At 61.3% G+C, this 57,671-nt stretch carries 42 protein-coding genes, 2 tRNA genes and 1 pseudogene (1 of these 45 running past the window's edge); 21 read left to right on the top strand and 24 right to left on the bottom strand.

What is annotated here, in order from left to right:
- The 3 genes in view from recC to recD are tightly spaced (each overlapping or abutting the next) and all read left to right on the top strand, a layout consistent with a single transcriptional unit that may run on beyond the window.
- A protein-coding gene (gene recC / locus VJR68_RS06825; protein WP_324146915.1) for an exodeoxyribonuclease V subunit gamma crosses the window boundary here: on the top strand, positions 1-848 show its final stretch. Its footprint begins 2,632 nt before the window's first position; the window shows 848 of its 3,480 coding nt (coding positions 2,633-3,480); its start codon lies beyond the left edge, outside the window; the stop codon is at positions 846-848.
- The gene (gene recB, locus VJR68_RS06820) at positions 845-4,498 is read left to right on the top strand and encodes an exodeoxyribonuclease V subunit beta (protein ID WP_324146914.1); all 3,654 of its coding nucleotides are present in this window, start codon (positions 845-847) and stop codon (positions 4,496-4,498) included. The genes recC and recB overlap by 4 nt, the downstream gene beginning before the upstream one ends.
- On the top strand, positions 4,488-6,503 hold the full coding sequence (recD, locus tag VJR68_RS06815) for an exodeoxyribonuclease V subunit alpha (RefSeq protein WP_324146913.1): 2,016 nt from the start codon (positions 4,488-4,490) through the stop codon (positions 6,501-6,503). Before recB ends, recD begins: the two co-directional genes overlap by 11 nt.
- Before the next feature lie 266 nt (positions 6,504-6,769).
- On the opposite strand, the gene VJR68_RS06810 is transcribed toward recD, so the two are convergent.
- Genes VJR68_RS06810 through pilV form a run of 5 tightly spaced genes read right to left on the bottom strand, consistent with a single transcriptional unit; the run spans position 6,770 to position 11,980 of the window.
- Entirely contained in the window at positions 6,770-7,177 is a 408-nt protein-coding gene (locus tag VJR68_RS06810; RefSeq protein ID WP_324146912.1) for a type IV pilin protein, read from the bottom strand.
- Between the two features lie 18 nt (positions 7,178-7,195).
- On the bottom strand, positions 7,196-9,391 hold the full coding sequence (locus VJR68_RS06805; RefSeq protein WP_324146911.1) for a pilus assembly protein: 2,196 nt from the start codon (positions 9,389-9,391) through the stop codon (positions 7,196-7,198).
- A complete protein-coding gene (locus VJR68_RS06800; protein WP_324146910.1) occupies positions 9,372-10,106 on the bottom strand; it encodes a pilus assembly PilX family protein in 735 nt (244 codons plus the stop codon). The genes VJR68_RS06805 and VJR68_RS06800 overlap by 20 nt, the downstream gene beginning before the upstream one ends.
- Positions 10,107-10,124: 18 nt before the next feature.
- Positions 10,125-11,471, bottom strand: a complete 1,347-nt coding sequence (locus VJR68_RS06795) for a PilW family protein (protein WP_324146909.1) — start codon at positions 11,469-11,471, stop codon at positions 10,125-10,127.
- Entirely contained in the window at positions 11,468-11,980 is a 513-nt protein-coding gene (gene pilV, locus VJR68_RS06790) for a type IV pilus modification protein PilV (RefSeq protein WP_324146908.1), read from the bottom strand. Before pilV ends, VJR68_RS06795 begins: the two co-directional genes overlap by 4 nt.
- A 146-nt stretch (positions 11,981-12,126) precedes the next feature.
- On the opposite strand from pilV, the gene VJR68_RS06785 reads away from it, so the two are divergent.
- Positions 12,127-12,202 (top strand) — tRNA-Thr (locus VJR68_RS06785).
- A gap of 165 nt (positions 12,203-12,367) precedes the next feature.
- Here VJR68_RS06785 and VJR68_RS06780 read toward each other — a convergent pair.
- The 3 genes from VJR68_RS06780 to VJR68_RS06770 form a co-directional block, all read right to left on the bottom strand.
- On the bottom strand, positions 12,368-13,339 hold the full coding sequence (locus VJR68_RS06780) for a DMT family transporter (protein ID WP_324146907.1): 972 nt from the start codon (positions 13,337-13,339) through the stop codon (positions 12,368-12,370).
- A gap of 48 nt (positions 13,340-13,387) precedes the next feature.
- Positions 13,388-14,212 (bottom strand): AraC family transcriptional regulator, encoded by an 825-nt coding sequence (locus VJR68_RS06775; protein WP_324146906.1) that lies wholly within the window; start codon positions 14,210-14,212, stop codon positions 13,388-13,390.
- Between the two features lie 85 nt (positions 14,213-14,297).
- Positions 14,298-14,696 (bottom strand): hypothetical protein, encoded by a 399-nt coding sequence (locus VJR68_RS06770; RefSeq protein ID WP_324146905.1) that lies wholly within the window; start codon positions 14,694-14,696, stop codon positions 14,298-14,300.
- Positions 14,697-15,004: 308 nt separating this feature from the next.
- Between VJR68_RS06770 and VJR68_RS06765 the strand changes: the two genes are divergently transcribed.
- Together VJR68_RS06765 and VJR68_RS06760 are read left to right on the top strand one after the other, a co-directional pair.
- Positions 15,005-15,592 carry a glycine zipper 2TM domain-containing protein gene (locus VJR68_RS06765; RefSeq protein ID WP_324146904.1) on the top strand — a complete coding sequence of 196 codons (588 nt, stop codon included), beginning with the start codon at positions 15,005-15,007 and terminating at the stop codon, positions 15,590-15,592.
- Positions 15,593-15,786: 194 nt separating this feature from the next.
- Positions 15,787-18,327: an exo 1,3/1,4-beta-D-glucan glucohydrolase gene (locus VJR68_RS06760; RefSeq protein ID WP_324146903.1), complete on the top strand. Its 2,541-nt coding sequence runs from the start codon at positions 15,787-15,789 to the stop codon at positions 18,325-18,327.
- Positions 18,328-18,433: 106 nt separating this feature from the next.
- On the opposite strand, the gene VJR68_RS06755 is transcribed toward VJR68_RS06760, so the two are convergent.
- Positions 18,434-20,023, bottom strand: coding sequence for a tryptophan halogenase family protein (locus VJR68_RS06755; protein WP_324146902.1), 1,590 nt, complete (start codon positions 20,021-20,023; stop codon positions 18,434-18,436).
- 193 nt (positions 20,024-20,216) lie between these two features.
- Here VJR68_RS06755 and VJR68_RS06750 point away from each other — a divergent pair, with 193 nt between their 5' ends.
- Together VJR68_RS06750 and VJR68_RS06745 are read left to right on the top strand one after the other, a co-directional pair.
- Positions 20,217-22,643: a TonB-dependent receptor gene (locus tag VJR68_RS06750; RefSeq protein ID WP_324146901.1), complete on the top strand. Its 2,427-nt coding sequence runs from the start codon at positions 20,217-20,219 to the stop codon at positions 22,641-22,643.
- 164 nt (positions 22,644-22,807) lie between these two features.
- Positions 22,808-23,827: a LacI family DNA-binding transcriptional regulator gene (locus tag VJR68_RS06745; RefSeq protein ID WP_324146900.1), complete on the top strand. Its 1,020-nt coding sequence runs from the start codon at positions 22,808-22,810 to the stop codon at positions 23,825-23,827.
- Between the two features lie 150 nt (positions 23,828-23,977).
- On the opposite strand, the gene VJR68_RS06740 is transcribed toward VJR68_RS06745, so the two are convergent.
- Positions 23,978-24,316, bottom strand: a complete 339-nt coding sequence (locus VJR68_RS06740; protein WP_324146899.1) for a hypothetical protein — start codon at positions 24,314-24,316, stop codon at positions 23,978-23,980.
- 339 nt (positions 24,317-24,655) lie between these two features.
- Positions 24,656-24,732, bottom strand: a tRNA-Arg gene (locus VJR68_RS06735).
- 175 nt (positions 24,733-24,907) lie between these two features.
- Between VJR68_RS06735 and VJR68_RS06730 the strand changes: the two genes are divergently transcribed.
- The 6 genes and pseudogenes from VJR68_RS06730 to poxB all read left to right on the top strand — a co-directional run bounded on the left by VJR68_RS06730 (position 24,908) and on the right by poxB (position 32,014).
- A complete protein-coding gene (locus tag VJR68_RS06730; RefSeq protein ID WP_324146898.1) occupies positions 24,908-26,443 on the top strand; it encodes an aldehyde dehydrogenase family protein in 1,536 nt (511 codons plus the stop codon).
- A 120-nt stretch (positions 26,444-26,563) separates the two neighbouring features.
- Entirely contained in the window at positions 26,564-27,328 is a 765-nt protein-coding gene (locus tag VJR68_RS06725) for an SDR family oxidoreductase (protein WP_324146897.1), read from the top strand.
- 19 nt (positions 27,329-27,347) lie between these two features.
- On the top strand, positions 27,348-28,115 hold the full coding sequence (locus VJR68_RS06720; RefSeq protein WP_324146896.1) for a class I SAM-dependent methyltransferase: 768 nt from the start codon (positions 27,348-27,350) through the stop codon (positions 28,113-28,115).
- Positions 28,115-29,152 carry a quinone-dependent dihydroorotate dehydrogenase gene (locus VJR68_RS06715; protein ID WP_324146895.1) on the top strand — a complete coding sequence of 346 codons (1,038 nt, stop codon included), beginning with the start codon at positions 28,115-28,117 and terminating at the stop codon, positions 29,150-29,152. The genes VJR68_RS06720 and VJR68_RS06715 overlap by 1 nt, the downstream gene beginning before the upstream one ends.
- 10 nt (positions 29,153-29,162) lie before the next feature.
- Positions 29,163-30,185 carry a UDP-N-acetylmuramate dehydrogenase gene (murB, locus tag VJR68_RS06710; protein WP_324146931.1) on the top strand — a complete coding sequence of 341 codons (1,023 nt, stop codon included), beginning with the start codon at positions 29,163-29,165 and terminating at the stop codon, positions 30,183-30,185.
- Positions 30,186-30,297: 112 nt separating this feature from the next.
- Positions 30,298-32,014, top strand: a pseudogene (gene poxB, locus VJR68_RS06705) (ubiquinone-dependent pyruvate dehydrogenase).
- Positions 32,015-32,078: 64 nt separating this feature from the next.
- On the opposite strand, the gene murJ reads toward poxB, so the two are convergent.
- From murJ to VJR68_RS06685, 4 genes are all read right to left on the bottom strand, one after another.
- The gene (murJ, locus tag VJR68_RS06700; protein ID WP_324146894.1) at positions 32,079-33,671 is read right to left on the bottom strand and encodes a murein biosynthesis integral membrane protein MurJ; all 1,593 of its coding nucleotides are present in this window, start codon (positions 33,669-33,671) and stop codon (positions 32,079-32,081) included.
- Between the two features lie 115 nt (positions 33,672-33,786).
- Positions 33,787-34,542: a Bax inhibitor-1/YccA family protein gene (locus tag VJR68_RS06695; protein ID WP_324146893.1), complete on the bottom strand. Its 756-nt coding sequence runs from the start codon at positions 34,540-34,542 to the stop codon at positions 33,787-33,789.
- Positions 34,543-34,647: 105 nt separating this feature from the next.
- Positions 34,648-34,941: a hypothetical protein gene (locus tag VJR68_RS06690; protein ID WP_324146892.1), complete on the bottom strand. Its 294-nt coding sequence runs from the start codon at positions 34,939-34,941 to the stop codon at positions 34,648-34,650.
- A 3-nt stretch (positions 34,942-34,944) separates the two neighbouring features.
- A complete protein-coding gene (locus VJR68_RS06685) occupies positions 34,945-35,268 on the bottom strand; it encodes a YbjQ family protein (RefSeq protein ID WP_324146891.1) in 324 nt (107 codons plus the stop codon).
- Positions 35,269-35,480: 212 nt separating this feature from the next.
- Between VJR68_RS06685 and VJR68_RS06680 the strand changes: the two genes are divergently transcribed.
- Entirely contained in the window at positions 35,481-38,192 is a 2,712-nt protein-coding gene (locus VJR68_RS06680; protein WP_324146890.1) for a pitrilysin family protein, read from the top strand.
- A 227-nt stretch (positions 38,193-38,419) separates the two neighbouring features.
- Here VJR68_RS06680 and VJR68_RS06675 read toward each other — a convergent pair whose 3' ends face one another.
- Entirely contained in the window at positions 38,420-39,631 is a 1,212-nt protein-coding gene (locus VJR68_RS06675; RefSeq protein WP_324146889.1) for an MFS transporter, read from the bottom strand.
- Positions 39,632-39,758: 127 nt separating this feature from the next.
- Here VJR68_RS06675 and VJR68_RS06670 point away from each other — a divergent pair, with 127 nt between their 5' ends.
- Complete coding sequence (locus VJR68_RS06670; protein ID WP_324146888.1) at positions 39,759-40,544, top strand: helix-turn-helix transcriptional regulator; 786 nt, start codon at positions 39,759-39,761, stop codon at positions 40,542-40,544.
- Positions 40,545-40,696: 152 nt separating this feature from the next.
- Positions 40,697-42,829: a polyphosphate kinase 1 gene (gene ppk1 / locus VJR68_RS06665; RefSeq protein ID WP_324146887.1), complete on the top strand. Its 2,133-nt coding sequence runs from the start codon at positions 40,697-40,699 to the stop codon at positions 42,827-42,829.
- Positions 42,830-42,984: 155 nt separating this feature from the next.
- Here the strand turns inward: ppk1 and VJR68_RS06660 are convergent, their stop codons facing one another.
- Positions 42,985-43,542 (bottom strand): NAD(P)H-dependent oxidoreductase, encoded by a 558-nt coding sequence (locus tag VJR68_RS06660; RefSeq protein WP_324146886.1) that lies wholly within the window; start codon positions 43,540-43,542, stop codon positions 42,985-42,987.
- A gap of 316 nt (positions 43,543-43,858) precedes the next feature.
- Between VJR68_RS06660 and VJR68_RS06655 the strand changes: the two genes are divergently transcribed.
- Entirely contained in the window at positions 43,859-45,577 is a 1,719-nt protein-coding gene (locus tag VJR68_RS06655; protein ID WP_324146885.1) for a diguanylate cyclase, read from the top strand.
- A 162-nt stretch (positions 45,578-45,739) separates the two neighbouring features.
- Here the strand turns inward: VJR68_RS06655 and VJR68_RS06650 are convergent, their stop codons facing one another.
- The 7 genes from VJR68_RS06650 to VJR68_RS06620 form a co-directional block, all read right to left on the bottom strand.
- Positions 45,740-48,007 carry a thiamine pyrophosphate-dependent enzyme gene (locus tag VJR68_RS06650; RefSeq protein WP_324146884.1) on the bottom strand — a complete coding sequence of 756 codons (2,268 nt, stop codon included), beginning with the start codon at positions 48,005-48,007 and terminating at the stop codon, positions 45,740-45,742.
- A gap of 12 nt (positions 48,008-48,019) precedes the next feature.
- Positions 48,020-48,520 (bottom strand): hypothetical protein, encoded by a 501-nt coding sequence (locus VJR68_RS06645; RefSeq protein ID WP_324146883.1) that lies wholly within the window; start codon positions 48,518-48,520, stop codon positions 48,020-48,022.
- A gap of 5 nt (positions 48,521-48,525) precedes the next feature.
- Complete coding sequence (locus tag VJR68_RS06640; protein WP_324146882.1) at positions 48,526-48,759, bottom strand: GDCCVxC domain-containing (seleno)protein; 234 nt, start codon at positions 48,757-48,759, stop codon at positions 48,526-48,528.
- Entirely contained in the window at positions 48,756-49,298 is a 543-nt protein-coding gene (locus tag VJR68_RS06635; RefSeq protein WP_324146881.1) for a GNAT family N-acetyltransferase, read from the bottom strand. The genes VJR68_RS06640 and VJR68_RS06635 overlap by 4 nt, the downstream gene beginning before the upstream one ends.
- Before the next feature lie 186 nt (positions 49,299-49,484).
- Positions 49,485-50,654 (bottom strand): acyl-CoA dehydrogenase family protein, encoded by a 1,170-nt coding sequence (locus VJR68_RS06630; protein ID WP_324146880.1) that lies wholly within the window; start codon positions 50,652-50,654, stop codon positions 49,485-49,487.
- A 240-nt stretch (positions 50,655-50,894) separates the two neighbouring features.
- Complete coding sequence (locus VJR68_RS06625; protein ID WP_324146879.1) at positions 50,895-51,113, bottom strand: hypothetical protein; 219 nt, start codon at positions 51,111-51,113, stop codon at positions 50,895-50,897.
- 15 nt (positions 51,114-51,128) lie between these two features.
- Positions 51,129-52,295 carry a hypothetical protein gene (locus VJR68_RS06620; protein WP_324146878.1) on the bottom strand — a complete coding sequence of 389 codons (1,167 nt, stop codon included), beginning with the start codon at positions 52,293-52,295 and terminating at the stop codon, positions 51,129-51,131.
- 336 nt (positions 52,296-52,631) lie between these two features.
- Here VJR68_RS06620 and VJR68_RS06615 point away from each other — a divergent pair, with 336 nt between their 5' ends.
- From VJR68_RS06615 to VJR68_RS06605, 3 genes are all read left to right on the top strand, one after another.
- Positions 52,632-53,507: a DMT family transporter gene (locus tag VJR68_RS06615; RefSeq protein WP_324146877.1), complete on the top strand. Its 876-nt coding sequence runs from the start codon at positions 52,632-52,634 to the stop codon at positions 53,505-53,507.
- A gap of 382 nt (positions 53,508-53,889) precedes the next feature.
- Positions 53,890-55,152: an efflux RND transporter periplasmic adaptor subunit gene (locus tag VJR68_RS06610; protein ID WP_324146876.1), complete on the top strand. Its 1,263-nt coding sequence runs from the start codon at positions 53,890-53,892 to the stop codon at positions 55,150-55,152.
- A gap of 18 nt (positions 55,153-55,170) precedes the next feature.
- Positions 55,171-57,671: efflux RND transporter permease subunit (locus VJR68_RS06605; protein WP_324146875.1), on the top strand; the 2,501-nt coding region annotated here is incomplete at its 3' end.

Below are 57,671 nucleotides of genomic sequence, written 5' to 3'. Positions count from 1 at the left end.
GTTTCGAGGATATCGACACCGGCATGGACGATAACGAACCGTTCGCGTTGGATGGCCTGGAAAATCACGCCGCCACGCAAACACTGCTGCAGTGCGCATTGAACGCGGACGACGCGAATGCCGAGCCTGCGTTGCTCCATGCCGCGTCACGCCTGCGGCAACAAGGTGTGGTACCCACGGGTGGCTTCGGCGCACTGGCGGTAGAGGATATCGGCGACGACGTGCATCGGATTCTGCGCCGCTGGCAAGCCTCGCTGGCGCATTGGCACTCGCGTGCGCCCGCGCAGGAATTACGTCATCAACACGGTGAACTCGTTGTCGAAGGCTGGCTTGATGATCTGCGCACCGGCGATGACGACAACCTCGTACGCTTGTTGCCGATGGCCGGCCAGCTTTGCCAAGGCAAGACCATTCGCTATGACAAGTTGTTGCAACCATGGGTATTGCAGTTGCTGGCCAATGCGAATGGTGTCGCCATGGCCAGCCGCTTCCTGGCACCGGACGCGACCGTGGTAGTGAAGGCGCTCGACCGCCACGAAGCCTCCGTGCTACTGAATGCTTTATTGGATAGCTGGCAAGAAGGCATGCAAAAACCGCTGCCCATTGCACGGCTCACCGCTTATGCATGGCTGCTGGCAGAGCGCAACGAAAAGATCCCCGCCGACGCCGCGCGGCTTTGCTACGAAGGCAGCGATGCGCCGGGTGCGCCGTCCGGCGAAGTGAACCGCGAACCTAGTCTGGCACGCACGTGGCGCAGTTTTTCAACGCTGCATGCCGATGGCTTCGAACATTGGCTGGCGTTGTATCGTCCGCTGCTGGATGCCGCCAGCGCGGAGGGCGACGCATGAACGAGATGGCGCCGCTCGATCCGCTGCACCTGCCCCTGCAAGGCATTCGCCTGATCGAAGCCAGCGCAGGCACCGGCAAAACCTGGACGCTGGCCGCGCTGTATCTGCGATTGGTGCTGGGCCATGGCAGCCAGCCGGCGCAGCTGCCGGCGCAGATTTTGGTGGTGACCTTCACTCGCGCCGCTACCGCGGAATTGCGCGAACGCATCCGCGAACGTCTCGCCACCGCGGCAGCAGCCTTTCGGGGACAACAGCAGCCGGACGAATTTCTGCAACGGTTGATCGACGAATATTCAAATACCGATGATCGCGCTGCCGCAGCGCGCCAGCTGGATCTGGCCGCTCAATGGATGGACGAAGCTGCCATCTACACCATCCACGGCTGGAGTCAGCGCATGCTCGCGCAGCATGCGTTCGAAGGCAGCGAGGCAGCCGAGGATATAGCGGATGAAAACGCGCGCCTCGCCGAAGCCGTGCGCGATTATTGGCGCCGCTTCTATGCGCCGCTCGATGAAGCCGAAGCCGCCTGCATCGCCAAGCAATGGCGCAGCCCGCAAGCCTTGCAACGCGCCCTGCGTCCGTTGCTGAAACTGCCGCTGCAGCGCATACGCATGCAAGGCCGTCCATTGCCAGAGGTTGGCGATCTGCCAGAAGCGCTGCGCCAGCATCAGGCCCCGCGCCGGCAGGCGGAACAGGCTGCTCGCGACCTGTGGCAAAGCGATGCGGAAGCGATCGAAAGCTTGCTTCGCACGGCGGTGCAGACCAAAGCACTGAAGAACAATATCTTCCAGCCCAAGACCGTGGAACGTGAACTGCCTGCCTTGCACGAATGGGCGCATGGTGCCGAGATCGATCCGGCGACGCTGGAGCGCCATACCCAGGCCAAGCTCGATGGTTCGGTCAGCAAAGGCAATCCACCACCTGTGCATCCGGTGTTTACCGCCATCCAGAACCTGGTCGACACCCTCAATGCCGAACCGCCGCTGGAGCCTTTGCTGCTTTCACACGCGCTGCCATGGATCACCACGCGCATCGATCAGATTCGCGAACGCCAGGCCAAACCCGGTTTCGACGACATGCTGCGCCAGCTTGATGCCGCGTTGCACGGCCCGCATGGCAGCCAATTCGCCGATACCATCGCCACGCAATATCCGGTGGCCTTGATCGATGAATTCCAGGATACCGATCCGCTGCAATGGCAGATCTTCCAGCGCATCTATGCGGATCGGCCCGATACCGGCCTGCTGCTGATTGGCGACCCCAAGCAGGCCATCTACGCGTTTCGCGGCGCGGACATCCAAACCTATCTCGCCGCGCGCAAGCTGGCACAATCGCCCACCTGGACGTTAGCCACCAATTACCGTTCCACCTCGCCATTGGTGGCAGCGGTCAATCGTGTCTTTCAGTACGCCGATCAATGGCAACAAGGTGCGTTTGCATTTGGTCGTGGCGCACATGGACTGCCGTTCCACCCCATAGGTGCTGCCGGCAGCAAGCGCAGCCTTCGTTACGATAGCCAGCCAATTGCCGCGATCCGCATGGACGTTTTTCCCGGCGATAAGCCGCTTGGTGTTGGCGTGTACGTGGAAACGGCTGCTGCCTACGCGGCGGCGCATATCGTGGACTTGCTGGAGGCTGCACAAACCGGGCGTTGCGGCTTCGTAGACGAACACGGTGCGCATACCGCGTTGCGTCCACGCGATATCGCCGTGTTGGTGCGCAGCAGACGCGAAGCTGTGTGCATTCGCACCGCCCTACGCCAACGCGGTGTGCATAGTGTTTATCTATCGGAAAACGATTCGGTGTATGCCACTGAGCAGGCACCGGACGTGTTGTTGTGGCTGCGAGCCTGCGCCATGCCGGCTTCGGATCGTGCCATGCGCGCTGCGCTCGCCAGCACCACGATGCAGCGCAGCCTGGAAGAACTCGATCGCCTCAATCATGATGAAGCCCACTGGGAATGGTGCGGCGAGCGCTTCCGCGAACTGCAAAGCCTTTGGCAACGACACGGTGTGTTGGCCATGCTGCATAACCTGCTGCACACCTTCGACCTGCCTGCACGCCTGCTCGCTCAAGGCAACGGCGAACGCGCATTGACCAACCTGCAGCACTTGGCCGAACTGCTGCAACACGCGGCGGCCAATCTCGATGGCGAATACGCGCTGATCCGCCATCTCGCCTCGCAGATCACGCGCGCCTGCGAAGGCGACGCGGAAACCGGCGAAGAACACGTGGTGCGCCTGGAGAGCGAAGCCGATCTGGTGAAAGTCATCACCATTCACAAGTCCAAAGGCTTGCAGTATCCGATCGTGATGCTGCCCTTCGTCAGCCGCTTCCAGGATGCGCCACGCGGCAGCGTACAACCCTGGCACGACGATGCCGGCAAGACCTGGATCGATTTGCAGCCCGATGCGCTTGCCCAGCAGCGCATGGAGCGCGAGCGTCTGCAGGAAGACCTGCGCCTGTTCTATGTGGCATTGACGCGTGCCGAACATGCGTGCTGGCTGGGCGTGGCCTGCGTGGCCGATCGCAACAAGCCTTTGTTGCATCGATCCGCCTTCGGCTATGTGCTTTCCGGTGGCGAGCAAGCGATCGAGCCGCTCGATCTGCTCGCACGCCTGGAAGCGCTGCGCGATGGTTTGCACGATATCGAGGTGCACGTTGCAGAGGATGCCCCAGGCCTGCGCGTCTATCGGCCGCTGCTTCGCCCGCGCAGCGAACGACAAGCGCGTGTCTATACCTTGCCACCGCCCGAACCATGGTGGATATCCAGCTACAGCGCGCTGACGCATGGCGACGGCGAAGCCATGCGGCAGGCCGCACCGGACACCGCCACGCAGGACGTGCTGGCGGAAGCCGTGCGCGAAACGGTGGAATGGACCGCGCCAGCCGTCGACTACGGCATGCACGCCTTTCCGCGCGGCGCGGACGCCGGCACGTTCCTGCATGATCTATTGGAATGGATTGCCGAGACCGGCTTCGCCACCGTCGCCAGCCACACCGCCGAGTTGGAACAGCAGATCGCACGCCGCTGCCAGCGACGTGGCTGGCAGGCGTGGATCGCGCCGTTGAGCCAATGGTTGCCTGCGTTGCTGCATACATCGCTGGCATTCCCGGATGGCCATACGCTGACGCTGGCGCAGCTCGCGGACCGCAAACGCTATCAAGCCGAGCTGGAATTCTGGTTCGAAGCCCATCGCGTGGATACGCAGCAGTTGGATCAACTGGTCACCCGCCACACGCTCGGCGGCATGCCGCGCCCCACGTTGCCGCCTAATCGCGTCAACGGCATGCTCAAAGGCTTTATCGACTTGATCGTCGAACAGCAGGGCCGCTATTACGTGATCGATTACAAATCCAATTGGCTGGGCGATAGCACCGCGGCCTACGACACCGCTGCCATGCGCGACGCGACCCTGCAATCACGCTACGACCTGCAGTACGCCATCTACACGCTGGCCCTGCATCGCCTGCTGCGTGCGCGGTTGCCTGGTTATCGGTACGAGCAGCACGTCGGCGGGGTGCTGTATCTGTATCTTCGCGGCGTGGATCAGGCCGGCCATGGCATGCATACCGAGCGGTTGCCGTTTGCATTGATCGATGCGATGGATCGCCTGTTTGCGCAGGAGACGACCGCGCATGTCGCGTGATGCCCTGCTCGCGATGCTGGCCGAAGCCGTGGCGCGGCGCGTTTTGCGTCCGTTGGATCTGGCCTTTGCACGCTTTATCGGCGAATGCGACCCGCACGCCGACAACACGCTGCTGCTGATGGCAGCACTGGCAAGCCGGCAATTGGGCGATGGCCATCCATGCCTGGATTTGCAGGCGCTGGATGCTTTGGCGTTGGAACAGGAATGGCCGGCATCGTGGCTTGAGCTGCTCTCCAGCACGTCCGCGCCGGCATCGCCATTGCTGGCAGGTGCCGATGGTTTGCCTGTCGAAGCGCCGCTAGTGCTGGATGGTCACCGACTGTATTTGCGGCGCTACTGGAACTACGAATGCCGTGTCGCTGCCGGTATTGCTGCGCGGCTTGGTGACAACATGTTGCCCGCGGAAACGCTGCGCGAGGAGTTGCAGCGCTTGTTTCCCACCGCCGCAGACGGCGCCATGGCATGGCCGCGCGCCGCGTGCGCCTTGGCAGCACGCGGTGCCTTCAGCGTGATCACTGGTGGCCCCGGCACCGGCAAAACCACTACCGTGGTGCGATTGCTCGGCCTGCTGCAAACGCTGCAGTTGCGCGGCCACAACGTGCCGTTGCGCATCCGGCTGGCCGCACCGACCGGCAAAGCCGCCGCGCGCTTGAATGCATCGATTGCACGCCAGATCGCCTTGCTCGACGTGGCGGATCACGTGCGCGCCGCGATTCCGCGCGAAGTGGAAACCCTGCATCGCCTGCTGGGCGCACGCCCGGATAGCCGCCGCTATGCGCACGACAGCCATCATCCGCTGCACGTGGATGTGCTGGTGATCGATGAAGCCTCCATGATCGACCTGGAGATGATGGCAGCCGTGCTGGATGCATTGCCTACGCAGGCACGCCTGATCCTGATCGGCGACAAGGACCAGCTTGCTTCGGTGGAAGCCGGCGCGGTGCTGGGCGAATTGGGGCGGCGCGCCGAACAAGGCTGTTATACCGCCGCCACCGCACAATGGTTGCTGGCAGCGAGCGGCGACGACGTCACGGCATTTGTTCGCGACGATGCGCAGGCGCTCGATCAGCACATCGCCATGTTGCGCAGCAGCCATCGCTTTGATGTCGCCAGCGGTATTGGGCAACTCGCTGCTGCGGTGAACGTAGGCGATGCGGCAACGGTTGAAACCTTACTCAACTCGCCATCGACCGATATCGCGTGGATGGCGTCCAGCAGCAACACAGCATGGGCGACCGACGGGAAGGCCGCTCCGTCAACAGAGAGCGGGCCGCGAGGCTTCCGGTTCTATCTCGAACGATTGCAACAGCGGCGCCCAGCTCTGGACGCCGACGATACAGCGTATAGGCAGTGGGCGCACGACGTGCTGGAAGCTTTCAACCGCTTTCAGGTGTTGTGCGCCGTGCGCCGCGGCCCAGCGGGCGTCGAATCATTGAACCGGGATATTGCCAGCATGTTGTTGGCCGCTGGCCTGATTGCATCCAACCGCGGCTGGTACGAAGGCCGGCCGGTGATGATGACGCGCAACGATTACAGCTTGGGGCTGATGAATGGCGACGTCGGCATCACGTTGCGCATGCGAGGCGCCGATGGCGAGCTGCGCTTGTATGTGGCGTTTCCGATGGCGCGCGAGACCTCATCGTCCGTCACACCAGATGACGGCGCGCAGGTGCGCTGCGTCTTGCCGTCACGTTTGGGAGATGTAGAAACGGTTTATGCGATGACGGTGCATAAGTCGCAGGGGTCGGAGTTTGAGCATACCGCGCTGGTATTGCCGGACGATGCGCCCGCAGTGCTGACGCGGGAATTGTTGTACACCGGAATAACGCGTGCACGGCGATGGTTGACCCTGGTGGGCACGCAAGCGGCGATCGAGCATGCGCTGGCGCAGCGAACGCGGCGGTACTCAGGATTGGCCGAAAGGCTGATCCATGCGCACATCCATGGCTCACGGGTGGCTGTAAGTTGGGTTAGCGCCAATGGCACTAACTCAAGCCTCACGTAGCCCGAATACTGAGAAATACCTTGAACCGTCGTCCCGGCGAAAGCCGGACGGAGCGCGCAGCGCCGAGAACGTCCGAAGGGACGACCCCGAAGGAGTGAGCGCAGCGAATCATCCGGCGACTTTTGGGGATCATCAAAGTCCCTAGGCCCCGGCTTTCGCCGGGGCGACGATGCTTAAGTTAGTGCCATTGGGGTTAGCGCAGCGTAACCCAACGAATCGCTCCGAAAATGTTGGGTTACGTTGCGCCAACCCACTACGGGGACTCGCTACCAGCAGTTGCCATTTGTGTTGGCGCCGCTATCCCTGCCCGGCAACTTGCGTCCCGCATGGTCGATGGACAGGCTCCCGCACACATCATTGCGCTGCGGCCCGACCGGTGTAGCCGTGGCGATGAAGCCCTGCCCGTCATCATCCATCACGCTCATCGCCATTTCGTAATAACCATTCGGCGACAGCGCCGCATCAGCATAACCAAGCTTGCTCAAATCATCGGTGTACCGGTTGTAGGTGGCATACCAGCGCTCCTGCGCCTGGGCAATCGCCATCAACGTGTGGTGCGCATCCGTACGATGCGAGCGCAACACGTAGCGGGAATAGGATTGCGACGCCAACGCCGCCAGAATCGCGGCTATTCCCATCACGATTAGCAGTTCAATCAAACTGAAACCACGCATGCGCTCCATCGCAGCTCCTTACGAATCCGGCGTCAACAAAGTCCATGAACGGCGACGCCACAACGGACCGTCCAAGCTAAGCGGCATATCAAGCGCACTGCTGCCTCCTTTCAGCTTGATACCGGGCAGGATCAGCTTGCCGCCGCCCGCCGGCATCACCACCGGCAGGCTGCCTGCCGTCGGTGGGTTTTCCACTAATGCGCCGGCATACGAAGCGCCGCCAAAACCGATGATCGACCGCGCACCACCCGTAGCAGCGTCAATGGCCATGATGGCGCCGGAAGGCGTATCGCCGTCGGGAATCAAGGTGCTTATCAGCACGGTGTTGGTGTTGAACAAGGCCGTGGGCGTGACCACGACGCGCTCGCCCGCCGCGAGATGCAAATCGATACGCCAACCACCAGCCTGCGCTGAAACCGGGTTCGACGTGAGTGTGCGCAAACTTGCATTGCTACCAGATGCAGCATCGGTGACTGTTTGCTCGCTCAGTACTTGTTGCTGAAGACTGTCGTGCTGCACGGTCGTCGCGTTGCCTTGGCTATCAACCCGATCGCGTATCCCATAGACCGCCTGCAAGGTGGTATCGCCTTTGTCGCCATCGCCAAGGTATTTGCCGGTACCGAAGACGACCATGAATCGGTGGGTGACGGGATCGGGGAAGAGGCGCGGCATGACCGTGATCGGCTGTGTCACTTGTTGTGCCGGCCGGTATGCCAGGCTCACTTTCCACGCTGATGGATTCGGCGCAGTGAGATCGAAACGCCACAGATTGCCGGCTAGATCGCCCGCAAAGGCGACATCATCGATTTGGTCGTTGTCGTAATCGCCGGGCACCGGCGTGCTCAACCCGTAACTGCTTACGCCATTGATGGATGGCGTCTTGAGCTCAGCGATCACGGCACCGGTTTGCGCATCCAGTACAAACAACGCGCCGTAGCTGGGCGGCGTACCAGTGACTTCTTCACAACGGGCGGGCTTGTCCGGCTTGCTGCAATCGGCGAAGTAGCCACTTGGCACCAGCACGGCCCAGCGGCCATTTGCCAAGCGCGCGATGGCTGGTTGCCCGTAGGTATAGCCGAGGTCTGCCGGGTTATAGGTGGCGCCGGTTTCCGCGTCGCCGCCAGGCATGCCCGCATCGAATTCCCATAGCACGGTGCGCTCGGGAAATCTTTCGCTGACTGCCGTCGGATCGGTAATGTCCAAGGCATACACGCCGCGACCGCCGAGTCCCAATCCGCCAACCAGCAGGGTGTGCCATTCGTGCCGGCCGTGCTCGCTGAAGAACACATCGCGCGTCACGGGCGTGGCATCCACGGTCGGGTGGAACTGAAAATGCCGTGCCTGCGTGAGGTTGCCGAGATTGGCGTATGCCGCGCGCGGTACGTAGGCCCAACGTTCTCTGCCTGCATCGGGCGTGTTTTCGTAAGCTTTGCAAAGGCCTTGTTGATCCTGTTCCTTGCATGTTGGAACGGGTGCGTGGAACGCATGCAACATACCGTCGTTGGCAGCAACGTAGAGCATCGGTGGACGATCGGCGTGTCGCTCTACAAACTGCGCATAGCTTTGTGCGCCCGCTGACATTTCCGGCGCGGTGCTAGCCTTTGGCCACGTGTCGAGATAGTTGCCGGTGGGATAAGCCACGTACAGCGCTTGCGAATGCACGATCGCACCCAACACGCTGCCACGTCGACGCAGGCTACCATCCAGTTCCAGCGAACGAACGCCGCGCAGATAATCGACGCGCGCTTCCAGCGTATCGACGGAGTTTTCCGCAGCCGGTGTCATCAAGCCACTCTTTTCGTCTTCGTCAAAAGGCGCCGCGGATTCGAACACCATGCCAACAAGCGTGCCGCTTTCCTGTCGTTTTGCGGTGAGTATGGTGCGGCCGCCAGATGATGTAACCCAAGGCTGGCTGAGCAGCGATCCGACATCCCATACCGTGTTAGCCGACGCGCCATCCGCATTCAAAGTGACCGCTCTCAGTACGCCGGACCAGTCGATGGGATCGTAACCACCAAGAAAGGTGAGCGTGCCAGCCGTCAACACGCTGTTGCTCACGGCAAGCGTTGCCAATGACGGCACTGCTCGCGAGCGGTCCAGCGGCAGAGGGCTCAATTCCACGGTACCGACTTCTGCCGCCCGCAACATGGGAATCAGCAGGATGCTCACCCACACCAACCGTTTGCCGATAAGCTCAAGGATGCAACGGCGCATTGAACGTACTCTGCACCACGGCCATCACGTTGACATTGCCGCCGGTGGCGCGCGCGGTGATGCGATAGACATGCACATCGATCTGGCCGCCGTTGTTCGGGCCGGTATTGCCGGATTCGTGCAGTCCACCCACACCCGGCGGCCGTTCGCTGCCGAGGTCTTCGATGATGTAGACAGGGTTCTTCGCCAACGCAGGCGTGTAGCCAGTATCTCGCGGTCCCATGTAGGGGATACCGATACCATCAATCCAACTTGCTACGGATTGGAATCGAGTGACGACCCCGTTTGCTGAATAAGGTGCACTATCAGGGCGATAGATCACGCAGCCATCATCCTGCGTGACCGCATCTTGCTGGCAATGCAGACGTACACCCGTTTGGCCTGCCAATGACCACAGTTTGTACTCCGCGCCGCGCAGCGCCGTTTCCGCACTCATGCGCGCTTGTTGAGCATTGCGAAAACTGCCAGCCATGCGTTCTTGCAACAGTGAATGCTGCGAGGCGGCGATGGCCAGCATGCTTAGCAGCACGAGGAAGATCAGGGCCATGAGCAGCGCGAAACCGTGCTGCGTGTTGCGAATATGCCTCTTCCCATCAAGGTGAAAAGAACTCCCCCGCTCGTCGTCCCGGTGAACGCCGGGACCCAGCGCCTTTGTCTCCCGACCAAGACACTGGGCCCCGGCATTCATCAAGGCGACGGAAGTTTTCAACTGCATTCGCATCCCTGCACCTCACTACGGATTGGCATTGCGCACGGCAACCACGGCCGTGAATTCACGCCGCAACACCGGCAATGGAAAACCCTGCTGCAGTGGCGTGACCTTTCGATCATCGGCTGTCGGTGCTGCGGGCGTGAATATCCCGTCCGCCGCATAGCTGTAGGCCAACTCATCCGGCATCAGTGAGTACAACGGATTCTGCCCGGACATCAGCAAATCGACCTCAATCACACCGACCGATCCCCACAGGCAGCCACGGTCGCTGCTGCCCGGAATCGGCACTGGCACCGCAGGACAATCGGCACGCGTGCTGCTGTCCACCTGCTCGGCTGTGTAATAGCGCAGCGTGCCATCCGCTTGCTGCACGCCGTATTTGAAATCCAGACGCTCTACGCCGCGGGCAATTTCCTCGCCTACACCGCCTTGCGACGATAAGCCTCCGTTGACCCGTCGCATCAAGGCGCCGGTGGTATGCCCCATGCCGTCGCCGTTGTTCACCACGCGCAGATAGTAAGTAACCGTTCGCATGTCACGGCTGACGCTGAATAGCTTCGGCGCTGCCATGTTCTGGAACACATGCGGTTGTGCAAAGTTTGCACCGGTAGATGTTAGTGTGCTGTTCCCCATGCCTGTGACAGCAAAGATCTGCGCACCGGAGCAATCCGCGAGCATCATCAGCGGTGTGTCATCCTTCACATCACTGGCTTTCGGCTCACCGGGCAGCGGATTCAATCGAACAGTTACCGAATCATCTGCATGGCTGAAAAGCGTGCTGCCTCTCGCACTCCCCTCCGGCATGATCGCCCAGCCACCTGAAGCATTGAGATAGCGCACCGTAAGCACCGATGCGCCGATCACGCGGCTATCGACGCCTTTGCCCATCACCGGAATGCTGAAACCGTTCGTATTGCGCTTATTGCTCGGTTCCACCGGCGTGCAAGTGCTCACCGTGCAGTCGTAGCCACGCATCATCAAAAACGAAGGGAGGGAATAGGGTTCACTCGGCGGCGATGGGTACGCCCCGTTCCATCGGGTACTCACGTCGCTCAGCGCTCCCATCAGCACGTTAGGATCACTGGCATAGACGGTAGGCCTACGCAGCCCATCCAGATAAGGACCCGCGGCGCTCGCATGGGCCGCGCCACCGCTGCTGTTGCAGTACTGCGCACCCGCCATGCTAAGGTCGTCCCTGATCTGCGCGATCGCGAAGCGGCCTTCTTCCTGCAAGCGCGCCAGCTGTTCCTGCGCCTGGCGGCTGTTGGAGGTGGAGGTGAATACCGCCACGATGCCCAGGCTCACCGCGAGGCCCAGCGCCATCGCGATCATCAGTTCGATCAGCGAGAGTCCGCGGCAGCGATTCACGGCTGGAACGCCCAGGTAAAGGTTTGCGGTGAAGCCTTGGCATCGACGGAGCTTCGCTCGGCCCACATGATAGTCATTCGGCAATGACCCCCGTAAGGCGGCCTCAAAGCAATTTGTTCGCGAGACGGTGCGTGTGGCAAGCCATCTTGGTCGCATCGAATGGTGGCTTCCGGGCCGGGTGGCAGAAAGGTCTGTAGCTGTCCGCTCCAGCTTTGCCGGTCGTGCTGCGCCAGTTGGCTTGGCGTGCAACCGGCGACGCAATCCTGCGCGCCGGCATCCGGATAGTTGCCGTCGTAATCGCCGCGCCACACGCCAATCAGGTTCGCGTGCATGCGCTCGGCCATGTTCTGCGCGAGAAAACTCACCTGCGTGCGCAGGTAAGCCGCCTGATTGGCGCGTGCAGCCATCGCCATCAAGCCAGCCGCACCGATCAGCCCCAGGCTGAAAACCAGCATGGCCACCAGTACTTCGATCAACGTGACGCCTCGAGGACACGACGACAGCGGCATTGGCACCCTTCCCTAGGAAACTCCTCGCACTGTCGCCGCACAGCCGCACCCGCACCAGTCGGCCACCGCCCCACGCTGCGGTCCGAAACCCGCCAACCCGACAGAGCTTGCAGGCCGCAAGACACCCCCTTAAACTAGGCGGCTCCGCCGGAATAGCTCAGTTGGTAGAGCGGCGCATTCGTAATGCGTAGGTCGTAGGTTCGATTCCTATTTCCGGCACCAGCTAAATATTGAAAAGCTCTGGAACTCGCTTCCAGAGCTTTTTTATTGTCGTTTTTCCGTCTACCACGACCATGCACGCAGGTTGGAGTGAGCGAACGCGAACTCCAACGTTCCGGTGCTTACATGCCATGTTGGGGTTCGGCTATGCCTCACCCCAACCTGCAATCACAACCGCTCCGCCTCCACATACTCCACCGGCACCGGCTTCACGCGCGCGGCCCATACCACGCCTGCCACCAGCAGCACGATGCCGGACAGGGTTTGCGCACCCGGCAGCTTTCCGCGCAGCGCAAATGCATAACTCAACGCCGCCAGCGTTTCGAACACGATCAGCTGTCCGGCGATGGCGGTGGGCAATCGCTGGCTCGCTTCGTTCCAGCATGTCGTGCCTAGCCAGGAAGCGAACAGGCCGATCGCGGCCATCAAGGTAATGAATACAACGGGGCGCGGCCCAAACGGCATCGAAAAGTGACTGCCGCTGGCGCGCATGCCCAACCACAGCAACGCATAACCGACGAGCGCCAACGGCAACGTGGCGATACCTTGTGCTGTCGCCCAGGTGCGTGGGTTGCGTCCTGGGTGGTGGCGAAGCCAATCCGCGTTGCGCAGCGGATACCACGTCCAGCACGCCACGGAAACGCAGGCGAGCAAGGCTCCGGCGGTGTAGCGCAAAAGATCGGCGTGGCTTTGGGCTTTCACCCCGGACAACTCTGCTCGATTGACACAAGCGATGCCCGCGGCGATCAGCAGCAATGACGGCGCCAGGCGCGCCCATGGCAGCTGACCATCGCGACGTGCATTGCGCAGGTTGGCAGCAATGGCGATCACTACCGGCAGCGTGCCGATGATCATGGTGGGAAGCGGCGCGCCGGCGCGCTGGATCGCCGCTGCCAGGCACACGTAATAAAGCAGGTTTCCGACCATGGCGAGCTTCAACGCTTCCAGCCAATCGGCACGCGTCAGTTGGCGCAACGCGGCGCGGTCCAGCCACGCCAGCGGCAGCGCGATCATGCCAAAGGCAAGGTAGCGGCCTACCGATTGCAGTGCGGCCGGATATTCCGGCACCAGCAGCGGCCCGACGAAAACCAGCCCCCACATCAAGCCGGCGATGAGTGCGTAAAGCGTTCCTGTCCACATGGCGCGCAGCATCGGTGCAATGGCTTGCGGCCGTCTTGTACGAGATTGCTATCGCTGCAGGGCGCGCTGGTAGCGCGCCGGCGTGGTTCCGTAACGACGCGCGAAGGCGCGAGTGAGGTGCGCTTGGTCAGTCAAGCCGGTGGCGGCGGCGACCTGGGCCGGCGCGTCGCCTGCGGCAAGCAAACGCTTGGCCGCAGAGAGGCGGAAAGCCATCAGCATCTGCTGCGGCGTGGCGTGATGGCGTGCCTGAAACTGGCGTAGAAAATGAAACGGACTCAAGCCGGCCACGGCGGCCAGCTGATTCAACGTGATGCGTTCGGCCAGATGCGCGCGCAGGTAGTCGATCACCGGCACAAAGCGCGAAAGCGCTTCGGCGTGCGCCGCACGCGGTACGCGTGCATGGCGGCGGAATTCGCTTAAAAGTTGCAGCAGGAGGCTGTCGAAAGCGAGCGGTTCGCGCGCCAGCCATAGCGCATCGAGCAGCGCCGTGATGTGCCGCGCACCCGCAGCATCGGCATGCACCGCATCGCCGAACCACCAACCGGATTCACCGGCAATCTCCGCTACCACGGCTTGGTCGATGTAGACCATTCGATAGCGCCAACCACCATCGGTCTCGGCGCAACCGGTATGCAATTCATCCGGGTTCATCAATACCAGCGAGTCGGGCGGCGCCAAGTGTTCGGCGCCTCGATACCGAAAGCGTTCCACGCCGGATTCGATCGCACCCAGCCCGAAACTTTCATGCACGTGCGGCTCGAAGGCATGCCGCACGATATGCGCGCGGTACAACTCCACGCCCGAACGATGCGCCGGGCAGCGGAATTCGGCGGTGTCCGCGGGGTTATCGAAGGAATGGGGAACGCCTTGCATCGGCGGATGATGGCAGCATGCGCCCATAACGAAAAGCCCGGCTTTGCCGGGCTTTTCGAACAACTTGTGTTGACGCCTGCTGGTGTTATTGGCCGTAATAACGCGTAGTGTAAACCACGGTACGGGTAACCACCGGCGGGGGCGGCGCTTCATACACCACGGTGGCAGGCTGATAAACCACGGTGGGAGGCGGTGCGTAATAAGCCGGCGCAGGCGCAACGGCGTTTTCCACCAGGCCAGCCACGGCGCCTGCCACGACGGCACCCGCAATCCAACGGCCACCGCTCCAATAACCGCCGCCGCGATGCCAATCGTGATCATGCCAGCCGCGGTCATAGCCGCGATCATGCCAGCCGCCGCGATCCCAATCGCCTCGACGACCCCAGCCATCGTGATCGTGCGCTGATGCAGCCAGCGGCGTCACCAACGCAGCTGCAACGGCCAAACCCATCAACATACGACTGACTGCTACGTGCTTGCTCATGACGACCTCCGTTGGTGTCGGCTGCGATCCTCTGCTGGATGCGCTTAATAAGCACTGAAGGTTTTCTTGCCGCTTATGCGACGTCGTTCCAAACTCTGCTTTGCATCACCCGGCATCATGTGCATCGGTGTTGCCTCTTATGACTGCTGCGCGCATTTCGAGCAGAAAAATGGGTTGGATCGCAGGCCGTTTAGCATTGGCTAACGACTTATGCGGGTATCATTCAGCCTTGTCGCCATTCAATGAGCGTCATGGAAAGCAGGGGTGAACGTAGTGTTCGATTTAGTGACCGATTGGGGGATTCAAGTATGAGCAAGTTCGCAATCAAGACTCTTTGCGCGGCTGTTGCTGTAGCAGCTGTCGCCGGCCTGACAGGTTGCAGTCATCAGGCCAATGCGGATCCGGCGCTGGATGCCTCGCAGCAACAGCAACAGGCTGCGCAAGCAGCAGGCCCGCAGTACGCACAGGTGGTCAGCGTGACGCCGGTGCACCAGCAAGTGAACACCCCCCATCAGGTTTGCCAGGATGTGGTGGTCAATCACACCGAGCCGCCGAAGGATCAGCACAACATCGCCGGTACCGCGATCGGTGCCGTGGCCGGCGGCCTGCTGGGCCACATGGTCGGCCATGGCAAGGGCAACACCCTAGCGACGGTGGCCGGTGCGGCGGCAGGCGGCTACGCCGGTAACCGCATCGAAAACGCGCACCATCAGAGCCAGGTGACCTCCACCACCGAGCACGAGTGCAAGACGGTGGCCGATTCCAGCGACCGCGTGATCGGTTATGACGTGCAGTACGTCTACAACGGCGTCACCCGCACCACGCGCATGGATCATGACCCGGGCAACCGCGTGCAGGTGCAGGAAGGCGTGACCTCGGTCTCCGACGCTCGCTAAGCAGCAGATACACAGAGCAACACCCGGAAGGTGGCGATCCCATGGATCGCCACCTTTTTTATTGGCCTCAGCCCTCCCTGTCATCACCCGCCATCACCCCGGCCCGTCCGGATAATTGACAGCGCTGTCATATCCCAAGAACATGGCCGCCACTTCCATGGGTCCGCCGCCGGCCCACCGACCGAGGATTGCGCATGCACCACACGCGAGGCGTCTTTTCGTTCCGTCTGGGTTTCCTGTGTTTGTCGGCGCTCGCCACCGCCCTGCCCGCTTTCGTTCTGGCGCAGGAACAGACAGGCAGCGCCGTCGTCCACCCGCAAACCTGGCCTGCCGCGCACTCGCCGCTGCCGTCCGATCCGCAAGGGGAGCACCGCATCCAGGCCTTGCTGGCATCGATGAGCACCGAGGAAAAAGTGGGGCAGCTCATCCAAGCGGACATCGGCAGCGCAACACCGGAAGACGTGCGCAACTACCACCTCGGCTCCATGCTGGCCGGTGGCAATTCCAAACCCGGCGGCTCGCGCGTTGCCGATGGCCCGCAGTGGCTTGCGTTGGCAAAAGCCTATGAACAAGCCGCCATGGACGTGCCGAAAGGAAGCCCCGCCATTCCCCTGTTGTTTGGCATCGACGCGGTGCACGGCAACAACGGTGTCGTGGGGGCGACGATTTTCCCGCACAACGTGGCGCTCGGCGCCGCGCATGATCCCGAGCTGATTCGCAAGATCGGCGCGGCGACGGCAGAGGAAGTCCGCGCGATCGGCCTGAACTGGGCATTCGCGCCAACGCTGGCTGTACCGCAAGACGTGCGCTGGGGCCGCAGCTACGAAGGCTTTTCGTCCAATCCCAAGCTGGTGGCGCAGTATGCACCGGCCGCCGTGGAAGGCCTGCAAGGCAAACCCGGCGCGCCGGACTTTCTCAACGCGTATCACGTGATTGCCAGCGCGAAGCATTTTTTGGGAGACGGCGGCACGCACAACGGCGTCGACCAGGGTGATGCGCAGATCAGCGAAGCGGCTTTGCGCGATATCCACGGTGCGGGCTACCCACCGGCGATCGATGCCGGCGTGCAGACGGTGATGGCCTCGTTCTCCAGTTGGAACGGCGTGAAGATGAGCGCCGACAAAGGGTTGCTTACAGGCGTGCTGAAAGATCGCATGCATTTCGACGGTTTCGTGGTCGGCGATTGGAATTCGCATGGCCAAGTGCCCGGTTGCAGCAACGATGACTGCCCCGCCGCCATCAATGCCGGGCTGGACATGTACATGGCACCGGACAGTTGGCGCGGTCTCTACCAGCACATGCTGCAGGAAGTGCACAGCGGCGTGATTCCGATGACGCGCCTGGACGATGCCGTGACGCGCGTGCTGCGCGTCAAACTGCGGCTTGGCCTGCTCGATGGCAAACCGGCCGCGCAACCGCTCGAGGGCAAGTTCGACGTGCTGGGCGGCGCGGACCATCGTGCACTGGCACGCCAGGCGGTGCGCGAGTCGCTGGTCTTGTTGAAGAACGAGCATCACTTGCTGCCGCTCGATCCGCGCAAACACATCCTGGTGACTGGCGACGGCGCGGACAACATCCCCAAGCAAAGCGGCGGCTGGACCCTCACCTGGCAGGGCACCGGCGTCACCAATGCGAATTTCCCGCATGCGCAATCGATCTGGAGCGGCATTCGCGAACAGGTCAAAGCAGCCGGTGGCACCGCGACGCTTTCGGTGGATGGATCATTTACACAGAAGCCGGACGTCGCCATCGTCGTGTTCGGCGAAGATCCGTATGCGGAATTCCAGGGCGACATACCCAACCTCGCCTACAAACCGGGTGATGATGGCGATCTGCAATTGCTCAAGCACTTGCACGCGCAAGGCATACCAGTGGTGGCGGTGTTCCTGTCCGGGCGCGTGTTGTGGGTGAATCCGGAAATCAATGCATCCGACGCTTTCGTCGCGGCATGGCTGCCGGGTTCGGAAGGCGGCGGCATTGCCGACGTGCTGTTGCGCAAGCCCGACGGCAGCGTGCAATACGACTTCCACGGCAAGCTTTCCTATGCATGGCCGCGCAATGCGGCGCAGACGAATCAGGCCGATCCGAATCCGCTGTTCCCGTATGGCTATGGCTTGCGCTACGCCGATAACGGCGATTTGCCGAAGCTTTCCGAAGATCCGGGCATCCGTCTGGATAACGCACAGAGCGGCGTGTACTTCATGCGCGGCAAGCCAGCAAAAGGCTTCTCGCTGGTGCTTGCGGATGCAGGCGGCGATACCAAGCCAGTTACCGCCATGCCCGCCGGCAGCCCGCAAGCTGACCTGCGTGCAACGTCAGTGGATTATCACGTGCAGGAAGATGCACGGCGCTTTGCGTGGACAGGCAAACATGACGCGCAGCTCGCGATTGTCGCCGATCACGCCGAAGACATCGCACGCCAGGCCAACGGCGATATGCAGCTGGTGGCAACCTTGCGTGTCGACGAGCTTGGCAAGGGCAATGCCGCGATCGGTGTCGCCTGCGGCGTGAACTGCCATGCCGAGGTGCCGGTGCAGGCTGCGCTGGCCGCATTGCAGAAAGGCCAGTGGATTCGCTTCGGCGTGCCGTTGAAGTGTCTGCAGAAGAACGGCGCCGACATGAGCCATATCGATCGGCCGTTCGTGTTGCACAGTGCTCCGGGTACCGCGATTTCGATTGCCTCGGTGACGCTGTCGTCGAACGCAGACCGCAGCGTGGAGTGTGCAAGTCCGTAATCGGGTGCAGGTTGGGGGGAGGCACCGCCGAACCCCAACATGGGCAGGCGGGATCGCACGGATGTTGGGGTTCGCGTTCGCTCACCCCAACCTACGCTGCCGCATTTCAGCCCGCTACGGACATTTCGCTGCGCACGGCCCCACTACGCTGCACATACGCCTTGCACATTTGCTCCACCAATGCCCGGTGCTTCGGCAGATCCTTCATCGCATGTGCCGAAACCTGCTGGATCGCCGCAAATTCGCGTCGCGCCTCGTCCATGCGCGGATAGCTGCTGCGCATCGCTTCCATGTCCGTACTGAATTCCAAACCGTAAAGCACGTATTGCCAACTTGACGGCATGAACATTTCCAGGTCGGTCACGAAATCAAGGCGATGCGGCGGTCGATAGCGCCAGGCCTTCAGGCGATCGCGCAAGGTTTCCGGGATGCTCGCCGGGTCGGTGTTGTCGATCCAGAATGGATTGTCCGTACGCTGCGTGAGGCAGTAGTGCATCTTGATGAAATCCAGCACGCGCTCGTAGCGCGCACAGATCATTGTGTTGAAGTGCTTCGCCGCGCGCTCCATGTCGTCCATATCCAACGGCAGCAGATGCGTGAGCAAATAGGTGCCGAGCTCAACCAGGGCGATGCCGGTCGATTCCAGCGGTTCGACAAAACCGCCGGCCAAGCCGATGCCCACGCAATTGGCGCGCCAATGTTCGGGGCGATAGCCGGTTTCGAATTTGATATGTAGCGGCTCCAACCCCTCGGCTGCGTTGCCCAGATGCTGGCGTATCACTTCTTCTGCACGCGTGGCATCCGAGTGCCGTGACGAATACACATACCCAACACCGCGCCGCTGCTGCAGGCCGATATCCCAGGTCCAACCGGCTTCCTGCGCAGTGGCGATGGTGTAGCACGCAATCGGCGTATCGGGACGCGGATATGGCACTTGCATCGCCACCGCGCGATCCACGAACAGCACGTCAGTGCGGCTGCGGAACGGTGACTGCATGGCGTTGCCGATCAACCGGCTGCGCAAGCCGGTGCAATCCACGTAGAGATCGGCCTTCAGCTCGCCCAGCTCTTTCGTTACCAGGCTTGCAATGGCGCCGCGTGCATCCAGCTCGACGCGTTCCACCGTGGCTTCATGACGCTTTACGCCGAGCTTCTGGCCATGCCCGGCCAGCACCTGTGCGACGCGCGCGGCATCGAAGTGATAGGCGTAATTCATCGGCCCCTGGAAATCCGGATCGCTGGCGCGCTTGGGTCCGTGTCCTTGCGCAACCAGGTGGTATTGCATGGTGACCGCTTCTGCCAGTTGCATGCCTTGCGGCGCACCGCCAAGCAGCCAGTAAGGCAGCAGTTCCGGAGAACCCGGACGCTGGCTGGGCAGGCTGAAGGGATGGAAGAAACTCGATCGCCCTTCGCTACCGGGCGGACGTACCCAATGGTCGTAGCGAATGCCCTGCTTGAAGGTCGCATTCGCACCCACCAGCAACTGACCTTCGTCCAAGCCGATCGCAGCCAGGGTGCCGCGAATTGAAGGGAACGTCGCCTCCCCGACGCCAAGCAGGCCAATACCGGGCGATTCGACCAACTCCACGCGAATGCTGCCCGGCGCCGCCGCGTTCAGATGTTTGGCCAGATAGCAGGCCACCAACCAGCCTGCCGCCCCGCCACCTACCACCAAGATGCTCTGCAAACGTGCCATGTCTTTGCCCTCCCCGGGCGATCGTCATGTTGCTGTGCGTCAAGCTTCTGTGCCAAAAGCCGCCTACTATCCGCGTATGACAGCGCTGTCATATCGTACAGCACTGTCGTACCCGTGGGGCCAGTCGGGCGGACTGGAAAAAAAGGCGGGCCCCACCTGACAACGCGAAATTCATTTTTTTGGAGGGGATGAAATGACGCTTCACCACTCGGCCATGTACGTCGCGCTTGCTGCCGTGCTTGCCTCGGCCCCCGTCCTCGCAGCAGGACAGGATGCGACCTCACCGGCCACGACCAACAAGGACGGCGGACCGTCCAAGCAGAAAGTAAAGAACCTGGAAACCATCCAGGTCACTGCCACCAAACGCGAAACCCCACTGCAGAAAACCCCGGTAGCCGTCACCGCCATCACGGCCGACGCACTCGACAAAGAACACGTACAGACCGTGCAGGACATCACCAAGCTGGTACCTGGCCTGCAAGGCACCAGCGAGGGCGACCACGGCGTGACCACGCTGACCATGCGCGGTATCGGCAACGACAGCGCCAAGACCGAATATGCCGATCCGGAAGTGGCTCTGTTCATCGATGGCGTGTATGCGCCGCGCGCCGAATCGGCCACCAGCCTGTTGATGGACATCGACAGCGTGCAGGTGTTGCGCGGCCCGCAAGGCACGCTGTGGGGCCGCAACTCCACCGCGGGCGCGATCGACTTTGAAACCGTCAAGCCGGATATCAATGGCGGCTTTTTCGGCAATGCGCAGATGTCGCTGGGCAGTTACAGCCAAACGGGCGAAAAGGCGGCGATCAACCTGCCGATCAGCAGCACGTTTGCGATGCGCGTAGCCGTGGCGCACCAGCAGCACGACGGCTACGTGAACTACCAGAACCCCGGCAGCGAACTGCCCAGCGTGGCGCAGCAGCAGGCGACTTATCTCGCCAATGGCGGCACCTTGGCGACGTTCCAGCCGATCAATCAGGCGTTGTATACGCAGGGCGGCGACAAATACAACGCGCAGAACCAGTCGGCGGCGCGCATCAGCGCGTTGTGGCAGCCGATCGATGCGTTCAAGTGGAACTTGTCGTACGAGTATTTTCTCGATCGCGGCACGCCGGACATGAACTTGATGCAGAACCCGCGCCCGGGCCAGGATTTCTGGTCCGCGTTGATCGACACCGCGCCGTACCTGCATCGAACCTCCAAGACGGTGCGCAGCCGCATGGATTGGCAGATCAATGACGATATGGCGCTCACCTATATCGCTGGCTACAACCGTTTCTCCGGCGCCAGCAATTACGACCAGGACGCCGGCGCGATCCTGCCCACCAGCTTCACGACGGGTGGCGTGTATCAGGATGACCGTACCAACTACTCCAACTACTCGAGCTATAGCCACGAATTCGATTTGAAATCGACCGGCCAGCACACGGTGGACTGGATTCTCGGACTTTATTACGCCGCGGAAGACAACAACATTCGCTTCGACATTCCCATCATGAATGGCACGCAGCAGGGCACGGTGAACTGGCAGGGCTCCTTCATCCAGCCGAAGGAAACGGTGGAATCGGAAGCCGTCTTCGGCCAGGCCGTGTGGCACGTCACGGATGCGTTCAACCTCACCGCTGGCGCACGCTTCTCGGACGACACCAGGAAGAACGAAGGCGGCATCAACTGGGGTTGGGCCTATGACCCCACCGTGCCACAGGTGCCGATCTCCCCAAATGCGCAGCCGCAGGATGTCGGCTTCAGCATTTCGCAGCACAACGACGGCAAGTATCACAAGTCCAAGGTGACTTGGCTGGCGCGCGCGGATTATGTGTTCAATCAAAACGCGATGGCTTACGTCAGCATCGCCACCGGTTACAAATCGGGCGGCACGCAGGATGGCGGCACGCTGTATCAGCCGGAATCGCTCACCAACTATGAAATTGGCGCGAAGTTCACCTTCCTCGGCGGCCACCTGACGTGGAACAACGCCGCGTATTACGAGAATTTCAAGAACTTCCAGCTGTCGGCCCCGATCACCTATCCGGACGGCAACCATGGCCTGGGCTTCAACAATGTACAGGGCAGCACCAAGGTGGCCGGTTTCGAATCGGAGCTGACGCTGCAAGGTCATGACGACCGCGCCAACCTGGTGTTCTCGGCCATTCCGAAAAAGACGCTCGGCACCCTGATCTATGCAGGCAGCAATGATTACCAAGGATTGCCGCCCTGCCCGCCGCAATCGAATCTTTCCAGCTGCATGAACATCACCGGCCACACCCTGCCGCATGCGCCGGATGCTTCGCTGACCGCCATCTATGAGCATGATTTCCATCTGCCCAACGATGGCCGCCTGACGCCGCGCATCAGCAGTCAATACCAGAGCATGCAGTGGCTGAGCCCGTTCAACCTGGGCTCCGGCGATCAGCAGAAGGCTTATGTGCGCACCGATTTTTCGCTGCGCTACACGGAGCCGCAGGACCGCTGGTGGGTCAACGCGTACGTGCAAAACGTCAGCAACGACAAGATCCGCACCAACGCCATGCGCTTCACCACCGCCAATGGCGGTTTCGTCTACGTTTCCCAGTATCTGCCGCCGCGGACGTACGGCGTGGAACTGGGAGTGTGGTTCTGAGCAGGAAACACTCCCGCCTGCTCGGCGTGGCGCCTCCTTCCCCGGAGGCGCCCTCTTTCTTCAAGTTCTTGCGTGCCTGAAGACCCGCCACCGTCTCAACGCTTGTAAACAAACGGGCTCGCACGGCATAGTCACTGCGCAATACGGTGATGTCAGGAGCATGCATGCGGGTACGCCTGGAAGATGTCGCACGCGCGGCGGGTGTATCGCCCAAGACGGTATCGCGCGTCCTCAACGAGGAAGCGTACGTCAAAGAAGACACGCGCAAGCGCGTGCTCGCGGCCATGGAGTCGATGAACTATCGGCCCAGCCCTTCGGCGCGCGGCCTGGCCGGCAGCCGCTCGTTCCTGGTCGCCATGCTGTACGACAACAATGACAACCCGGCCTCGACCTATCTGGCTGAAATCCAGAACGGCGTGCTCGACGCCTGCGACGCGAACCGCTACAGCATGATGGTGTGCCCGCTGCGCATGCGCGGCGCCGATTTCATCCGCCGTGTCGATGCGCTGATTTCCGATCATCATGTGGACGGTGTGGTGTTGACGCCACCATTGACCGATCACCCGCCTCTACTGCGGCGCTTGCGCGAGCGCGAAGTCCCCTATGCCAGCGTGTCCCCGGTAAATCGCAACGACACTATCGGCGTATGCATGGATGATGAGCATGCTGCGCAGGCCCTCGTCACTCATCTGATCGAACTTGGCCACCGCCGCATCGCGCACGTACTGGGCATCGCCAATCATGGCGCAACCCGTTGGCGGCATGCCGGCTACAAGGCGGCGCTCTTGGCCGCGGGCATACCCTACGACCCGGACTATGTGGTGGAAGGCGAATTCATGTTCGGCTCCGGCGTGGCCGCCGCGCGAAAATTGCTCGCATTGCCGGACCCACCTGGCGCCATCTTTGCCGCCAACGATGACATGGCGGCGGGTGTCATGTGGGCCGCGAACGAGCGCGGCATGAAGGTGCCGCGTGACGTATCGGTCTGCGGATTCGACGACACGCCATTGGCGAGCCAGCTATGGCCGCCGTTGACCACGGTGCGCCAGCCTGCACGCGAGATGGGCAAGCTGGCGGCGTTGCAGCTGATGGAGTTGCTGCGTGGCAAGGGATCAGGCTTGCTTGTGCAGGTGCCTTATTCATTGCAATTGCGCGAGTCGACGGGCGAGCCGCCGAAGAGCTAGCGCAACCCTACGGCCGTCATTCCCGCGAAAGCCACGTAGGCTGGGATGAAATCCCGGCATCGCCATGCCCACGATGCTGGGATTTCATCCCAGCCTACGCGACAAAAAAACCTCCCGCGAGCACGGGAGGTTTTGGAATCACATCGCCAATCAATGCTTCTGCTTGTAAATGCGCTTGCTGTTGTGATTCTCGGCACGATTCAAATTGCGCTGTTCCTGCTTGGTCAGATGGCCGTTGTGCTTGGCCTCGTCGGCGGATTCGCGGCGAGCGATGTTGGCATCGTGCTTTTCGTCGTGCGCAGCCTGGGCCTGCGTCATGGTGCCGTTCTTCAAACCGTTGTTGATGCGATCCTGCTGATTTTCCAGGCGATTGTTTACTTCGTTGACGCGCGGATGATTGGGAACATCGGTTTGCGCGAACACCGTGCCGGACGCCATCGCTGCACCGATGACCAGACCGAACATGATGAGTTTCGACTTTGCATTCATGGCAAATTCCTTGGGATGTTTTAGCGGACGTTCTTGGAATTGATTGCCTTGCCGTTTTTCCGGCAAGGCACATGCATGCGTTGAGTGGGATCATCTTTTTGAATGCTGCCGATGGTGTCTCCTGTAGCGTCCTGCTCCATCGCGTTCCCCTCACCCTCGCAGGCGCCAAGAACGAGCGGCCATGGCCCGCGTTGACAAGTGCGCTGACGCGCGCGGGATTGATTCAGCTGGCCATTATGTTGCGTTGCGAAGAAGGTTTCGCGTAAGGCGGCTGGTGCATCGCATCGTGGTTTGCCATGCAGGCTGGCGAGCCTTGTGCGCCAATGAGCGATAAAGAATTGGTGCCCCCGACACGATTCGAACGTGCGACCTTCCCCTTAGGAGGGGGACGCTCTATCCAACTGAGCTACGAGGGCTGAAGGGCCGTGCCGCATGCTGCAAACCAGCATGCGTAGGCCCCGAAGTATAGGCGATGCGCCACCGTGGCGAGCAAGCCGGCGGCGTTCCCGGCTCGGCCGGCATCAGCCCGCCTGATAGAATAGGCGTTTCCCTCATATCCAGGCGCTCTGACGCCACGTCTCAGGAGTCCGCATGTCCCACGCAATCCTCACGGCGCTCGGTCTTACCGGCGAGCAGTCGGGTACGTACCTCGGCAACGGCGAGTGGTCCAAGACCACCAACGCTGGCACGCTGCAGCCGCTGAACCCGGCCACCAACGAGGTGATCGGTACCGTCCATGCCTCCAGCGCTGCCGACTACGAGATCATCGTCAAGCGCGCGCAGGCAGCATTCAAGGTATGGCGCACCACTCCCGCCCCGCAGCGCGGCGAAGCCGTGCGCCTGTGCGGCGAAGCGCTGCGCAAGCACAAGGATGCACTGGGTTCGCTGGTCGCACTGGAGATGGGCAAGATCAAGCCCGAAGGCGACGGCGAGGTGCAGGAGATGATCGACATCGCCGATTTCGCGGTGGGCCAGAGCCGCATGCTTTACGGCTACACCATGCATTCGGAACGCCCGGGTCATCGCATGTACGAGCAGTATCAGCCGCTCGGCATCGTCGGCATCATCAGCGCCTTCAATTTCCCGGTCGCCGTGTGGGCATGGAATGCCATGCTGGCCGCTATCTGCGGCGATATCTGCATCTGGAAGCCGTCGCCGAAAACGCCGCTGTCGGCCATCGCCACGATGAAGATCTGCAATGAAGCGCTGAAGGCCGGCGGTTTCCCGGATCTGTTCTTCCTGTTCAACGATGCCGGCACGGAACTGTCGCAGGCGTTCGTCGACGACCATCGCGTTCCGCTGATCAGCTTCACCGGCTCCACCAAGGTGGGCCGCCACGTTGGCGAGCGCGTCGCCAAACGCATGGGCCGTTCGCTGCTGGAACTGGGCGGCAACAACGCGATCATCGTGGACGCCAGCGCGGATCTGAAGCTGGCCATTCCGGCGATCGTGTTCGGCGCCGTCGGCACCGCCGGCCAGCGTTGCACCACCACCCGCCGCCTGTTCGTGCATGAGTCGATCATCAACGACGTGACTGACAAGCTGGTGGCCGCATACAAGCAGGTGGAAGGCAAGATCGGCGATCCCACGCTCGCCACCACGCTGATGGGCCCGCTCAACAGCAAGGATGCAGTAACGGCTTACCTCGCTGCGGTTGAAAAAGCCAAAGCCAGCGGTGGCACGGTGCGTACCGGCGGCGCCGCGATCAGCGATCGCAAGGGCAACTTCGTGCTGCCGACCATCATCACCGGCTTGAAGAACAGCGATGAGGTGGTGCAGACGGAAACCTTCGCACCGATTCTCTACGTGATCCCGTTCAAGACGCTTGATGAAGCCATCGAGCTGCAGAACAGCGTGCCGCAAGGCCTGTCTTCCTCCATCTTCACGCAGAACCTGAAGGCGGCCGAGCAGTATCTGTCGGCAGCGGGTTCGGATTGCGGCATCGCCAACGTCAACATCGGTACCTCCGGTGCGGAAATCGGCGGTGCGTTCGGTGGCGAGAAGGAAACCGGCGGCGGTCGCGAGTCGGGCTCGGATGCGTGGAAGGTGTACATGCGCCGGCAGACCAATACGATCAATTATTCGGATGCGCTGCCGTTGGCGCAGGGGATCAAGTTCGACTTGTAAGCCCGACCAAGCGCTGCTTGACGTAGGTTGGGGTGCGAACCCCAACCTCCCGATCTTGCACACATGGCGATGTTGGGGTTTGCACCCCAACCTACGATGACCTGACCGAAGAGGTATACCGTGACGTCCACTCCTTTCGACTTCCACGGCTACCGCATCATCATCGCCGGCGGCAGCAAAGGCATCGGCCGCAGCATGGCACTCGCCTTCGCCGCATCCGGCGCCGCCGTATCCATCTGCGCACGCGGCCAGTCTGCACTCGATGAAACCGCCAAAGCCATGGCCGTCCATGGCAACACGGTGCACAAGCAATCGTGCGATCTCGGCGATGCCTCCGCCATCGATACCTACATCAACGCCGCCGCCGAAGCACTCGGCGGCATCGACGTGCTGATCAACAATGCCAGCGGCTACGGCTTTGCCGATACCGAAGAAGATTGGGCAGCGGTGTTCAACATCGACATGATGGCTGCGGTGCGCGCCTCACGCGCCGCGTTGCCGTACCTTGCGAAATCACCGCACGCCAGCATCCTGCATACCAGTTCCATCGCCGCGCTGCATCCGCGCCCGACTACGCCGTCCTACGGCGCGATGAAAGCGGCACTTTCCCACTACACCACCTCGCAAGCCCACGCGCTTGCCGCGCAACGCATTCGCGTCAATGCGATTGCGCCGGGTTCCATCGATTTCGAAGGTGGCTTGTGGGATCGCTGCAAGCACGACGATCCCGCGCGCTATGCCACCGTGCTCTCGAAAATCCCTTTCGGCCGCTACGGCACGCCCGAAGAAGTCGCGCACGTGGCATTGTTCCTCGCTTCGCCGTCGGCTGGCTGGGTGACGGGGCAGATCCTGAGCGTCGATGGTGGACAGCAGTTGTCCCGCTAACCAGGAAGGAGAGGAGAGCATGAGCGATCTCAACAGCACCGAACGTTTCAGCAACCGGGTTGCCGATTACGTCCGCTATCGCCCCACCTACCCCGAAGCCTTGGTCGACTGGCTGCGCAAGGCCCAGGGCGTCACGCCCGACTGGCGCGTTGCCGATATCGGTGCCGGCACCGGCATTTCCAGCAAGCTGTTCCTGGATGCGGGACACACGGTAATTGCGGTGGAACCCAATGCCGCCATGCGCGGTGCCGCGACCGAATGGCTGGGAAGCCATCCCAAATTTCTCGCCGTGGACGGTCGTGCCGATGCCACCAACCTGGACGATGCCAGCGTCGATCTCGTTTCCGTGGCGCAGGCGTTCCATTGGTTCGATCCGGAAAGTACCCGCCGCGAATTCCATCGCATTCTCCGCCCCGATGGCCTGGCAGCTATTTACTGGAATTCGCGTCGCCTGACCGGCACGCCGTTCCTGGAAGGCTACGAAACGTTGCTGCAGGTCTACGGCACCGACTACACCAGCGTTGCCGAACGTTACGCCGACGAGCCGCGCATGCGCGAATGGTTTGGCGAGGGTTGGCGTGGCACGGCCAGTTTCGATCATCGCCAGTTGCTGGATTTCGAGGCCTTGCGCGGACGGCTGATGTCGTCCTCGTATGCGCCCCAGGCCGGTCATCCCAAGCACGAGGCCATGATCGACGCGCTGCGCAGGCTGTTCGACGCCTGCGCGGTGGACGGTCGGGTAAGCTTCGACTACGACACCCGTGTTTATGTTGGTGAGGTTCCTTGATGTATCGCTGGCTGCGCCCGCTGTTGTTCCAACTTGATGCTGAAACAGCACACGGCTTGACGCTGTATGGCCTGGATGTTGCCTGGCGCAGCGAATTGATGCGCTTCGTCGCGGCTCCACCTGCGGAGCTTCCCGTCGAAGCCTTCGGCATCCGCTTTCCGAACCCTGTCGGACTTGCGGCAGGTTTGGACAAGAACGCCGACCACCTCGACGCACTCGGCGCGCTCGGCCTCGGCTTTGTCGAAGTCGGCACGGTCACACCGCGCCCGCAGATCGGCAACGATCGCCCGCGCCTGTTCCGGCTGCCGCAGCACGAGGCCATCATCAACCGCATGGGCTTCAACAATGGCGGCGTCGATGCGCTGGTGCGCAACGTGCGGGCATCGAGCTATCGCGGCGTGCTGGGCATCAACATCGGCAAGAACAAGGACACGCCCAACGAAAAGGCCGTGGACGATTACCTGTTCTGCCTGGAGCGTGTCTACGCGCATGCCAGTTACATTACCGTCAACATCTCCTCACCCAACACCAAGGGCCTGCGCGATCTGCAGGAAGAGGCAACGCTGCGTCGCTTTATCGAAATCTTGCGCGAAGCCCAAGAGCGGCTTGGTTCACAGCATGGCGCGCGCAAACCGATGCTGTTGAAGATCGCCCCCGACCTTTCCGAGGCCGAGCTGGACAGCATGGCGGAAGTACTGCTCGCGGCCAGCGTGGATGGCGTGATCTGCACCAACACCACCATCGATCACGCCTCTGTCGCCAGCGATCCGCGCGGCAACGAAACCGGCGGGCTCTCCGGCAAGCCACTGCGTGCACGCGCCACGGAAGTCGTGCGTGGCATGCGCCAGCGCCTGGGCGATCGCATCGGCATCATCGGCGTGGGCGGCATTGTCGAAGGCGACGATGCCGTGGAAAAAATCAACGCAGGCGCCAAGCTGGTGCAAATCTATTCCGGCCTGATCTATCGCGGCCCTGAACTGATCGCCGATTGCGTCAATGAAATCCGCCGACAGCAGGAACATGCGGATGCACGCTGACCGCGTCGACATGGGCGGCTATACGCTGATCGAAAATGCCTCGCTGCTCAAGCGCAACACACTGCGCGTGGATGCGCGCGCCAAGCTGCTGGCAGAAATACGCGACGCCAGCAAATTGCCGGAACTGCTCGACTTCCCCGCCATTCGCGCCGGCCGCCTGCTGGTGTTGGGCGAAGGCAGCAACATGCTGCTCATCGGTAATGTCGACGGCACCGTGCTGGCGATGGAAACGCGCGGCGTGCACGTGGAACAGGAAGGCGACCTCACCCGCATTGCCGTTGCCGCGGGCGAGCGCTGGGATGACTTCGTGCGCTGGACACTTGGCCAGGGCTTTGCCGGGCTGGAAAACCTCATCCTCATTCCCGGCACCGTCGGCGCAGCGCCCATCCAGAACATCGGCGCCTACGGCACCGAAGTGGCCGAATTCATCGAAAGCGTGGAAGCGTGGGATCGTCTCGAGCGGCGTGTCATCACGCTGGATCGTGCAGCCTGCGCGTTCGGCTACCGCGATTCGCTGTTCAAGCACGAACCGGATCGCTTCATCGTCACCGCCGTGCGCTTCGCGCTGCCACGCCAGCATGCTTTGCGCCTGGACTATGCCGGCATCCGCGAAGAGCTGGAACGCATGGGCGTCAGCAATCCCGCACCGTTCCACGTTGCCGAAGCCGTGGTGCATCTGCGCACGCGCAAGCTGCCTGATCCTGCCGTGATCGGTAATGCTGGCAGCTTCTTCAAGAATCCCATCGTTGATGCTGCGCAAGGCGAGGCGTTGAAGCGCGATTATCCCGAACTCGTCGCATGGCCGGGCAAAGACGCACGCTGGAAACTCTCCGCCGCGTGGCTGATTGAAACCGCCGGCTTCAAAGGCATGCGCGACGGTGACGCGGGCATCTCCAACCGTCACGCGCTGGTATTGGTGAATCATGGCAAGGCCACCGGCCCAGAGCTTTGGGCATTCGCGCAGCGTGTGATCGAAGGTGTGCATGCGCGCTTTGGCGTGCGCTTGGAACCGGAACCGATGATCATCGGCTAGCCATGCAGGCTGGATGAAATCCCAGCCCACCCGTATCGCCCGTACACCACCTTTACAGAAAGCAAAGCACCCCTTTGCCAAGATGCGCTCCTTGCTACCAAGGAGCCACGTCATGAGCATTCGCAATGTTGCCGATGTCCTGGTCGAAACCCTGGCACAGGCCGGAGTGAAACGGATCCATGGATTGGTCGGCGACAGCCTCAACGGCATTACCGAATCGCTGCGACGTCGCAAAGACATGCAATGGATTCACTACCGGCATGAGGAATCGGCTGCGTTCGGCGCGGGCGCGGAATCGCAATTGACCGGCCAATTGGCCGTTTGTGCTGGCTCGTGTGGACCCGGCAATCTGCACCTGATCAACGGACTCTTCGACGCACACCGTTCACGCACGCCAGTGCTGGCGATTGCGGCACACATCCCTTCCGCTGAAATCGGCAGCGGCTATTTCCAGGAAACGCATGCGCAAAACCTGTTCCAGGAATGCAGCCACTACTGCGAGCTGATCAGCAGCGCAGCGCAGATCCACCGTGCAACCGCAACGGCAATACGCGCAGCAGTGGGCCAGCGCGGCGTGTCGGTGCTAGTGATTCCCGGTGACGTGGCACTTAGCGAGGCCAGCGGCTCGGTGTTGACGAGTGCAGGTCTGTTACCCGCCACGCCTAAAATCATTCCGCCTGATGCGCAGCTGGATCAACTCGCTGCTCTGCTCGGCAGCGGCCGCAAGGTGACGTTGTTTTGCGGGCGCGCATGACGCACTGATCCGTCTCGCCGAAACGCTCAAGGCACCGGTGGTGCATGCATTGGGCGGCAAGGAACACGTCGAATGGGATAACCCCTATGACGTCGGCATGACCGGCCTGATCGGCTTCAGCTCCGGCTACGAAGCGATGATGAACTGCGATACCTTGCTGCTGCTCGGCACCGACTTTCCGTATCGCCAGTTCTTTCCGGAAGACGCCAGGATTTGCCAGATCGATCTGCGTGCCGAAAACCTCGGCCGCCGTTGCCGCCTGGATCTTGGCTTGGTCGGCGACGTCGGCGCCACCATCGAGGCGCTGCTGCCGCGCCTCAAAGCCGCCACCGATGACAACCACCTGAAGAACAGCCTGCAGCTTTACAAGAAGGCGCGCGAAGGCTTGAACGATCTCGCCACCGGCAAGGCGGGAAGCAAGCCGATCCATCCGCAATACGTCGCCAAAGTGGTCAGCGACGTAGCCAGCGAGGATGCGGTATTCACCTGCGATGTCGGCACACCCACCATCTGGGCCGCACGCTATTTGAAGATGAATGGCAAACGCCGCCTGCTCGGCTCCTTCGTGCATGGCTCGATGGCGAATGCGATGCCGCAAGCGATCGGTGCGCAGACGGCGTTTCCATCTCGACAGATCATCAGCCTGTCCGGCGATGGCGGCTTTTCCATGCTGATGGGCGACATCCTCACCCTGGTGCAGCACCCGTTGCCGGTAAAGATCGTAGTGTTCAACAACGGCACGCTGGGCTTCGTGGAACTGGAAATGAAAGCCTCCGGCTTTCTGCCGACGGGTGTGTCGCTGGATAACCCGGATTTCTCCGCACTCGCACGCGCGGCAGGCATCTATGGCGTGCGCGTGGAAGATCCTGGCGACCTCGAAGGCGCCGTGCGCGAAGCATTCGCCCACAACGGTCCAGCATTGATCGACGTGGTGACGAACCGGCAGGAACTGTCCATGCCACCAAAAATCCAGTTGGAACAGATGAAGGGTTTCAGCCTGTGGGCGCTACGCACGGTGATGAATGGCCGAGGCGATGAGTTGATCGAGCTCGCGCGCAGCAACCTACGCCGCTGACGCCACTGCTTTTTTAGGCTGGGATGACATCCCAGCATCGTGAGCCACGGAAAAGCTGGGATTGTCATCCCAGCCTACGATCAAGCCCAACCCTTCGCAGCATTTTTTGCACGACGTCCCTGCACGTCCTCACACGCAATAAAAACGTCGCCGCAAAATAAGCAACACCATACGTCGACAACACAAACGCGGCGACCAAGATCGGCCCCCATGCCGGCATGAAGCGCTCAACAACACACGCCACCAACGCCGCAACGGCCGCTGCCGCCCATAGCTTGACCATCATCGACACAGCCACACCGGTGAGGCCAAGCTTATGATTCATCTTCCTGCGCAACAGATGAAACTCGACCCAGCCGGCCACACCGGCGGACGCCGTCAATCCGACCGCGCCCCACTGCATGGGAATGCCCAGCAATTTCGGAATCAACAACGCGCTGCCCAAACCCAGCACCGCCGTAAAGGCAAGCCGCACCAAGGCATAACGCAGCGGCGTACGTGTATCGCGCATCGCGTAATAAGTGGACGAATACAGCCGCCCGAACGTCGATGCCAGCAAACCGACGCCGGAGCCCGCCAAAATCGCCCACACGTAATACGAATCCTTGGCGGTAAATGCGCCAGATTGATACAGCGCCGCAACGATCACATTCCCCAAAGCAAAAAACGCCATCGCGGACGGCACGATAAAAAAGGCGATTCGCTCCAGGCCATTGTTCAAGCGCGCAGAAAGCTTTGCAGCGACTTCGTCGTCCACATGCTCGCCGGCCATGCGCGACAGCGTCGGCAATTCAGACGCGGAAATCGCCATGCCGAACAGGCTTACCGGCAACAAGTTGATCGATGCCGCCGTGGTCATGCCCGCCACGGCACCACTGCCGAGCAAGGTCGAAATGGCCTGATCGACGAACGCACTGATCTGCACCACACCGCGCCCGATCACCACATTCATGAAACTGCCGCCCACCTGCTTCACGTGCAGGCTTTTTATATCCAGGCGAAGGCGCAAGTTCGGCACCAGCTTCAACACCGGCCCCAGCTGCACCAGGAACTGCAACAGGCATCCCAGCACCGTGCCCCATGCCAGATACACGATCAGCCGATTCGCATCCAGGTGATGGAACACCAACATGGTCAGGATCATGGAAAGATTCCAGATCACCGGCGCCGCATACGAAAGAAAGAACTTGTGATGGCTGTTGAGTATGCCCAGGCACCACGCCGACCACACCAGAATGCCGGTGCCTGGAAACAGAATGCGCACGATCAGAATGGTGAGCTCGCGCTTCTCGCCGGTATAACCGGGTGCGATCGCCCAGAGCAGATACGGCGTCGCGAGAATACCCAGCGCAACGATAACGGAAATGATCAACGCAAGAATCGCAAAGATCGCCCCGGCCAGACGATCGGCATCCTCCTGCTTATGCTGCGCCAGCAGGCGCGCGTAGACCGGAATGAAGGAGGCCGACAGCACCCCTTCCCCGAACAGGTTCTGCAGGAAGTTTGGTACGCGCAATGCAGCGCTGAAAATATCGGCCGCGTCGGAAAGGCCAAAAAAATGGGAGAACACCCGCTGCCGCACCAGGCCGAACAGGCGGCTGCAAAGAATGCCTGCGCCTACCAGCAAGGCGTGGCCGCGGCCCGCGTCTTTCGTCATGGTTGCCTGGATTGCTGGGAAAACGGCAAGGTTAACGTAGGTTGGGGTGCGAACCCCAACATAGCCACCCGGATCGGCACGGCCATGTTGGGGTTAGCACCCCAACTTACAGCTATCAGCGGCGAGCCTTCGACAGCAGGCGCAGCAATTCCATATACAGCCACACCAGGGTGACCATCAACGCGAACGCGCCGTACCACTCCATGTACTTGGGCGCGCCTGCCTCGGCGGCGCGATCGATCATGTCGAAATCGAGCACGAGATTGAGCGCCGCCAGCCCCACCACCAACAGGCTGAAGCCAATGCCGATGGCGCCGGTTTCATGGATGAAGGGAATCTGGATAGGCGTGAATGCACGCAGCGCCATGTCCACCACATACAGCAACGCAATGCCGCCGGTAGCAGCCACCACGCCCAGGCGGAACTTGTCCGTCACCTTGATCCAGCCCGACCGATAAGCCACCAGCATCACCGCCAGCACACCCACCGTCAGCATCACCGCCTGCAGCACGATGCCCGGAAAACGCAAGTTCATCACGGCGGAAATGCCGCCGAGCGCGAAGCCTTCCGCAATCGCATACAACGGCGCCGTGATACCGGCCCAGCGCTGCACGAACGTGGTCACCAACGCCAGCACCAGGCCAACCAGCAAACCGCCCCACATGAACGGGCTGATCGCCGCCAACGCCGCATTCAAGTCGCCACCGGCCGCCACATCAGCAAAGCGCTGCCAGGTCCAACCGCCAGTGATCACCGCCAATACCAGCAACAACGCCGTGCGCGTCACGGTACCGTTCAACGTCATGCGCTCGCCGGTGACCGGCAAGCCTTGGAATGCTTTTTCGCGCAGTACAGGATTTCCGGATGGCATATGTGCTCCTTCTTGAATCTACCGATGACGAAAGCCGATCTTACGTAGGCTGGGATGACAATCCCAGCACTTGTCGGCATCGCGGTGCCGGGATTTCATCCCAACCTACTTTTCCACCACCACGTAATGCCGCTCGCCACGTTGCGCATCGAAATAAACCGCGGTGAGCTGCCCGCTCTCCGGATCAACGAAACGTTCACCCGTATCCTTCCAGCGCGGATCAGGTCCGCCGCGCAACAAGGGCTTGTAACGCCAGCGTTCGATCGCCAGTCCGACCACCAACAGCAAGCCGCCAACGATCAACTGCGGCAGCAAGGCCACCATCACGCCGGTGAGGACGGCAATGCCGGCGCCTACCAGCATCAGGCCGCCCATGACATATAGAACCAGGGTCAACATGGCTCAGGTCGGCGGATCGAGCACCACCGCGGTGCCGTAGGCCACGATCTCGCTCATGGTCTGGCCGATTTCGGCCGAATCGAAGCGCATCATCACCACCGCATTGGCGCCCATCGCCTTGGCGTTGGTCACCAGGCGATCCAGCGCGTGGCGGCGTGCTTCTTCCAGCATCTGCGTGTATTCGTGGATTTCGCCGCCGACGATGGAACGCAGGCCCGCGACGAAGTTGCCGCCGATGCCGCGGCTACGCACAACCACACCGAACACCTGTCCCTTCACCTGGACCACCTGATGGCCGGGAACATTCTCGGTTGTCACTACCAACATGGCTTCGCTCCTTTATCGAGGGAACTTGCGATGGGTGCACGATACTCCGTCTTCTTCGCTTGCGCGCGTATCGCATGTTCCGTGCATGCGCGGTGCCGGGGTTCGGTTGCGCCTCACCCCGACCTGCATCGTGCCGGACCGCACGTGCGCCTTCCGGCGGCACTATGGCAACATCCCACGGTCTATCGCTGTCCTCAACAAGGAACCCGAACATGATGTCGAGCCCTTTCAAGACATTGGCCTGGAGCGTGTTGCTTGGCATGGGCCTGGTGAGCGCCAGCATCCCGGCCCGCGCCGATGCCCCCGCGGCATCCAAAGCCGTGGCCAACGACAGCAATGTGTTGCGAACCACGCTCGACAATGGCTTGCGCGTCGTCATCGTGCGCGAAACACTTTCGCCCATGGTGACCACGCAAATCACCTATCTGGCTGGCGGCTACCAGACTCCGGAAGGTTTTCCCGGAACGGCGCACGCGCTGGAACACATGATGTTCCGCGACAGCAAGGGCATGACCGGCGCGCAGCTCAATGAAATGACCGGCAAGATGGGCGCCGACAACAACGCGTTCACCACCAACGACGCTACGCAGTATTACTTCGTGGCGCCGTCGAATTACCTGGATTTGTTGCTGCACATCGAATCGACCCGCATGGACGGCGCCTTGCTCAGCCAGCAGGATTGGGAGCGCGAACGCGGCGCGATCGAGCAGGAAGTGTCGCGCGATATTTCGCAACCGGAATTTCTCGCCTTCCAGAAAGCCGAAGGCATTCTGTATGCAGGCACCGGCTACGCGGAAGATCCGCTCGGCACGCGTTCGTCCTTCGGCAAGACCACCGCCGCAGACCTGCAGGCGTTCTACAAGGACTGGTACGCACCCAACAATGCCTTGCTGGTAATCGTGGGTGACGTGAATCCACAGCAGACGCTGGCGAAAGTGCAGCAACTGTTCGGCAAGATTTCCAAGCGCACCCTGCCCGCTCATCAACCGGTAAAACTGCAGCCGGTGAAGCCGGAAACCATCGCATCCACTACGCCGCGCGGCACGGGCTCCGTGCAGTTCATGTATCGCATGCCGGGCATGATGGACAAGGACAACGCCGCCGCGCAGGTGCTGCTGGACGTACTCACCAATGCACGCAGTTCGCTGTCGCAGCTCGCGGTGCAAGGCAAGGTACTTAGCGCCAGCGCGCAATTGCAGCCTTTCAGTTACGGCGGCGTTGGCGTGATCGAAGTTGGCTTTCCCAAAGGTGGCGATGCTAAGCAGGCGCGAACCGATCTGGATGATGTCATCAATGATCTGCTGAAGAACGGTGTGCCGGCCGACCTGGTCGAAGCATCCAAGCAAGCCGAAATCGCCCAAGCCGAATTCAACAAGAACAGCGCGGTGACACTTGCCAGCGCCTGGTCGCAAGCGATTGTGTGGATGGGCTTGAGCACGCCGGAAGAAGCGGAAGACCAGATTCGGCAGGTCACCGTCGATGATGTGAATCGCGTCGCCCGCCAGTATCTGAAGCCGGACGAGCGTGTGACCGTGGTGCTTACGCCTAACGAAAACGGCCAGCGTCCGCCGGATAGCGGCGGCTTCGGCGGCTCCGAATCCTTCAACAGCAACGAAAAGCTGGATGCGCCGCTGCCCGAGTGGGCCGCGCAAAAGCTGAGCAAACTGGAGATGCCGCGTTGGACGCTATCACCGGTGGACATGAAGCTCGATAACGGCATTCGCCTGATCGTGCAGCCGTCCAACATCAGCAAGACGGTGACGGTGGTCGGCCATATCGACAACAACCCCAAGCTGCAGGAACCTGCTGGCAAGGAAGGCGTGGCGCGCCTGCTGGATTCGCTGTTCGATTACGGCAGTACCACGCTGGATCGCGATGCTTATCACAAGGCGCTGGATGATATTTCCGCCAACGAAAGCGGCGGCACCGATTTCGGCGTGGCAGCGCTTAGCGAACACTTCGATCGCGCGATGCAATTGCTGGCCGACAACGAGCTACACCCGGCCTTGCCGCAACAAGGTTTCACCGTGCAACAGGAAACGCTGGCACGTGCGCTCGCCGGTGAAATGCAGTCGCCACAATACAAGATGATGAAGGCACTACGCGCAGGCCTGCTGCCTGCAGGCGATCCCGATCTACGCCTGCCCACGCCCGAGTCCATCAGCGCATTGAAACTGCAGGACATCAAGGATTATTTCGCCAAGACCTATCGCCCCGATCTCGCCACTATCGTGGTGGTCGGCAACGTCGCTCCCGAGCAAGCCAAGGCCACCGTGGAACGCTACTTTGGCCAATGGAAAGCGGAAGGCGCCAAGCCCGACGTGATTTCCAATCCGGTGCCGGTGAACCCCGCCGGTTATGTGGTGATCGAGAACTCCTATGCCTCGCAGGATCAAGTGCTGATGGGCCAGATGCTTGATCTCAACATGCACAATCCGGATCGCTATGCACTGCAGTTGGGCAACAACGTGTTGGGTGGCAATGGTTTTGCCTCGCGACTGATGACCGACATTCGCGTTAAGCACGGTTATGCGTACGGGGCAGGTTCCGGCATGCAGTTCAATCGCTCGCGCTCGATCTTCTTCGTTCAGTACGGGAGCGACTCGGACAAGGTAGCGCCCGTCAACACGCTCATCCGCCAGAACCTGGTCGCGATGCAAACCACGCCGATCAAGCAGAGCGAACTGGACAATGCGCGCCAGTACGAAATTCGCTCCATTCCGGTAGGCGTATCCAGCATCAACAACATTGCGCGCGCGCTGCTCAACTGGGCCTGGCACGATGAACCGCTGGACCAGCCGATGATCGCCGCGAAGCATTACCTCACACTCACTCCCGAGCAGGTGCAGGCGGCGTTCAAGAAGTATTTGAAGCCGGATCACCTGATGCAGGTGGTGCAGGGGCCGACGCCGGCGAAGCATTGATTGTCGAAAAAACCATGGCGTTCGTAGGCTGGGATGGCAATCCCAGCTTCAGCAAATTCAAAAAAAGCTGGGATTGTCATCCCAGCCTGCGGGGCGGCGCCGGAGCCATGCTTCCGCTCATGTGACTCGCGAAATATAGGTTGGGGTGAGGCGTAGCCGAAACCCCAACCTAGCCCGCAAGCGTCCGGGATATTGGGGTTCGCGTTCCGCCCACCTCAGCCTGCGACTTACACACGCTGGCGCTTCTCCAAATCCGGCAAAAACACCGCCAGCGCGCCGATCAACGGCAAATATGCACATAGCGAATACACGTAGTCGATGCCATGCGCATCGGCCACGCGCCCAAGCACCGCGGCGCCGATACCGCCCATGCCGAACGCGAAGCCGAAGAACAAGCCGGAGATCATGCCTACGCGCCCTGGAATCAATTCCTGCGCGTAAACCAGGATCGCCGAAAACGCCGACGACAGGATCAAGCCGATCACCACCGACAGCACGCCGGTCCAGAACAGATTGGCGTGCGGCAAGGCTAGCGTGAACGGTGCTACACCGAGGATCGACACCCAGATCACCCACTTGCGCCCGATGCGATCACCCACCGGACCACCGATCAGGGAACCTGCCGCCACTGCGAACAGAAACACGAACAGATGCATCTGCGCGGCTTGTACGGACAAGCCAAAGGTGTGGATCAAATAAAACGTGAAGTAGCTGCTGATACTGGCGAGATAGAAATACTTGGAGAAGATCAGCAAGCCAAGAATCAGCAGACACAGGAAAACTTTGTTGCGGCTGAGCGCTTCGCCCGCTACGTGTCGCGTCACCTTGTTGCGAGTGACGTGATGCAGGCGATACCAACGCCCCACCTGCAACAACACCACCATCGCCAACAACGCCGCCAGCGAAAACCATGCGACACTGCCGCGCCCGTGCGGCACGATGATCCACGCCGCCAGTAACGGCCCCAGCGATGAACCGGTATTGCCGCCTACCTGGAACAGCGATTGCGCCAGGCCATGCTGCCCGCCTGACGCAAGACGCGCCACGCGCGAGGATTCCGGATGGAAGACGGATGAGCCCGTCCCCACCAGGGCCGCCGCCACCAGCAGCACCGCAAAATTCGGCGCAGTGGCCAACAACAACAGACCGCACAAAGTGAAACCCATGCCAACCGGCAAGGAGTAAGGCATCGGCTTGCGATCGGTCACCATGCCGACCAGCGGCTGCAACAGCGATGCCGTCACCTGATACGTCAGCGTGATCAAACCCACTTGCGTAAAGCTCAGGTGGAAACCACTTTTCAGCAGCGGATAGATCGCCAGGATCAGCGACTGGATCATGTCGTTGAGCAGGTGCGAAAAACTGATCGCACCCAGGATGGTGTAGTCCGTGCGCGGCGCGGTCGACGGCAGCGAAACCGATTCGGCGGAGTTCTGCATGGAGCCCCTCGGGGATGGGCAGCGGGCAACATTGCCCGGCTGTGCCTGCCACCTTAAAGTAGCTGCCTTCGGCCTGCATGCACTATCGGGTCAAGTTCTGTCGTTTTTGGGCCAAACGGGAGGCAGCGTGCGCAACACGCGAGTGATCGGCTACGAAGACACGCCCCGCGACGTCGTCGCTACCGGCAACGACTACGCTGCCGGCCTGTCACTACCCGGCCACCGGCACAAACGCGGGCAGTGCCTGTATGCGGTCACCGGCGTGCTCACCGTCACCACCAGCGAAGGCAGCTGGGTAGTGCCGCCTTACCGGGCGTTATGGATTCCCGCGGGCGTTACCCATGCGGTGCATATGGGCGGCCTCACCAGTACGCGCAGCGCCTACGTGCTCCCGGAGGTCGCAATGAAGGCCGGCTTGCCCGCGCGCTGCACGGTGGTCAGCGTCTCGCCCCTGCTGCACGCGCTGCTGTCCGAAGCCGTGGACTTGCCCACCGAATACGAACTGGGCAGCCGCGACGATGACGTGATGCGCCTGTTGGTAACCGAACTCGCCCGCATGCCCGCCCTGCCCCTCAACACCCCGATGCCACGGGATCCCCGGCTGGCACAGCTGTGCAGAGCGCTGCTCGCAGCGCCTTCGCTGGATGTGGATATCGACCTTATGGCCGGTAAAGCCGGCATGAGCCGACGCAGCTTCACTCGACTGTTTCGCGAGCAGACCGGCATGAGCTTCAGCGACTGGCGCCACCAGGCCTGCCTGATGGCGGCCCTGGCACGCCTGGGGCGGGGACAGGCGGTCACGCGTGTGGCGATGGAACTGGGCTATGGCAGCACCAGTGCCTTCACGGCCGCATTCCGGCGCACGCTGGGATCGGCACCCAGTCATTACATGCTGGCCGGCAGCGCCTCCTGACTGATGACAACGTACCCTTGGCGGGGCATATGTCATAACTGTGTCAACAGCGTCCCGCACCATGGCAAGGTCGTGGCATGCTGCAAGGTGCCCGCGCACCCGTCACGAGATCGATGCACCGTTCGATGAGCAAACGCCCCAACGAAGACGCCATGTCCGCAGCCCCCCTGCCCAAGCCAGACGCAGCAGAGGCCGCCCCTGTGGTCGATCTCAACGATAAAACGCATTACATCCATCGCGAACTGTCGCAACTGCAATTCAACAACCGCGTGCTGGAGCAGGCGCTGGACGAGCGCACGCCGCTATTGGAGCGCCTGAAGTTCCTGCTGATTTTTTCCAGCAACATGGATGAGTTCTTCGAAATCCGCGTCGCCGGCTTGAAAAGCCAGCTGGCCTTCGGCCATGAAATCGTGGGACCGGACGGCATCACCCCCAAGCAAGTGCTGACCGAGATCAGCGACATCGCGCATCGCCAAATCGCACGCCAATACACCATCCTCAACGAACGCTTGCTGCCGGAACTGGATCGGCACGGCATTCGCATCGTGCGCCGCGAAAACTGGTCGGCCGCGCAAAAGCGCTGGGTGCAACGCTATTTCCGCCAGGAAGTAGCGCCGATGATGACGCCGATCGGTCTTGATCCCACGCATCCGTTTCCGCTGCTGGTCAACAAGAGCCTCAATTTCATCGTCGAGCTCGAAGGCGTGGATGCGTTCGGGCGCGATTCGGGCCTGGCCATCCTGCCCGCGCCGCGCGTACTTCCGCGCATCATGCGTCTGCCGGATGAGGTCTGCGAAGGCGGCGAAAACTATGTGCTGCTGTCGTCGATCATCCACGCGCATGCGGAAGAATTATTCCCCGGCATGGAAGTACGCGGCTGCTATCAGTTCCGCCTCACCCGCAACGCCGACCTCACCATCGATCCGGAAGAAATGGACGATCTCGCCCGCGCGTTGCGCGGCGAATTGTTCTCGCGCCGCTTCGGCGATGCGGTGCGCCTGGAAGTGGCGGACAACTGCCCCAAGAAACTCACCGATTACCTGCTCAAGCAATTCGGCCTGACCGAAGCGGAGCTGTACGAAGTCAACGGGCCGGTCAACCTCACACGCCTGTTCGGCATCATCAACCGCAGCCAGAGCCCGCACCTGCAATATCCGCCGTTTGTGCCGGCGATCCCGAAGGCACTGAAGAAAGCCGAAGACCTGTTCCAGGTGATCAACAAGCAGGATGTGCTGTTGCTGCACCCCTACGAATCCTTCGCACCCGTGGTGGACCTGGTACGCCAAGCCGCCAAAGATCCGGACGTGCTCACCATCGAACAGACGCTGTACCGCACCGGCGCCAGCTCGGAAATCGTCGATGCGCTGGTGGAAGCCGCGCGCGCCGGCAAGGAAGTGATCACGGTGGTGGAACTGCGCGCACGCTTCGACGAGGAATCCAACCTCAGCCTCGCGCAGCGCCTGCAGCAAGCCGGCGCCGTGGTGATCTACGGCGTGGTGGACGTGAAGACGCACGCCAAGATGATGCTGATCCAGCGCCGCGAAGGACAGAAACTGCAACGCTATGCGCACCTGGGCACCGGCAACTACCACAGCGGCAACGCACGCCTGTATACGGATTACAGCCTGCTTACGTCCGACCCGGCGTTGTGCGAAGACGTACACAAGCTTTTCAGCCAGCTCACCGGCATGGGCAAGCTGCTGAAGATGAAGAAGCTGCTGCATGCTCCGTTTACGCTGAAGAAGTCACTGCTCGATTTGATCGCGCGCGAGACCGCGCATGCCGAAGCCGGCAAGCCGGCGCACATGATCATCAAGATCAACGCGCTCACCGATGCGAAGATGATCCGTGCGCTGTACAAGGCCAGCATCGCGGGGGTGAAGGTGGATCTGCTGGTGCGTGGCATGTGCTGCTTGCGTCCCGGCATTCCGGGTGTGTCGCACAATATCCGCGTGCGTTCAATCGTTGGCCGTTTTCTGGAGCACAGCCGCGTGTATTGGTTCGCCAACGCTGGCGAAGAACGCATGTACCTGGCCAGTGCCGACATGATGGAACGCAACCTGGATCGCCGCGTCGAGACTGGTTTTCCGATCGAAGATAAAAAGCTGCGCCAGCGTATTCGCAAGGAACTGGAGCTTTACCTCACCGACAACACCACCACGTGGGAACTGCACACGGATGGCAACTATTCGCGGCTGCAGCCGGGCGATGGTCAGGCCGCGCACGATGTGCAGCAGCAGTTGCTGGAGAAGTATTGCGGCGTGGGGGCGCCTGCGGCGCCTTGATGTGTATACCCTACGAATGGCTGCGTAGGCTGGGGTGAGCCGAACGCGAACCCCAACATCATCGGATGCCTGGGATGCTTGGAGGCCGACCATGAGCGCGCGCCTACCTCGCGGCCGTCATTCCCGCTTTCGCGGGAATGACGGCCTGTGAGTAGTTACGCATGCACCTGCCGCTTCACCCACTCCACATACCGATCCACAAAACCCTGCAAAAACTTCTTTGTACTCTCCACCCCGATATTCCCCTCATCATCGATCAAGCCATCGCTGAATTTGAGAAACACCTCGGGCTGCCCCATCAGCGGCACATCCAGATAAGCGAGCACATTGCGCAGATGCTGTTGCGATAACGCCGTGCCCGTCGCGCCCACCGATATGCCAATCACCGCGCCAGGCTTGTTGGCGAAGGCGCTTGAGCCATACGGACGCGAGGCAATGTCGATGGCGTTCTTCAGCACGCCGGGAATCGAACGGTTGTATTCCGGCGTCACAAACAACAGCGCATCGGCCGCCTTGATCTGTGCCTTCAGCTGTTGGCAGACCGGTGGGTAATCGCTGTCGAAATCCTGGTTGTACAGCGGCAGGTTGTCGATGCGCACGTGCTCGAACGACAGTTCCGCCGGCGCCAACCTCTCCACCGCCTTCGCCAATTTGCGATTGAAGGAATCCTTGCGCAGGCTGCCGACCAGCACCGCTACTTTGATTGCAGACATGCCATTCTCCTTCGAGAGCCGTTCCCGTCACGGGCTGCCGAGGAACATGCCCCGCTGTCGGGCAAGTTGGCGTGAAATCGCGGCAGGATGACGCAACCATGCTCTCTGGCACATGTCCTGCATACCATGACACTTCGAGGCTTTCATTACGCCGCGGAATGGCGGTACCGTTCGGCACTAGGTAATCGATCATTCCGCAGCGGGCAAGGGAACCAGCAGGTCGCAGAACCTGCCGATGGCCGCCGCGGCATTTGGCGTAAAGAGGCGGAAGCACGACTCACTTCATGGTGCGGGGGATGAAGTGTCAGGGGAGGCGTTGCGCAAACTGGGCAGCGAACGCAGGTGGCTGCTGGCCGCCTTGCCGGTGATTTGGCTGCTGTGGTTTTCCCTGGCGACGGCCGGCGCAAACAGCACACCCCTGCGCGGCGCTTGGCATGAGGTGACGCGGGGCGACACGCCTGCCTCCATCCTGGCCGCGTTCGGGCAAAAGGCGCTCAGGCCCTTCAATCCGACCCTGTTGCATCGGTTTCCCCGCGATGCGCTCGGCAGCTGGGTGGTATTGCAGCCGGAAGCCGCCGATGTGGACGAAGAGCGTGTGCTGTCGATCTACCCTGCCCCGCTCGGCACTGTCACGCTGTATGGCAAGCAAGGGCCACCGCACAGCTACGCCATGAACGACGCCGGCGATGCGCTGCACGGCCATGGCCGGCTGGCCATCCGCCTGGCTCCCGGCGCGGCTTCTTCGGGGCCGATCCTGCTGAAACTGGAGCACAGCGGCAGCCTTGCCGCGCCGGAGCGCTTTCAGCTGCAAGGCCTGGATGATTTCCTGCTGCAGGATTCCAACTGGCTCGCTTTTGCGACGGCATGCTTCGCCGTGATGGTGGCGATGGCGCTGATGGCGTTGTGTTTTGCCGTGATGCTGCATGACATGACCTTCGCCTGGTACACCGGCTACATGCTTTGCTATGTGGTAGTGCAAGGCGTGCAGACCGGCTTTCTGTTCCACCCGCTCGGCCTGAGCTGGCTGGCCGGCTCGGAACTGCTGGTGGGAGCTTCGGCGACGGCGTTGTCGGTATCGTTCGCCTCGCTGTTCCTCAGCCGCTTCTGTGACGTGCAGCGTTACGCCCCTGCGCTGAACGTGCCCGTGATAGCGCTGGGTTTTGCCATGCCGCTGATCGTGCTGCTGCGCTGTACCGGCATCGAGCCGCTGGTGGTGATGGCGCAGACGCTGGTGAATCCAGTATTGATCCTGGGTGCGTTGCTGCTGCTCGTCACGGCCTTGGCAGCTGGCGCGCGTGGTTCGCGCCAGGCGTGGTTTTTCCTGGCCGGCTGGACGCCGCTGCTGGTGCTCACTGCCATGACCAGCGCGCAGACCACCGGTGCGCTGCCGAGCCTGGATTGGCTCAATGACGCCAGCATCGGCATGGGCGCGTTCGAGGCCATCGTGCTATCGCTGGGCCTGGCCGATCGCGCACTGACCATGCGGCGCGATCGCGATCAGGTGCGCGTGCTGGCCGATCATGACGCGCTTACCAACATCCTCAACCGCCGCGCGTGGACTGAAGCGGCCAATCGCATGCTGACCGCCAACACGGAACGCTCCATCGCGATGCTGTTTCTGGATCTGGACCACTTCAAGACACTCAACGATCTGCAAGGCCATGCTGCCGGCGATCGTGCGCTGGTTGCCGTGGCCGAAGTGTTGAGCAACGAGCTTCGCCCTACCGATCTGCTGGGCCGCTACGGTGGCGAAGAATTTGTGGCGATGCTGCATGACGTGAACCAGGAACAGGCCATGCACGTGGCGACGCGACTATGCCGGCGCGTGCATCGGATGGAAATTCCAGTGAACTTGAATGATCTGCGCTTGAGCGTGAGCATCGGGTTGGCGATGCGCAGCGCCGGAGACACACTGGAATCGCTGATCGAACGCGCGGACCAGGCGATGTATTACGTGAAGCTGCATGGGCGCAATCAAGTGCATGCGTATGAGCGGCGTGCGGACATGAACACACCACCGCGCAGATCCTCGTAGGCTGGAGTGAGGCGCAACCGAACCCCAACACGCCATGCATGGACGAAGCACGTTGAGGCTCAGGTTCCGCCCCAACCGTAGGCTGGGATGAAATCCCAGCATCGCCATGCAAGGGAATGCCGGGATTGTCATCCGAGCCTGCGACAAGCAGCATCGCTGCGTTTACTGCGTGGCGAGCTTCTTCGCCGCCGCGACGACATCCGCATCGCCCGGCAAGACGAGAAACGCCGCACCGGCCAAGGGCGTATAGGTATCCGCGCCCACCACACGTTCCAGTGGCGTGCTGCCGAAGCCCGCTTCCACTACGGCTGTGATGATGCCTTCACCCACACCTGCGCTCTTGCGGCCTTCATCCAATACCAGAATGCGCTTCGCACTCTTCGCCTGCTCGGCGATAAAGGCATCGTTGAGCGGTGCCAGCCAACGCAGATCGACCACACGCACTTTCCAGCCGAACGCCTTCTCGATCGTGCGCGCCGAACGCAACGCCATCGGCACGCCGTTGCCGAAGGTGAAGACCACAAGATCGTTGGCGTCGGCGTTGTAGACACGACCTTCGCCCAACGACATCGCTTCGCCCGGTGCGGGATAGGCGAATTGCCATTGACCATCGCCGGCCTCGTAGAGGTCCTTGGTCATGTACAGCGCAATCGGTTCCAGATAGGCACACACGCGACCGTCGACTTTCGCCAGCGCCATCAGCGTACGCAGCATGGTCGCCGCATCATCGCCGCGGCTTGGGCAACCGACGACGAGCCCCGGAATATCGCGCAGCGCCGCGATCGAATTGTCGTTGTGGAAATGACCACCGAAGCCACGTTGATAACCCAGCGCCGCCACGCGCATCACCAGCGGATTGCGATACTGGCCGTTGGAGAAGAACTGCAGCGAGGCCGCTTCGCCGCGAATCTGGTCGCAAGCGTTGTGGAAGTACGCCAGATACTGGATCTCCGGGATCGGCAGCATGCCCATGTTGGCGTAGCCCTGCGCCAGGCCAAGGATCACCGTTTCATCCAGCAGCGTGTTGAACACGCGGTTGCCCTTGAACGCCTTGTGCAACCCCTTGGTGACGGTATACACGCCGCCCTTCTGCGCAACGTCTTCGCCGAACAGCAGCGACTCGGGATACTTCGCCATCAAGTCGTGCAACGCCTGATTGATCTGGATGGCCAAATGACGCGGCGGCTGCTTCTCCGGCAACTTGTCTTCGTTGCCAAACACGGCGACGCGCCTGTCATGGTAATCGGCGCGCTCGGCTTCGGCCTTCACCGCATCCGGCGTGTACGGCGCGAGCGGCGCCATCACCTCGTCCAGCGTTTGCAGCCGCGGCCGGCGGTCGGCTTCTTCCGCAGCCGCGAAACAGCGTGTGCGGATGCTGTCGTTCAAGGCCAGCAATTCGTCCTTGCCGTACAAGCCCGATTCCAGCGCAATCGACGCGGAACGCAGCAGCGGATCGGACGCTTCCACCGCCACCAGTTCTTCGATGCTGCGCCACTCGATTTCGAAATCGGTGCCGGCATGGCCCATGATGCGCGTGGTTTTCAAATGCAGGAAGGTCGGGCGACGCGTTTGGCGACAGTGGTCCACCGCACGCTGTACCTGTTCGTAGCCGCTTGCCAGGTCCAAACCGTTGGCAAAGAAGTAATCCAGATCAGGGCGATGCTGGAAATTGTTCGCCACCCAGCCGCTGGGCGTCTTGACCGAAATACCGATGCCGTTATCTTCGCAAACGAACAACACCGGTGCAGGCAGTTTTTGATACGCCGTCCATGCGGCCGCGTTGAAAGCCGTTTGTGCCGTGGCGTGATTGCTCGATGCATCGCCGAACGAACAGATCGCAATGGAATCGTTCGGTATCGGCAGCGTGTGGCCGATGCGGCGTGCCTGTTCGATGGCAATGGCAGTGCCAAAGGCTTTCGGCAAATGCGAGGCGATGGTGGAGGTTTGCGGCAAGACCCACAGCGGTTTGCTGCCCCACACTTTATGACGGCCACCGGAAGCGGGATCTTCCTTGCTGGCGGCAAACGACAGCGCCGAATCCATGATCGGATCCATGCCCGGCAGCTTGCGGAAGCGCTCCGCCATGAAACCGCCGGAGCGGTAATGCAGAAAGGCTGGATCGGTATGCCGCGTAAGGCGCGCCACCATCGCGTTGCCCTCATGGCCGGAACTGCCGATGGTGTAGAACACCTTGTTCTGCACGCGCAGCACCCGCGCCATCAGATCGAGATGGCGCGAGATCAGCTGCGATTCCAACAGTTCACGAAAGCCTTTTGCATCCAGCGAACTGCCAGGCAGGACGGATTCGTTGTCACGGGGCCGCGCATGAACATGGCCGCGCCAGAGCTGCACGAACTCGGTGAAATTCTGATCGACGATCTCGGCGCGGTTGAAGCCCTTGTGGCGGGCGGCAATAGGTGTGGCGGACATGGCGAAGGTTCTCTAACGATGATCGGCGGGCGCGCCATGGCACAAGGCGCGCAACAGCTCGGCACGCGCGAGGTCTTTCGGGCGGCCAAAGCTTTTCAAAATGCGAATTTGTTCATCACGCGATGGAATGGCGACAGCGACGTCCGCCACCGTGACGTGCACGGTTTCATTTATTTGCACCGGTTGCCAGCCATCGGCATCGTGCAATTGAAGATCGCCCATCACTTCCAGCGGCATGCCGGGAAACAGGAAGCGTGCAAAGCACGAGCGAAAACGATCCGCGCCTGCCGGCACGTACGTGGTATCCAGATGCGATGGCCACACGGCGATCAGGCGCTGGGCATCGGCTGTGCTGGTAAGCAGATCCAGGTCGGCGACTTCCACGGCTGCACCGGCCAGCGCACAGGCAGCGCTACCGATCACCACCCATGGATCGCGGCAATGCGCCTGCAACAGTGGCACGCTCGTCGCGATGGCGTCACGCAGTGCCACATTGAGCGGACGCAACGACATGACCGTCAATGATCACGATGGCCGCAGCAACTGGCGTTCGCAGGCTGCAATTGAATGGGCGGACATTTGACCGAACCGTACGAGCAGAACACGCAGCAATCGCCCGCCTTGGGACGAAGCAGCGCCTTGCAGCCCGGGCAATCGTAGAAAAACACACAAGCATCGAGCGGCATGGTTTCCTCGCTGGAGCAACCACAATGCGGACAGCTGATGACGGATTGCAGAATGACGCCGCTCATCGCCGCTGCAACCATTCTTCCCGCGTCTGCCCCCAGATTTCGACGCGCACGTCCTGGTAGGGCTCCGGCAGGTTCGAGTGGCGCTGAAACCGCGAACCCAAGCGTTTGGCCAGCGCAATCGATGGCTGGTTATCGGAGTTGATGGAATGGATGACTTCGCTCCATCCCAGGTGTTCGAACGACCAGTCCATGATCGCCGCCGCGCCTTCATACGCGTAGCCCTTGCCCCATGCATCGCGCACCAGTGCCCAGCCCACTTCGTTGCCGGGCCATCCATCCGGATACCACGGACCCAATCGGCCGATCCAACGGCCGGTGGATTTCTCGATCATGGAAAACATCGAGAAACCCTGGATCATCCAGGCACCGGCGAGCGAGAGAAAACCGCGCCACGCGACGGGGCGCGATTGCACGCCGCCGATGAAACGCGCTGCATCGGGATCGGCCATGTTGGCGGCGTAGGCGTCGAAATCCTCGTGGATCGGCGGACGCAGGATCAGGCGCTCGGTTTCGATGATGCGGATATCGTGGATCGACACGGTTGGCTCCAAGCGTTTATCAACTGGCGTAGCGCGCTTCGTGCGCCGCGTTCGCCTCCTCTCCCCTCCGGGGAGAGGATTGAGGTGAGGGGTCAAGGCTTGCCTGAACCTCCACAGCGGCTCGCTCCGGTTTATTTCTATCGCGACAATCAGCACTTACCGCAATCCCCCTCCAAAAGGAAAGGATCAGAACGCGTTGATGCCGGTCAGTTCTCGGCCGACCACCAGCTGATGCACCGTCTCCGTGCCTTCATAGGTGATCACCGATTCCAGATTCAGCGCATGGCGAATCGCCGAATGCTCCACCGTGATGCCGGCGCCACCGAGCATGTCGCGGCAATCGCGCGCGATATCCAGCGCCATGCGCACGTTGTTCCACTTCGCCAAAGACACCTGCGTGGGTTCCATCTTGCCTGCGTCCTTCAAGCGGCCGAGCTGCAACGACAGCAATTGCGCGGTAGTGATGCGACGGGCCATATCGGCCAGCTTCAGCTGGATCGCCTGGTTTGCGGCCAGCGGGCGGCCGAACAGCACGCGCTCCTGCGTGTAATCGATCACTTCCTTCAAGCAGGCCTGCGCGGCACCGATCGGGCCCCAGGTGATGCCGTAGCGCGCCTGCGTGAGGCAGCCGAGCGGTCCCTTCAAGCCTTTCACGTTCGGCAAGCGCTGAGCGTCGGGCACGCGCACGTTGTCGAAGAACAGCGCGGATGTCACGGACGCGCGCAGGCTCATCTTCTTGTGCACTTCCTGCGCGGTGAAGCCCTTGGTATCGGTCGGCACGATAAAACCCTGGATGCCGTCCTCGGTCTGCGCCCACACGATGGCGATGTGCGCGAGGTTGCCGTTGGTGATCCACATCTTGGCACCGTTGATGATCCAGTCGCCGCCGTCCTTCTTGGCGTTGGTCTTCATGTTGGCCGGATCGGAGCCGCCGTGCGGTTCGGTCAGGCCGAAGCAACCGATGATTTCGCCTGCCGCCATTTTCGGCAGGTATTGCATCTTCTGCTCTTCGTTGCCGTAGGCGTAGATCGGATACATGCACAGCGAGCTTTGCACGGAGGCAAAGCTGCGCAGGCCGGAATCGCCGCGTTCCAGCTCCTGGCAGATCAGGCCATAGCTGACGCCGTTCATGCCGGCGCAACCGTATTTCTCAGGAATAGTGGCGCCCAGCAGACCGAGGTTGGCAATGTCCGGAATCAGCTCGCCGGGAAAACGTCCTTGATCGAAGCAATCGCCGATGACAGGCAGCACTTTTTCGTCGACAAAACGCCCCACCGTGTCCTGCACCATGCGCTCCTCATCGGTGAGCAGGGAACGGACGTCGTAGAGGTCGAGCGGGTTCAAACGGGCTGCCATAGGAGTTCCAGGAACAGTCGGGGAAGCCCTACATTGTAGCGGTGGCGGCTTATTCCGGTCATGCCGGGGTGCAGCAGCCGTCCGCCTGGGGCCAGCCGGTCGTTAAGGCGGACCCTGGCTTTCACGATCCAAAAAACCTTGGCCGAGGACAGATAACGTAGGCTGGGATGACAATCCCAGCTTTGCTTGCCGCTTGCGGGTGCTGGGATTTCATCCCAGCCTACGAAGGCATGGGGAGGTTTAAGGGTTGCCTTGCAGAATCAAGGCCGCGCCCTTCTCCGCCGCCATCATCGTCGGCGCATTGATGTTGATCGTCTCATCAGCATTGTCGCTGGGAATGATCTCGCCTTCGATACGACGCGCCCACTCGGCGTGATAGCGGGTAATTTCTGCCGCGTATACCGCTTCGTTGCGCGCATCCACGAATTGACCGTTGATGTAATCGAATTCTTTGCGCATGACCGCCAGATCGATTCAGAAGTAATAGCCGATGTTCATGTAGAGCTGGCCGCGCCAGCGGTCGATGCCGCCGGCAGCCAGGCTTTGCGCATAATCGCTGCCGCCAAGGTAGGGATCGTTGCGGCCTTCCAGCCATTCCACGTAGATCGACAGGAACTTCAGCGAGAACGACGCGCCGGTGATCCAACGTTGCGTGCTGCGGAATTGCGGGTTTGATTTCTGATAGAGGCTGTAGTTGGAATACAGCTTGATGTCTTTCACCCAGCCGCCCAGATAGCTGCCTGGAACGGCGTAGCTGCCGTTGACGGAATAAAGATTGCCGCGCGAGGCAAGATTGAAAGTGCCGTCGTAACCACCGACCGTCACCACCTGGCTGCCATCGGGATTTCGAGGCGTCATGAGCTGACGCGCGTATTGCAGCTTCGCGCCCCATGGACCATTGTTGGCCGCGTAATGCAGGCCATAAACGAGTCGGCGCCCGTCACGTCGCGTATCAAGGTTATGCAAGGTAGAGGTGAGCAGCGAAACGCCCGCCTCCCCTTTCCAATTGCCAGTCTGGAGATCGCGCGCAACGCGCCCGGCGAACAGATTGCGCTCCACGTTGCGAGTACCGCCGGCGACCCATGGATCGGCCGGCGTGATCACGATGGAATAAGTGCTGCCACGACTGGTGCCCTGCCCCGACCATGCCGGGCGCGCGTAATAGCCGGTCTGCAGATTCCAACCGCCTAGATCCTGTACGTATTTGACGCCGACTTCAGACAAGTCTTCCAACGCAACAGGATTACCCAGGCTTTCGTAGAAGGTGTCGCCGAACAACGACTGCACGCCAAACGGCACCTGATTGAGGCCTACCTCAACATGCCGCTCGGGGTCGATGCGGTAACCCACCCAGGCGTATTCGGCAAAATGGATGTCACCGAAGCGGCGCGTGTACTGGAACGGATAATCCTTGCCGTAGAAGCGGTAGCCCGCCGCGCCGATCCATGTATCGGAGTTGTACTTCGCGCCAAGCATCACCGTATCGACGCCGAATTCATGAATCCCTCGGGTATCGTCGTGGTCGACGCGCAGGCGCACGGCGCCGTTGATATCCCAGTGATCCGATACCTCGACGGCAGCAGCCGGTGCGCTGAAAACGCTCAGGCCAATAAGCAATATGCCGACGGTACAAACTTGCAATCGTCCATGAAACAAAGCGTTCGATCCTTGCCGGTGATGGATGGGAAATGCTGCAAACCGCACGTGCAGTGCAGCGCGCATTTCTGCGCAGCGGCTGCCTGCACCATCCTCGGCACCCTGACCGTCAGGCGGTACCCGCCATTGGCCCGAACCTATGTAAGCAAGTCATCGGAAAATGAATCAGCGCCAATCCCGCGGCCTTGTCATTCACGCCTTCCCATGTATGCTGCACCTGCAACATTCAGGGGTTCTTGAGGACCGGCTGATGCGGAATCCCAGGGATATCCGCATGACGGCCAGCCGCACGCTCCACCTGCCGCCATCCTCGGAATACGCATGATCAAAGGCATCCTTCTCGGCTTCGCCAGCTTCGCCGCCTACGCGATCAGCGACGCGTTCGTCAAATCGCTGCACGGTTCGGTACCGCCTTATGAATCCGTGTTCTTTGGCGCGGTATTCGGGTTGGCTGCACTGCCTTTCATCATGAAAAAAAACGATCGCTGGCGCGACGCGGTCACGGCGCAGCGCCCGTCGCTGTGGTGGGTACGTGCACTGGCGGGTGCCGGAGGCAATATCGCGTCGGTCACGGCGTTCACGCTGCTGCCGATGGCGGAAGTGTTCACGATGATCTTTCTGATGCCGATCTTCGTGACCATCCTGTCGGTGATCTTCTTGAAGGAGCACGTCGGCTGGCGCCGCTGGTCGGCCGTGTTCGTGGGTTTTCTGGGCGTGCTGGTGGTGCTGCGACCGGGCTTTCGCGCACTGGGCGTGGGCGATATCGCAGGCCTGATCTGCGGGCTGTTCGCCGCCGCGTCGGTGGTCGCATTGCGCATGGCCGGTCCACACGAAAAGCGCATCAGCCTGTATGGCGCGGGCGTGATGGGGCCGCTGATCATCGGCGGTCTGTTGATGCTTTCGCATTTCCATTGGCCGAACCTGCATGAGTGGGGTTTGCTTGCCGGCTACGGCCTGCTCGCCGCATTGGCCGGCGTGCTTTTGATGTATGCCACCTTGATTGCGCCGGCCAACCGCGTGGCTCCCACACAGTACAGCCAGATGCTTTGGGCCATCGGGCTCGGCTATTGGCTGTTCGGCGACAAGCTCGACTGGCCGATGCTGATCGGCATCGTGATGATTCTCGGCGCCGGCCTGTTCACGCTGGTGCGCGAAGAGAAAGTCACGCCCTGGTGGCGGCGGCAGAAGATCGTCTGAGTTTGCAGGCTGGGAGAAATCCCGACACCGCCATGCATGGAAACGCTGGGATTTCATTCCAGCCTACGAACCCAAGCCGGCCCTGAGACACGGCAGCCATGTTGCTGCAGGCGTGTGCGGCACACGCTTGTGACGCGCATTATCACAATATGGAGCCTGCAAAAACCCCCAGAGGACATGTTTGTAGACATGTGCCAATGCGTTAATTCATCGCTTGAAACACGGAAGACACCGGACAGTGTCAACCATGTCAGCGACAGGCCGTTAAGGAAAAATCCGACCGTCGCGTTGACGGACTACCGCCGCCTGGAATCGCCGGTGGCCTGCATTTGAAAACGAAAGCGCTCTTGCTTTAGTCAGGAGCCGGCATCTGGAGAGGGTTATGAGTGCGGATACTCCGCGAACAGCCGGACACTCGCGCAACAAGCGCGGCCTGTGGATGACCGTGGTGATCGCCATTGTGGTCATCGCCGTGGTTCTGTTTCACCTGTTCAACCGGCCCAAAGCACGCACTGGTGCGCCAGCGCAGGTGGTGAGCGTGGCCACGGTAAAGCTCGGCGACATGCCGGAAACGATCGATTCGCTTGGCACGGTTACGCCGCTGGCCACCGTCACGGTGTTGCCCCAGTTGAGCGGCTACCTCACCGAAGTGGCCTACCAGGAAGGCCAGGATGTGAAGAAAGGCCAGTTCCTGGCGCAGATCGATCCGCGCCAATACCAGATCAGCAAGCAACAGGCCGAAGCGCAGTTGGCGAAGGATCAGGCCACGCTCGATCAGGCGCGCACGGACCTCGGTCGATACACGCAGCTCTACCAGAAAAAATCGATCGCCGAGCAGACCTACATGGATCAGAAATTCCTGGTCCAGCAGTCCGAAGCGGCGGTGAAAGCGGATCAGGCCAATATTGCGCAGTTCGATCTCGATCTGACGTATTGCCATATCACCGCACCGATCGACGGCAAGGTCGGCCTGCGCCTGGTCGATCCAGGCAATTACGTTACGCCTTCCAGCTCCACCGGCATCGTGGTGATCACCACGATGAAGCCGACCACCGTGCAGTTCACCATTCCGCAGAATTTGCTCGGCAAAGTATTGGATCGTTACAACACCGGCGCGAAGTTGCCCGTCTCGCTATTCAACAGCGACAACAGCAAAGAGATCGCCGCCGGCACGCTGTACGCCATCAGCAATCAGATGGCCACCAGCACGGGCACCGTCACGCTGCGCGCATCCTTCCCCAATGATGACGAAGCGTTGTATCCGAACGAATTCGTCAACGCGCAACTGTTGGTCGACACGCTGCACAACGCGGTGCTGGTGCCGACGCCGGCTGTGCAAACCGGCGCGCCGGGCGATTACGTATTCCTGGTCAATGGCGATGACACCGTATCGGTGCACAAGGTCACGCTCGGCCCTAGCGACGGCAAGCAAACGGCGATTCTTTCCGGCCTTTCCGCTGGCCAGACCGTGGTGACGGACGGCACGGATCGCCTGAGCGATGGCGCGAAGATCCGCATCGCACAGGCACGTCCTGCCGGTGCAAGCAGCACCACCGAGCCGGCGACGTCATCGTCCACATCGCATACGGGCAAGCGCAGGCACAAAACCGGTGCGGATACCAGCACCACCTCTTCCGCGTCGTAAGCGACAGGCGTTGATCTGATGAATATCTCCCGCCTGTTCGTACTCAGGCCCGTCGCAACATCGCTGCTGATGATCGCCCTGGTGCTGGTGGGCCTGGTGGCGATGCGCTTCTTGCCGGTGTCGTCGCTGCCCAGCGTCGATTACCCGACGATCCAGGTGCAGACCTTCTATCCCGGCGCCAGTCCGTCGGTGATGGCAACCACGGTGACGGCACCACTGGAAGTGCAGCTCGGCGAAATTCCGGGCCTGCAACAGATGACGTCCAGCAGCTCGGCTGGCGCATCGGTGATCACGCTGCAGTTCAATCTGGCGCTCAATCTCGACGTGGCCGAGCAGAACGTCCAAGAGGCACTCAATGCCGCCAACAGCCTGTTGCCGAGCGGCCTGCCCGCACCGCCGACGTATGCGAAGGTGAATCCCGCCGACCAGCCGATCCTTACGCTGGCCGTGACGTCCAAATCGATGTCGCTGACGCAATTGCAGGACGTCGCGAACAATCGCCTGGGCACCAAGATCTCCGAAGTATCCGGCGTGGGCCTGGTCACGCCATCCGGCGGCAATGTGCCCGCCGTACGCGTGGAAGCCGACCCGCAGAAGCTCGCCTCGTACGGGCTCAACATCGATGACCTGCGCTCGCTGCTTGCCAACGTCAACGTCAGCCAGCCCAAAGGCAACTTCGACGGTCCGGATCTGGATTACACCATCAACGGCAACGACCAGATCCAGGATCCGAAGGATTATCTCAACACGGTCGTCTCCTACCAGAACGGCGCGCCGGTGTATTTGCGCGACGTCGCGCGCGTTACGCAATCGGCACAAAACACCGAACAAGGCGCCTGGTACAACAACACACCGGCGATCGTGCTGAACGTGCAGCGCCAACCCGGCGCGAACGTGATCGCCACGGTCGACCAGATCAAGCGCATCCTGCCGCAACTGGAATCCACGCTGCCAGCTGGCATGCACGTGGATATCGTCAACGACAGCACCGGCGAAATCCGCGCCTCGGTGGCGGATGCGGCGTTCGAGCTGATCCTGGCCGTGGTGCTGGTGGTGCTGGTGATCTTCGTCTTCCTGCGCAACCTTCCCGCCACCATCATTCCGAGCATCTCCGTGCCGGTGTCGCTGATCGGCACGCTGGCGATGATGTACGAACTCAACTACTCCATCGACAACCTGTCGTTGATGGCGTTGATCATCGCCACCGGCTTCGTGGTGGACGACTCGATCGTGATGATCGAGAACATCGTGCGTTATCTGGAAGAAGGCGAAACGCCGTTGAATGCGGCGTTGATTGGCGCAGGACAGATCGGCTTCACCATCCTTTCGCTGACCGTGTCGCTGATTGCGGTGTTGATACCGCTGCTTTTCATGGGCGGCGTGATTGGCCGTCTATTCAGCGAATTCGCGGTGACGCTCGCGATAACCATCGTGATTTCCGGCGTGGTCTCGCTCACCCTGGTGCCGATGCTGTGTGCGCGCATTCTGCGTGCGCAAGCCGAGCGCCATCCGAGCCGCTTCGAGCGGATCAGCGAAGGTCTTTTCAACAAGACCTTGCATGCCTACGAACGCGGCCTTCGCTTCGTGATGGCTCACCAGACTGCGACGCTGGCGACCTTTCTGCTGACGCTCGCCATCACCGTGGTGCTGTACGTGGTGATTCCGAAAGGCTTGTTTCCGGTACAGGACGTCGGTGTGCTGCAAGGCATCAGCATTGCCGACAACTCCGTGTCCTACACCACCATGGTGGACCGTCAGTCGCAATTGGCCGAAGCGATTCTGAAAGACCAGGACGTCACCAACCTCACCTCCTACGTCGGCATCGACGGCACCAATACCACGCTCAACAACGGCCGCTTCCTCATCAACTTGAAGCCACGCGACGATCGCTCCGATAGCGCCGCCGACATCGCGCGGCGCATCCAGCAGGAAGTGGCCAACGTGCCTGGCATCAAGCTGTACCTGCAGCCGGAGCAGGACCTGACGCTGGATACCACCATTTCGCCCAACCAGTACCAGTTCGTGCTGCGCGGGCCGAGCCAGGAAGCGTTCCAGCAATATGTGCCGGCTTTGATCGCGCGCATGAAGCAGATCAGCTCGATCTCCGACGTCACCAGCGACCTGAACAACCAGGGCCTGAGTGTCAACGTCGACGTGAACCGCCAGCTTGCGGCGCGTTTCGGCATTACTCCAGCCACCATCGACAATGCACTGTACGACGCGCTGGGCCAGCGCATCGTGTCGACCATCTTCAACCAGTCCAACCAGTACCGCGTGATTCTGGTGGCCCAGCCGAAATCATTGCCGACACTGCAGTCGCTGGGCGATCTGTATCTGCCCAGCCAGACCGCAAGCAGTGGACAGGTGCCGCTGAAAGCGATTGCGAAAATCGAAGAGACCAAGTCGCCCTTGGTGATCAGCCATCTGGCACAGTTCCCCTCGGTGACCATTTCCTTCAACCTGGCCAAGGATGCGTCGCTGAGCAAGGCCGTGAAAGAGATCAACCAGGCGGAACAGGC

It is taken from the genome of Dyella sp. (assembly GCF_035277725.1).
Taxonomy (GTDB): domain Bacteria; phylum Pseudomonadota; class Gammaproteobacteria; order Xanthomonadales; family Rhodanobacteraceae; genus Dyella_B.
Note: the sequence above shows the minus strand (reverse complement) of the source record. Positions and strands in the feature narration are given on the sequence as shown.

Coding starts and splice junctions, on each gene's coding strand:
- recB (WP_324146914.1), top strand. CDS start 845: ATGAACGAGATGGCGCCGCTCGATCCGCTGCACCTGCCCCTGCAAGGC.
- recD (WP_324146913.1), top strand. CDS start 4,488: ATGTCGCGTGATGCCCTGCTCGCGATGCTGGCCGAAGCCGTGGCGCGG.
- VJR68_RS06810 (WP_324146912.1), bottom strand. CDS start 7,177: ATGCGTGGTTTCAGTTTGATTGAACTGCTAATCGTGATGGGAATAGCC.
- VJR68_RS06805 (WP_324146911.1), bottom strand. CDS start 9,391: ATGCGCCGTTGCATCCTTGAGCTTATCGGCAAACGGTTGGTGTGGGTG.
- VJR68_RS06800 (WP_324146910.1), bottom strand. CDS start 10,106: ATGCAGTTGAAAACTTCCGTCGCCTTGATGAATGCCGGGGCCCAGTGT.
- pilV (WP_324146908.1), bottom strand. CDS start 11,980: ATGCCGCTGTCGTCGTGTCCTCGAGGCGTCACGTTGATCGAAGTACTG.
- VJR68_RS06780 (WP_324146907.1), bottom strand. CDS start 13,339: ATGTGGACAGGAACGCTTTACGCACTCATCGCCGGCTTGATGTGGGGG.
- VJR68_RS06775 (WP_324146906.1), bottom strand. CDS start 14,212: ATGCAAGGCGTTCCCCATTCCTTCGATAACCCCGCGGACACCGCCGAA.
- VJR68_RS06770 (WP_324146905.1), bottom strand. CDS start 14,696: ATGAGCAAGCACGTAGCAGTCAGTCGTATGTTGATGGGTTTGGCCGTT.
- VJR68_RS06765 (WP_324146904.1), top strand. CDS start 15,005: ATGAGCAAGTTCGCAATCAAGACTCTTTGCGCGGCTGTTGCTGTAGCA.
- VJR68_RS06760 (WP_324146903.1), top strand. CDS start 15,787: ATGCACCACACGCGAGGCGTCTTTTCGTTCCGTCTGGGTTTCCTGTGT.
- VJR68_RS06755 (WP_324146902.1), bottom strand. CDS start 20,023: ATGGCACGTTTGCAGAGCATCTTGGTGGTAGGTGGCGGGGCGGCAGGC.
- VJR68_RS06750 (WP_324146901.1), top strand. CDS start 20,217: ATGACGCTTCACCACTCGGCCATGTACGTCGCGCTTGCTGCCGTGCTT.
- VJR68_RS06745 (WP_324146900.1), top strand. CDS start 22,808: ATGCGGGTACGCCTGGAAGATGTCGCACGCGCGGCGGGTGTATCGCCC.
- VJR68_RS06740 (WP_324146899.1), bottom strand. CDS start 24,316: ATGAATGCAAAGTCGAAACTCATCATGTTCGGTCTGGTCATCGGTGCA.
- VJR68_RS06730 (WP_324146898.1), top strand. CDS start 24,908: ATGTCCCACGCAATCCTCACGGCGCTCGGTCTTACCGGCGAGCAGTCG.
- VJR68_RS06720 (WP_324146896.1), top strand. CDS start 27,348: ATGAGCGATCTCAACAGCACCGAACGTTTCAGCAACCGGGTTGCCGAT.
- VJR68_RS06715 (WP_324146895.1), top strand. CDS start 28,115: ATGTATCGCTGGCTGCGCCCGCTGTTGTTCCAACTTGATGCTGAAACA.
- murB (WP_324146931.1), top strand. CDS start 29,163: ATGGGCGGCTATACGCTGATCGAAAATGCCTCGCTGCTCAAGCGCAAC.
- murJ (WP_324146894.1), bottom strand. CDS start 33,671: ATGACGAAAGACGCGGGCCGCGGCCACGCCTTGCTGGTAGGCGCAGGC.
- VJR68_RS06695 (WP_324146893.1), bottom strand. CDS start 34,542: ATGCCATCCGGAAATCCTGTACTGCGCGAAAAAGCATTCCAAGGCTTG.
- VJR68_RS06690 (WP_324146892.1), bottom strand. CDS start 34,941: ATGTTGACCCTGGTTCTATATGTCATGGGCGGCCTGATGCTGGTAGGC.
- VJR68_RS06685 (WP_324146891.1), bottom strand. CDS start 35,268: ATGTTGGTAGTGACAACCGAGAATGTTCCCGGCCATCAGGTGGTCCAG.
- VJR68_RS06680 (WP_324146890.1), top strand. CDS start 35,481: ATGATGTCGAGCCCTTTCAAGACATTGGCCTGGAGCGTGTTGCTTGGC.
- VJR68_RS06675 (WP_324146889.1), bottom strand. CDS start 39,631: ATGCAGAACTCCGCCGAATCGGTTTCGCTGCCGTCGACCGCGCCGCGC.
- ppk1 (WP_324146887.1), top strand. CDS start 40,697: ATGTCCGCAGCCCCCCTGCCCAAGCCAGACGCAGCAGAGGCCGCCCCT.
- VJR68_RS06660 (WP_324146886.1), bottom strand. CDS start 43,542: ATGTCTGCAATCAAAGTAGCGGTGCTGGTCGGCAGCCTGCGCAAGGAT.
- VJR68_RS06650 (WP_324146884.1), bottom strand. CDS start 48,007: ATGTCCGCCACACCTATTGCCGCCCGCCACAAGGGCTTCAACCGCGCC.
- VJR68_RS06645 (WP_324146883.1), bottom strand. CDS start 48,520: ATGTCGTTGCGTCCGCTCAATGTGGCACTGCGTGACGCCATCGCGACG.
- VJR68_RS06640 (WP_324146882.1), bottom strand. CDS start 48,759: ATGAGCGGCGTCATTCTGCAATCCGTCATCAGCTGTCCGCATTGTGGT.
- VJR68_RS06630 (WP_324146880.1), bottom strand. CDS start 50,654: ATGGCAGCCCGTTTGAACCCGCTCGACCTCTACGACGTCCGTTCCCTG.
- VJR68_RS06625 (WP_324146879.1), bottom strand. CDS start 51,113: ATGCGCAAAGAATTCGATTACATCAACGGTCAATTCGTGGATGCGCGC.
- VJR68_RS06615 (WP_324146877.1), top strand. CDS start 52,632: ATGATCAAAGGCATCCTTCTCGGCTTCGCCAGCTTCGCCGCCTACGCG.
- VJR68_RS06610 (WP_324146876.1), top strand. CDS start 53,890: ATGAGTGCGGATACTCCGCGAACAGCCGGACACTCGCGCAACAAGCGC.